This is a genomic window from Roseovarius conchicola (assembly GCF_041403425.1).
In the GTDB taxonomy this organism is placed as follows: Bacteria; Pseudomonadota; Alphaproteobacteria; order Rhodobacterales; family Rhodobacteraceae; genus Roseovarius; species Roseovarius conchicola.
In genome coordinates, this window is record NZ_JBGEHK010000002.1 from 359866 (window position 1) to 416401 (window position 56536).

Sequence of the window (56536 nt, forward strand, 5' to 3'; positions counted from 1 at the left end):
GAAGCCGAAGCCGAAGCCGAAGCCGAAGCCGAAGCCGAAGCCGAAGCCGAAGCCGAAGCCGAAGCCGAAGCCGAAGCCGAAGCCGAAGCCGAAGCCGAAGCCGAAGCCGAAGCCGAAGCCGAAGCCGAAAGTGTCGAAGAAGACGCCTCTGCAGATGAACCGGCAACGGTATCGACCGATGCCGATGGTCCTTCGATGTCCGAACCTGCTGACGATTCAGCCGAGGTTACACATCCCGATCCTGATAGCGTGGCCGCTAAACTGCGCCGTATCCGGTCGGTTGTGGCCCAGTCAGGCGCGGCCTATGGCGAAGAATTCACTGAAGACGAACATGCGCAGGACTTCCTTGGCGCGACAGCCTCTGATCTGGAAGATGCGCTGGCCGAAGATGACGCGACCGAGCTGCAGCCAGATGCAGCAGACGTTGAAGATATCAGTGATATTGAACATGAACAGGCCCAGACCACCGACGATGAGCCGCAGGACGATCTGTCCTCGATCATCGAACAGGTGGCCTCGGCCGACGAACCCGCGCCGGCCGCTGAGGCTCTGGTTGAAGAGCCGGCCGAGAGTGACAGCGCCATCGAAGATACTCTGGCCCAGCTAATGGCAGACGCCACGCCCGAGGAAGAGGTATCTGAGGTCGACGACGCGCCTGAGGCTGCTGCCGCCGCCCGCGATATGAATGTTTGCGTGGTCAAGATGAAGCGCAGCGATCTCGATGACGCCATCGCATCCGGGCAACTTGAAGAAGATCACGACGAAGCCGCCGCGCTGGCCGAGAATCTGTTTTCCGAAGAGGATACGATCAATCCGGCCGATGATGGTTTGGATGATACCCTCTCCCCCGAGGAAGAGGCCGAGTTGCAACGTGAACTGGCCGAGGTTGAGGCCGAATTCGGTACCCCCGAAGTGGAAGATGCCACGTTCGAGCAAGCGGATATTGAAGACGCCGAACTGGACGCAACCGACCCGGTCGAGGACGCGCCTGTGGCCGAACAGGAAACTGCGGAAGATCATGACGATATGTCGGAACCGCTTGAGCTGTCAGAGGAGAGTGCAATCCTGCCTTCTACAGCGGATGATCTGAGCGAAGAAGAAATCCAGGCCCGTCTTGACGAAAACCTTTTGCCCGATGACGATAGCGTCACGGAAAAAGGGGTTGATAAACTTCAACGCATGGAGCGTGATTCAGACGTTTCGCGCATCTTTGACGAGGCCGACACCCAGCGGGACGAGCCCGAACAGGCCAAGCGTCGCAATGCGATCCAGCACCTGCGCGCTGCTGTCGCCGCAACCCGCGCCGAGAAAAGCGCCGGTTCCGAGATGCGCCCGGACGTGGATGAAACGCCCTATCGCACCGATCTGGCCGATGTGGTGCGCCCGCGCCGCCCCCGTGCCGAAGGTGGGGGCCGGTCTGAACGCCCGACAGGCGAACGGCCCGCTCCGCTAAAGCTGGTCGCCGAACAGCGTATCGATACAGATCGCGCTCCGGTGCGCCCGCGGCGTATCACGACGACCGAACTGGAAGCCGTCGAGGGAGACACGGCACCAGACGGCAGCAACTTTACCGAGTTCGCTGCGGAAATGGGCGCGAACAACCTTGCGGAACTGCTTGAAGCCGCCGCCGCCTACATGGCCGATGTGGAAGGCCGTCCGCAATTCTCGCGCCCGATGCTGATGGGCAAGCTGAAAGAAGTCGAAGGAGACTCGTTCTCCCGCGAAGACGGTCTGCGCTCGTTCGGACAGCTGTTGCGTCAGGGCAAGTTGCAAAAACTGAAAGGCGGCCGGTTTGCCGTGACCGACGAAACCGAGTTCCGGGCACCGACACGCAACGCCGGGTAAGAAACGCCGAAAATCTCTGAAAGGCCGATCTGTCATAGCACAGGTCGGCCTTTTCTTTTGAGATATCGACAAACCGAACCAATGGCGACCCCGGCAGGATTCGAACCTGCAACCTGCCCCTTAGGAGGGGGCTGCTCTATCCAGTTGAGCCACGGGGCCGATGGGATTTACTTACCCGCGTAACAGCGCTTTGTCATCGTCGGATTTGGTAAAGTCGAGACGCTTGATCCCGGCGTGATGTTTGCGTTAACGTGCTCTCCAGACCTTTCAGGAAAGCGTCACTCCATTGACTGAGCAAAACCACCGTCCATTGACCCTGCGCGATGTGTCCGAAGCCTCGGGCGTGTCCGAAATGACCGTCAGCCGCGTGTTGCGCAACCGCGGCGATGTCTCGGATGCCACGCGTGAGCGGGTCCTGCAAACCGCCAAGCAACTGGGCTATGTGCCCAACAAGATCGCGGGCGCGCTGGCCTCGTCCCGTGTCAACCTGGTAGCGGTGATTATTCCGTCGATGTCCAATATGGTCTTCCCCGAGGTGATGACCGGGATCACCCAGGTTCTGGAAGAGACCGAATTGCAGCCGGTTGTCGGTGTCACAGGCTATTCACCTGAAAAAGAAGAAAAAGTCTTGTACGAAATGTTGTCATGGCGACCGTCCGGGGTGATCATCGCCGGGATCGAACACACGGATGCGTCCCGAGCCATGCTGCGCGCCTCGGGTATTCCGGTGGTCGAGATCATGGATACGGATGGCACGCCAGTGGACTCGATGGTGGGGATTTCGCATCGCCGCGCCGGTCAAAAGATGGCCGAGGCGATCCTGAAAGGTGGATATCAGAAGATCGGATTCCTGGGCACCAAGATGGCATTGGATCACCGGGCCCGGAAACGCTTTGAAGGGTTTACCGAGACACTGGCCAAGAAGGGTGTCGAGATCATCGATAAGGAGTTTTACTCCGGTGGGTCTGCTCTGGTGAAGGGGCGCGAGATGACTCAAGCCATGCTGGAGCGTGAGCCGGAGATAGATTTTCTATACTATTCCAATGACTTGATCGGTGCCGGCGGGTTGATGTACTTGCTGGAACAAGGTGTTGATATCCCCGGACAGATCGGGCTTGCGGGTTTCAACGGGGTCAACCTTTTGAAGGGTCTGCCCAAGGAACTGGCCACGATGGATGCGTGCCGTCTGGATACCGGTCGGCGCGCAGCCGAGATCATCGCCGCTCGGGTCAATGGCGAGGCCAGTGAGGCGGTACGCGAGTCAATGGAACCCAAGATCAGCTATGGCGACACGCTGCGTCGTCCTTGACCAAAGGCGCTATTCTGGCGGAATTTCGCCCTTCTCGATGATGTCACGCGAGAATTCGGCAAAGGCCAATGACCAGGCCTCTCGCTTTTCGGGGGTAAATTCGTCGCCCAGAGCTTCTTCAAGCGTGTCGAGCAGAGCTTTGCCCATGGGTTCAAAATCGCGGGCCGTCACGCCAATGGCACGGTGACCAACCCCTAGATCGGTGTAACGGTCGGCCATTGCTTCAGGCCGATGCAGGTTGTCGACAATTGCACCGAGCGTGGCCATGAATCGCATGCCCTGCCCCCCCAGATCTTCGCGAAACATCGGTTTGAGATACGGGGCACGTCGGAACAGGTTCTCGTAGAATGCCAGGGATTTTGGCTCGGGATCATCGCGCAGGGCAGTAAAGCTGGACCGGATCAGGTCAAGTTGGGTTTGGCTAAGGGACATGTCATCGTCTCCGGCAGTGAAACGATCGCGCGCATGATCAGTATAGCACAGACCGCGTCTGGCGGGATGCGGCATTACCGCGGTGTCGGATTGAGCGCCTTGTTATAGGGTTTCCAGTCGGCAATCTCGGGATAGTAGGTCTGGCGCCATTGGCGCACGCGGGGATTCATCATGCGGCGCCAAAGCGGGGGGATCATCGCGACCAGGGTCATCACCGGATACCCATAGGGCAGCTGCGGGGCCTCTGCTTCGGTATAGTTCTGGAGCAGTGGAAAGCGCCGGTTGGGTTTGTAGTGATGATCGGAGTGGCGCTGTAGATTGATCAACAACCAGTTCGACGCCTTATGTGCCGCGTTCCAGCTGTGACGCGGCATAACATGTTCGTACTTGCCGTCGCCCAGATGTTTTCGCGTCAGGCCATAATGTTCCACGTAATTGGTCAGTTCCAGCTGCCAGATCGCGACGCCTGCCTGGATAAGGAACAGCACGACGCCATGCAGCCCGCCAATGGTCAGGGCCAGCAACAGCATTGCAGCTTGCAAGGCCCAGTACCGCCAGAATGGGTTCGACAGATCGGTCCAGGGCTTGTTTTTGCGCGCCAGCATGTCTTTTTCAGCGTTAAAGGCTGAATGCCAGCATTCATGCAGGACCCGCGGATAAAACCGGTGGAAGCCTTCATTGTAACGCGCCGTGACCGGATCGCGCGGGGTGCCCACATGGCGGTGATGCACCAGCAAATGTTCGGACCGGAAATGCGAGTAGAGCACCATGGCCAACAGGAGATCGCCCATCCAACGCTCCACCTTGTTTTTCTGGTGCATCAATTCGTGGCTGTAAACGATCCCCACGGCCCCGGTGATCACACCAATGCCGAAGAACAGGCCGAATTGCTCAAGCGCCGAAAGATGCTCGGCGCGGGTCACGTACCAGATCATGCCAAAAAGCAGCAAGAACTGGATCGGCGCCCAGATTATCGTGATCAGTTTGTACCAGAAGAGGTGGGTTTCCCCGATCTCAGGATCGGCATTCTCCAGGTTGAGACCGAAAAATGCATCAAGGATGGAAAAAAGATACCAGGTTGCCAGCGGCAGCAACAGCACCGTCCATCCACCAAAGCCCGCACCGATCAGCGCCAGTGGGATGAGCAGCAGCGTCATCCAGAAGGGCAGAGCATTTTGAACTTTGGCGACCTGGGTGGCGGTAAGCATCATCTTGTCCGTTCTGATGTCTGTGATTGGCTTTGTTTTGCCAATTCCGGGGCGGCCAGGTCAAAAACTTTTCGCATGACGGTGGGTAACTTCGAGGGTTGGAAAGTGGCCGCATCGAGAAATTGGCCAGTTGCGGGAAGATTATCGCTGTGCGCGATGGCGATTTTAAGGCGCAGGTGGAAATGCGTGAAGGTATGGCGGGCCTCTTCGGACAGAATCTTCCAGTCGGCCTCCATCGGGGGCGCGGGTGTGGGTGCGTCGGACCAATCCGATCCGGGCCAACCCAGCATCCCGCCCAGCAATCCCTTGTCGGGGCGGCGTTCAAGCAGCCATGCCCCATCCGGGCGGCGCACGACATAAGCGATGCCCAGCCGTGTCGGTTTGGGTTTCCTTGGTGTCTTACGGGGCAGATCAGCGGCAATCCCTTCCGCGCGCGCTTCGCACGGGTCGCGCCATGGACAAATGCCGCAGGTCGGATTTTTTGGTGTGCAGATCGTCGCGCCAAGGTCCATCACCGCCTGCGCATAATCGCCGGGGCGTTGCGCAGGGGTCAGCACGGCAGCAGCCTTTGTCAGTTCGGGTTTGGCCGCGGGCAAGGGCGTTGTAATCGCATGCAGGCGGGCCATCACCCGTTCCACATTGCCATCCACCACCGTTTCGGGTCGGTCAAACGCAATCGCCGAAATCGCCGAGGCCGTATAAGGCCCGATGCCGGGTAGGGATAACAGCGCGTCATATGTGCCCGGAAAGACGCCACCATGATCATCGGTCACCGCGCGGGCACATTTCAGAAGGTTGCGGGCGCGGGCGTAATAGCCAAGGCCAGCCCATTCGCCCATCACAGCGTCATCCGAAGCTGCGGCAAGGTCACTCACGGTTGGCCACAGGGCCGTGAATCGCTCAAAATACGAGGTGACGGCGGCGACGGTGGTTTGTTGCAACATCACTTCGCTGAGCCAGACACGATATGGATCGGGAATCACCCCGCGTGCGCGGTCCTGCGGGCTGATCCGCCACGGCATGGTGCGGGCATGATGGTCATACCATTCCAGCAGGTCCGAGGCTTTTGCCAGATCACGCATTCGTTAGGCTCCGTGTGACGAAAAGGGGGCTGGCATGCCCCGGCACATGCCTTAGATTAGAGCAGAAGTACAGGAGGTCACCTATGGTTCCGCCGCGTCCCGGCTCAAAGGGGTTCAAGCGCACGTCCAATCTGTTGAAAGATCGCATCCGGCGTGCGTCGGAAACGCGGGGCTTTGCGGTGTCGCGGCTGTTGATCCACTGGGAAGAGGTGGTCGGCCAGGACATTGCCGCCATCGCCCGGCCTGTCGATGTCAGCTATGGGCGCGGGGGTATGGGCGCCACGTTAAGCGTGCTGACCACGGGCGCGCAGGCCCCGATGCTGGAGATGCAAAAGGAAAAGCTGCGCGAGAAGGTGAACGCGGTCTACGGCTATAACGCTATTTCGCGCATTCGCCTGACCCAGACGGCCCCGGTGGGCTTTGCCGAGGGTCAGGCCAGCTTTGAACATAGGCCAAAACCGGAAGCCCCGGCGGCCCCCGATCCAGTCACCCAAAAGGCGGCCCATGATCTGGCCGCCCCTGTCGATGACACCGACCTGCGAGCGGCGCTTGAAGCTTTGGGTCAGAACGTATTAAGCAAGGCAAAACGCTGAGTTGAAAGGGAAGATGATGAACCGACTGATCCTTGTGGGGGCCGTGGGCCTTGCCATCGCCGCCGGGGCGATCTTCATGCAGACACGGTCGGCCCCGTCCAACATCGCCGAGCTTCCCGCAGGAGCGGCCAACGCTCAGGAAGCCTCTGACATTGACACCTCGTCCGTGGTTGAAATGACTATGGGCCCCGAGGACGCCAAGGTCACTGTGATCGAATATGCGTCGTTCACCTGTCCACATTGCGCGCGGTTCCACACCGATCAGTTCAAACAGCTGAAGGCGGATTACATCGACACCAATCAGGTGCATTTCATTTATCGCGACGTGTTTTTTGATCGCTTTGGCCTTTGGGCGTCGATGGTGGCGCGGTGTGGCGGGGAAGAGCGCTTCTTTGGCTTAACCGACATGATCTATGCGCAGCAAAGCGATTGGATCGGCTCGGGTCAGGACCCTGTGCAGATTGCTAACAACCTGCGCAATATCGGCAAAGTGGCCGGTCTGGACGATGCCCAGCTTGAGGCGTGTCTGAACGATTCCGAAAAGGCCGAGGCGCTGGTGGCCTGGTTCCAGGTCAATGCCGAGGCGGATGACGTCAGCGCGACCCCGACGGTGATCATCAACGGGCAGAGACCCAAGAACAATTCCTATTCCGAACTGAAGGCCCTGATCGACGAAAAGCTGGCCGAGTAATGACCACCCCTCTGGCGGGTCTGAAAGTCGTCGAACTGGCGCGGATTCTGGCGGGCCCCTGGGCCGGTCAGACCCTGTCTGATCTGGGTGCCGACGTGATCAAGGTCGAAAGCCCTGCAGGGGATGATACCCGCAATTGGGGTCCGCCCTTTATCGAGCGCGCCGGCGAGAAAACGGCGGCCTATTTCCACGGCTGTAATCGCGGGAAATCCAGCATCGCGATAGATTTCCGCACCGAGGATGGTCAGGAACAGGTGCGCGAACTGATCCGCGACGCCGATATCGTGATCGAGAATTTCAAGGTTGGCGGCCTCGCCAAATACGGGTTGGATTACGATAGTCTGGCGGCGATCAACCCCGGCCTGATCTATTGCTCGATCACCGGTTTCGGTCAGGATGGCCCTTATGCCCATCGCGCCGGGTATGATTACATTATCCAGGGCATGTCCGGCCTGATGTCGATCACCGGCGAGGTCGATCGCCAGCCGCTGAAAGTGGGCGTGGCGATCACCGATGTGTTCACCGGGGTTTATGCCGCCACCGCCATTCTGGCCGCGCTGCATCAACGCCAAGTCACCGGCAAGGGGCAACAGATTGACATGGCGCTGATGGACGTGGCCGTGTCCGTAACCGCCAATCAGGCGATGAATTATCTTTCAACCGGGCAGGCGCCGGGGCGGTTGGGCAATTTTCATCCCAATCTCAGCCCCTATCAGGTGTTTGACTGCGCCGATGGCTTCATCATTATCGCCACCGGGAATGACCCGCAGTATCAACGGCTCTGCGCCCTCCTGGGCTGCGCCGAGCTAGCCGAGGATACGCGTTTCCTGACCAATGCCGACCGGGTGTCGCGCCGCGATGAACTGTCCGATTTGTTGACGGCCTATACAAAGACCTTCACCAAATCCGACCTGCTTCAGGCTTGTGAGGATAAGGGCGTGCCCGCCGGTCCGATCAACGATCTGCAAGAGGTGTTTGATGACCCGCAAGTGCAGGCGCGGGGCATGCAGATCAATCCGGATGGCGTGCCCGGTGTCCGCTCGCCCTTCCGATTTTCGGATGCCGATCTTGCGCTGAACCGCCCGTCGCCCAAGCTGGACGAAGACGGTTAACCGGCGGCTTGCTGATCAAAGAACGAGGTTGAGGACGGCTTTTCCGGGATTTCCATCTCGTAAGAGGAACACCGCACGCGGCCAGTATGTTCGCCCCGGACCAGCTCATGCGTGTGTTTGCTGGGCAGGTGATTGGGGCTGAGTTCGATGGCGTCCTCGGCATAATAGGTCGCGATGTAAAGTGTGCGGGGTTGATCCGACAGGTTCGGGGCCGAGCCGTGCAACAGGCTGGAATGCATCAGGCACACCGCGCCCGCAGGCCCGGTGCATTTGACGATATTGTCCTTGTGCTCTTCATAAACATCATCGGCAACCGCTCCGGTAAACTGCCCGTCATGCCACAGCGAATAAAGCGGGCCTTTATGGGTGCCGGGCACCACTTCCAGCGGGCCGTTTTCCTCGGTTACTTGGTCCACGAACAACAAGGCGGTGATCAGATCATCGTTGGTCATCGGTTGGAACGGGAAGTCCTGATGGAATTTGACCTTCGTGGCCGCGCCCGGCTGTTTTGAATTCACCTTGCCGTGGTGGAATTTGAGGTTTGGACCCAGCAAATCGGCCACGATATCGACCGTACGTGCGCTCCGCATGACGCCAAGATAGACATCCGACACTTCCTCGGGCGATTGCACGCGGCGCAGGGCGGGGGCTGTGGCCGTGTGGCCCGGCTCCAGGCTGAACCGCGCGCGGCCATCCATGGTCTCGCCGTAATCATCGTGGTGAGTCCGGCTGTCTTCGACCCAGCCTTCAAACACGTGCCGTAGATCTGAAAGCTGATCAGGGCTGACTGCGTCTTCGACCAACAGATAGCCATCGCGCCAGAAAGTGTCGATTTGCGCTTGGGTCAATTCGGGCATGGCAGTAGCCTTTTTGCAGCTTCAGATGCCTTCAGTGTCGGGGAGAAGTTAAGCCTGCGTCTCGCCTGATTGCGACACTTCCAAAAGTGGCTCCACTGCTTTGTCCAGCAGGCCAATATCGTCGATTTCCAACCGCACCGGAAGCGTGATCACCTTTGATCGGAACTCGGGCGGCAGACGCACGGCATCTTTTTCGGTGGTCACCATTTGTGCGCCAAGAAGTGCGGCCTCCCCCTCAAGCCGCCCCATCAGAGCGGGCGTCAGCGGTTGGTGATCCTCCAGCGCTTCGGACCTTGCCAAAGTTGCACCCAAACTCCGTAATGTGGCAAAGAATTTCTCGGGATGACCGATTCCGGCGAAGGCCAGAAAGGGTGTATCGGTCCAGTCCATGCCGGTTTCCAAAGGGGCCAGATGCCCGCGTAAATGCGGTGGGGAAATCGCGTTGCGCCAAGTGGAGACAAACCGATCCTGCGCGCCTTCGGGGCCGATCGACAGAACCAGATCGGCACGCGCCATTCCGGCGCTGACCGGCTCACGTAGCGGGCCGGCCGGCAGGCACAGCCCGTTGCCAAACCCATGCGTGGCATCCACGACGATCAGCGACAGATCCTTGACCAGATCAGGGTTCTGCAGCCCGTCATCCATCACGATCACATCCGCCCCGGCCTCCGCAGCAGCTTTCGCGGCCAAGGCCCGTTCGCGGGCGATCCAGACACGGGTGAAGGCGGCGATTAACATGGGCTCGTCACCGACATCTGCCGCGCTGTGTTGTTTTGGGTCCACCTCGACCGGGCCAGTCAGGCGGCCGCCATGTCCGCGTGAAATTACGAATGGGCGCACACCCTTGCCTTGCAGGTGTTGCACCAGTGCGATCACCGTGGGCGTCTTGCCCGTGCCACCGGCGTTCAGGTTGCCCACGCAGATCACCGGCACATTCATGCGCTGTGGCACCCCATTTGCCAAACGGCGTGCCGTGGCGCGACCATAGAGCCAGCCAAGAGGAGAGAGCATCCGCGCCATAAGGCCGGGCCGCTTGGGCGGACGGTTCCAGAACCGGGGCGCGCGCATCAGCCTGCCCCCACGATATCAAGCGTGTCCTGCACCAGATCCAGCACACTGTCTGTCACTTCGGCCCCTTGCGAGGCCACATCCCAGGCGGCGTGGGCCATCGCCGCCGCCTGATCAGGGGCAATCAGGGCCTGTACCGCGGCTGCCATCGTATCGGCATCGCGCACGATCCGGGCGGCGCGGGCCTCGGCATAGCGCGAGTAATCCGTCAGGTAACTGCGCACATTGGGACCATAGAGAATGGCCGAGCCGTGCACCGCAGGCTCATTCGGATCATGACCGTGCATCCCGGCGAACAAAGACCCGCCCAGAAATGTCACCGGCGCGACGCGGTACCACAGGCCGAGGTCTTCGGCCGTGTCCCCGAGGATCACCTGGGTGGTCTCTTCAGGCCAGTCACTATCGGCCCAGATGGCCGTGCGCAGCCCGTAGTCTTCCAGACGCTCTTTGAATTTTGGTGCGTCCTCGGGCTCTTCGGGGGTCAGCATCAGGACCAGCCGGTGGGACAAGCGACTGACTTGACGACGCGCCTCCAGAACAGTTTCAAGCTCGTTCAGATGCAGCCGCGCCGCCAACCAGACAGGGCGGCCCCGCAGGGTCTGGGCCAGCTCTTCGCGTTCGGTTTCGTTGAAAGGCAGCGGGATTGCTTCTGCCCTGAGCGCCCCGGTAATCGAGATATCCTCGTCCGGGACGCCGATCCGCCGCAACGCGCGCGCGGCCTCTTCCGAGCGGGCCTGGATTTGCGCAAAGGATTTCAGCAATGAGCGCGGCAGGTCGGGAAACCAGCGCCAGCCGGGGCGGTCCAGCTGCACCTCGTCCGCATCAATCAGGTAAAGCGGGATATCCCGCTGATCCGCACAGTTCAGCAAGGCAGGCCGCAGATCGCCGCCTGTCCACAGGCAGATATCAGGACGCCAATGATCCAGAAATGTCTCGACCGAGGCCACGGTATCTTCCGGCAACGGCGTCCAGATCACGGTGAGCACGTTGCGCGCCGGTTGTGCGACATCTTCGGCGGCTGTCAGAATAAGGGTCAGGCCGGGGCGCAGATGCCAGAGTCGTTCGGCGATTTGGCACAGCGCCTCGGCTCGGGTGGCATCGGCTGCATGGGCCCAGACCAACTCCCCCTCCGGGCGCTCAAGGTCCGGCGGCGCCTGTGGCACAGAGGCCCGCCGCGCATAGGCCATATAGGCTGCCAGGCTGAGCGAGCGGGACATGGGGCATCCTTCCGGCGTTTGAACTGTCGTGCAGGGTATCCCTTTGCCACGCAGGGTCAAGCGGCACGACCGGGCCGGGTGTGGGGTCGGGGGTTGACGGTTTCAGCCAGAGCGGGCAACCACGACAGGTCGATACTCCACGTGAAGGCCCCGACCATGACCAAGCCCTTTCTGATTCTGCAATTGCGCCCCGAAACCGAGGCGTCGGATAGCGAATTCGAGGCCATTCTGCGCAAAGGCGGGTTGACCCGGGGGGATGTGCACCGCATCCGGCTGGATCAGCAGGAGTTGCCCGCGGACCTCGGTCTGGACAAGTATGCCGGTGTGATTGTTGGCGGTGGTCCGGGTTGTGTCAGCGACGCGCCCGAGGACAAGACGCCGGTTGAGGCGCAGATTGAAGCCGCGGTACTGTCCCTGATGCCCGAGATCACAGCCCGGGACTTTCCGTTCATGGGCTGCTGCTACGGGATCGGAATCCTGGGCAAGCACCTGGACAGCGATGTCAGCAAACGCGCGTATTCCGAACCAGTGGGCACGTCTGACTGCAAAGTGGTGGGGTCTGATCCATTGCTTGATGGCGTTCCGGAGGCGTTCACTGCCTTTGTCGGCCATAAAGAGGCATTACAGGAGTTGCCCGAGGGCTGCACGCATCTGGTGTCATCCCCGACCTGCCCGTATCAGATGATCCGCCACGGGCAAAACGTGTATGCCACACAGTTCCACCCCGAGGCCGACGGCGATGGTTTTGAGACCCGCATCAACATCTACAAGCACCGCGGTTACTTCCCGCCCGAAGCGGCAGAAGAACTGATCGCCATGTGCCGGGCAGCAGATGTGCACGCCCCCGAGGTTATCCTGCGCAATTTCGTGGCGCGCTACGGGTGAAGGTGGCTTTTTACTTGCCGCATCGCCCGCCGGCAAAGCATCTTTCGACCTGTTCCATCATGTTATCGGTCGGGTTTTGAAACGCCATGCTGCCACAAGGATCGGCCTCCATCACATACCCATCGCCTTCGCGCTTGAGAAAGGTCAGGTATGTTTCGCCCGATCCGGCACCGCCGCACCATGGGCCAAAGCACAGCACGTCCAGCGTAATGTTGCGATCAAATGCTATGTTGAACCCTGATTTGGTTAGGGCCTTGCCTGTCAGCCGGGCGGGAACACGGGTGCTGGCCGGGCTGTCGTTGGCGTAGCCCTTGGGCAGCTTGGCGTCTTTGAACGTCAATTCGCCGGTGACGACGATGTAGTGGTCCTCGGACTCGGCGGCCATATTATAGGCAGATGTCACGTCCGGCGGCAGACAAGACAGCGACAGGGCCGGGGTGGCCAAGGCGATGGCCGCGGTGGAAAGGATCGTTTTGCGGATCACAGATATGCTCCAAACTCGTCCAGAACAGAGGTATAGACGTCCTTTTTGAACGGTACGATATTGGCCACCAGCTGGTCGGTTGGCAACCAGCGCCACTCAGAAAACTCGGGATGTTTGGTGGCGATATTCACATCCTTGTCCTCGCCGTGAAAGCGCAACAGAAACCATTTTTGCTTTTGCCCCCTGAAGCGGCCCTTCCAGATGCGTGGCACAAGGTCGTGCGGCAGATCATAGGGCAGCCAGTCTTTGGTTTCCGCCTCGATTGAGACCAGATCGCTGGGCACGCCGGTTTCCTCCCATAGCTCGCGCAGAGCAGCGTCGGCAGGGGCTTCGCCCGGGTCCACACCACCCTGAGGCATTTGCCATGCAGCAATCTGATTATCGATGCGCTGGCCGACAAAGACATGGCCTTGCGCGTTGACCAACATGACCCCCACGCAGGGCCGGTAGGGAAGTTTTGCAATCTGGTCCGGGGTCATTGGCGGCTCCTGCACGTGTTAGGTGACATGTGGCTGTCACCCGGTGAAAGGTCAAGAACCCGAGCGGGAACAACTGCGCCGAGATCTTCGGACTTTCGGAACATAAATTCAGGAAATCCGAAGACTTAAGAAAATAGTCGCGACCACTGCGAAACTGTCTTAACCTGCGCCGAGAAACGGACAAGGTAACGCGATGGCCGCCCTCGGCCAGGATCGCGCAGCGCCCCAAGCGGCCATGCGCGATGTCATACCCAAAGTATGTCGGGGCATATTCGACACCCTTTGTCGGCAATGGAACACGCAACCCGGCTGCCCCCTCGTGTGCTGCGAGACGACGCCACACCTGTGTATGTAAGGAAAGACCCCCAACAATGGTGTCTGCAAATTCGATCGCTCTTCCGTCTGTGGCCGAGATCAAAGAGAGCACGCGCCTGCTGTTTCCGGGTATCATGGTGGCGGTGATCGTCGCCATCACGGCCAAGTTCCTGTCTGAACACTACGCCACACCCGCCATGTTGCTGGCCCTTTTGCTGGGTATCGCAGTCAGTTTTCTGGGGGAAGAGGGCAAAACCGTTGATGGAATCTCTTTTTCGGCACGCACCTTGTTGCGGCTTGGGGTGGCTCTGTTGGGCGTGCGGGTGTCGATGACCCTGATGCTTGGTCTGGGTTGGGATCTGATTGCGTTGGTTGTAGGCGGGGTTTTGGCCACGATTGCGTTTGGATTGGCCGTGGCGCGGCTGTTTGGCCACAAATGGCGCTTTGCGTTTCTGACCGCCGGGTCGGTGGCGATTTGCGGGGCTTCGGCAGCGATGGCGATTTCTGCGATCTTGCCGAAAGATGAACGCTCGGAAGAGCGGCTGATCTTTACCGTGCTGGGTGTGACGGTGCTCTCGACCATTGCGATGATTGCCTATCCGGTTCTGGTGCGCGTGCTGGACATGAACGACGTTGCAGGCGGCGTGTTTCTGGGCGGGACCATCCATGATGTGGCTCAGGTGGTCGGCGCAGGATTCTCGATTTCTGAACAGACCGGCGATACGGCCACACTGGTCAAACTGTTCCGCGTGGCCATGCTGGCCCCGATCGTGCTGGTCGCCGCATTGCTGATCCGCCGTTTTGCCGAGGCCGATGACAGCGGGAAACGCCCACCGATCCTGCCCAGCTTTGTGGTGGGTTTTCTGGTGCTGGCCGCGCTCAGCTCGTTCGGGATGATCCCGGCCGCCGTTTCCGAATTTCTCAGCCAGGCCTCGCGCTGGCTTTTGCTGATCGCGATTGCGGCGGTGGGCATGAAAACCAATCTTAAACAGGTCTTGTCGGTCGGAGGCGCTGCGATTGCCCTGATTGTCGTCGAGACACTTTTCATTGCCGGGGTGATCCTGGCAGGCATACACTATCTCACCTGAGACGACGCCCAGAAACAAGGACGCCAGATGACATTCCAGCAACCGAAAGTGAATACTTCGCCCAAGGTCTCGGACGAGGTGCGCAAGACCACCTGTTACATGTGCGCCTGTCGCTGTGGCATCAACGTGCATATGAAGGATGGCAAGGTCGCTTATATCGAAGGCAACCGCGATCATCCGGTGAACAAGGGTGTGTTGTGTGCCAAGGGCAGTGCCGGGATCATGCAGGTTAATGCACCGTCTAGGTTGCGTGCACCGCTGAAACGGGTTGGGCCGCGTGGCTCGGGCGAGTTTGAGGAAATCAGCTGGGACGAGGCGCTGGACATTGCGACTGGCTGGCTGGAGCCATTGCGTCAGGACCCCGAAAAGCTGGCGTTTTTCACCGGGCGCGATCAATCGCAAAGCTTCACCAGCTTCTGGGCGCAGAATTTTGGCACACCCAACTATGCGGCGCATGGCGGGTTCTGTTCCGTCAACATGGCGGCGGCGGGCATCTACACGATGGGCGGCGCCTTCTGGGAGTTTGGCCAGCCCGATTGGGATTACACCAAGCTGTTCATGCTGTTCGGGGTTGCCGAAGATCACGACAGCAACCCGATCAAGATGGGCATCGGCAAGATCAAGGCGCGCGGGGCCAAGGTGATTGGCGTCAACCCGATCCGCACCGGGTATAACGCGGTGGCCGATGATTGGGTCGGCATCACCCCGGGCACCGATGGGCTGTTCATCCTGTCGCTGGTGCATGAGTTGATGAAAGCGGGCAAGATCGACCTGGATTACCTGGCCCGCTACACCAATGCGCCGGTGATCGTGAACCGCGATTCAAAGTCCGACGAGTACGGCATGCTGATGCGTGATGAGAACGGCAAGGCGCTGGTCATGGATCGCGTCACCGGCAAGCTGGCCCCGTTTGATCAGCCCGGTGTCAAACCCGATCTGAACGGGGCCTACCGCCATGCCGGGATCACTCATCGTCCTGTGATGCACCTGATGGCCTCGCGCTATCTGGACAAGCAATACGCGCCCGAGGCCGTGGCCGGGAAATGCGGGATCAAAGCCGAGAAGATCAAGGCCATCGCCGCCGAGATCGCCCGCGTCGCCTTTGAAGAAGAGATCGTGCTGGACCGCGAATGGACCGACTTCCGCGGTGAGACCCACAAGACCATGAAAGGCCGCCCTGTCAGCTTCCATTCCATGCGCGGTGTGTCGGCCCATTCCAACGGTTTCCAGACCTGTCGCGCGCTGCATGTGCTGCAAATCCTGCTGGGATCGGTCGAGGTCCCCGGTGGCTTCCGCTTCAAACCGCCCTATCCGAAACCAGCCAGCATCCACCCCACGCCGCATTGCAAGGTCACGCCGGGCAAGCCGCTGGATGGCCCGCATCTGGGCTTTGTGCGCGGCCCCGAGGATCTGGCGCTGAAGGATGACGGTACGCCAGCGCGGATCGACAAGGCGTTTACCTGGGAAAACCCGATGTCAGCGCATGGCCTGATGCATATGGTGATCTCAAACGCCCATGCGGGGGACCCGTACAAGATCGACACGTTGTTCATGTATATGGCCAACATGTCGTGGAACTCGTCGATGAACACATCCGGTGTGATCGACATGCTGACCGACAAGGATGAAGACGGGAATTACGTCATTCCTCGCATCATCTATTCAGATGCCTATAGCAGCGAAATGGTGGCCTATGCCGACCTGATCCTGCCCGACACGACTTACCTTGAACGTCACGATTGCATTAGCCTGCTCGACCGTCCGATCTGCGAGGCGGACGGTGCCGCCGACGCGATCCGCTGGCCGGTGATCGAACCGGATCGCGATGTGCGCGGGTTCCAGACGGCGCTGATACAACTGGCCAACAAGATGAAGCTGCCCGGGTTCACCAACGAGGATGGCAGCGCCAAATATACCGACTACGCCGATTACATCGTCAACCACGAACGCAAGCCGGGCATCGGCCCGCTGGCCGGGTGGCGGATGGGCAAATCGGGGCTGACCCACGGTCGGGGCGCCCCAAATGGCTCGCAGCTGAAAAGCTATATCGCGAATGGTGGGTTCTTTGTGAAGCACATCCCCGATAACCAAGCCTATATGAAGCCGTGGAACATGGGCTATCAGGATTGGGCGGTCGAGATCGGGCTTTATGACACGCCGCAGCCTTACATCTTTGATCTTTATGTCGAGACGATGCGCAAGTTCCAGCGCGCCGCCGAGGGCCATGGCGATCGCCAGCCCCCGGATCATCTGCGCGAGCGGATCAAGAAAACGCTCGACCCGCTGCCGATGTGGTATCCGCCCTTTGAAGACGACGTTGTCGATCCCGACGAGTATCCGGTGCACGCGCTGACCCAACGCCCCATGGCGATGTATCACAGCTGGGGAACACAAAATGCGTGGCTGCGTCAGATCCACGGGCATAACCCGCTATATATGCCGACCAAACTGATGACCGCGCATGGTCTGGAAGATGGCGACTGGGCCAGGGTGACCTCGGTGCATGGCGAGATCACCGTGCCGGTGGCTCATATGGCCGCCTTGAACGAAAACACAGTCTGGACTTGGAATGCGATCGGAAAACGCAAAGGCGCGTGGGCGCTGGAGGAGGACGCGCCCGAGGCCACGAAAGGCTTCCTGCTCAACCACCTGATCCACGAATTGATGCCGGAAAAGGGCGATGGGCTGCGCTGGGCCAATTCCGATCCGATCACCGGGCAGGCCGCGTGGTTCGACCTGCGCGTGAAGATCGAAAAGGCCGAGGCCCCCGCCGAAAGCCAACCGGCCTTGCCGCCGATCAAGTCGCCTGTGGGCACCGGCCCCGAGGAATTGACATGGAAGGTGGGGAAATGAGTCCGATGCAACGCACCCTTCTTGCGATTTTCGCTTTTGTTGCCCTGACCCTGGGATCATTCATCTGGTTTATCGCCACGTGGGATGCCAGCAAGGAAGAACCGGTGGCTGAGGCCACCCAAACAGAATTTGAGGAGCGCCGCACATGACGACGTTGCCCGAAAGCACTCAGAAGAAACTGGGTCTGGTCATTGATCTGGACACATGCGTGGGCTGTCATGCCTGCGTAGTGTCCTGCAAAGGCTGGAACACTGAAAACTATGGTGCGCCCCTGTCTGATCAGGACCCCTATGGAGGCGATCCGACGGGGACCTTCCTGAACCGCGTGCATTCTTACGAAGTGCAGCCCGAAGAGGGCGCGGCCCAACTGATCCACTTCCCCAAATCCTGCTTGCATTGCGAGGATGCGCCCTGTGTCACCGTTTGCCCCACCGGGGCCAGCTATAAGCGGGTTGAGGATGGCATCGTTCTGGTGAACGAAACGGATTGCATCGGCTGTGGCCTCTGCGCCTGGGCCTGTCCTTATGGCGCGCGCGAGATGGATCAGGCCGAAGGGGTGATGAAGAAATGCACCCTTTGTGTTGACCGAATTTACAACGACAACCTGCCCGAGGTCGATCGCGTGCCTGCTTGCGTGCGCACCTGCCCGGCCGGCGCGCGGCACTTTGGGGATCTGGGCGATCCTGACAGCGAGGTCAGCCAGTTGGTGGCCGAACGTGGTGGGATGGATCTGATGCCCGAACAAGGCACCAAACCCGTCAACCAATACCTGCCCCCCCGCCCCAAGGACCAGATGGACCAGATCGACGTGCTGGCCCCCTATCTGAAGCCCGTTGCGGAAGAACCCAAGGGCTTCCTTGGCTGGCTTGATAAAGCTCTGGAGAAAATCTGATGCATCCAGCTCCTTCAGTTATAATTTTCACCACGCTTTCGGGTTTAGGATTTGGCTTGCTGTTTTGGTTAGGCCTCGGCTTGCCGGATGTCACCGGTTGGACCGCTTTCGTGTTTTTCGTGATCGCTTACGGCTTGGCGGTTGGTGGATTGGCCGCTTCGACGTTCCATCTGGGCCACCCGGAGCGTGCGTTGAAAGCCTTCACGCAATGGCGCTCGTCCTGGCTTAGCCGCGAAGGTTGGGCCTCGGTCTCGGCCTTGCTGGTGATGGGCCTCTTTGCGCTGGGCACCGTGTTCATGTCGACCTCGTGGATGCTTCTGGGCTGGCTTGGTGCGATCTTGTCGCTGGCCACCGTTTTCGCCACTGCGATGATTTATGCGCAGCTGAAAACCGTGCCGCGCTGGCATACGCCGCTGACCGCCGCGCTGTTGTTGGCCATCTCGCTCTCGGGGGGTGCGCTGCTGGCCGGACAGATCAGCATCGCGTTGATTTTGCTGCCGGTGGCGGCGGTGGTGCAGGTGCTGTGGTGGATGCAAGGTGACGGCGCATTTGCGGGTAGCGGCACAAACATGGCGACCGCCACGGGACTGGGCAGTATCGGGTCCGTGCGCGCGTTTGAACCGCCCCATACCGGGGGCAACTACCTGCTGCGCGAATTCGTGCATGTGGTCGGGCGCAAACATGCGCTGAAGCTGCGGGTGATCGCCCTTGTGCTGGGGTATGTCCTGCCGGTGATCCTGCTGTTGCTGCCATTCGGTCACTTCCTGGCGGCGATTGCAGTGCTTAGCCATCTGCTGGGCGTGGCGGCGTCCCGCTGGTTGTTCTTTGCCGAGGCCGAGCATGTGGTTGGGCTGTACTACGGCAAGCGGTGAACGGTTGCCGACTATCGCCTAAGCCTCAGGTCAACTCGGTCAGATAACCGTTCTTACCCCCACCCATCGGTCCATTCGTCGATTGTGGGATTGATCCGGTTTTCCCGGAACCGTTTCCAGCGCACATAGACGCCCCAGAACAGGGCGGCGAGGAAGGTCAGGATCACGATGTTCAGCCACGGAATAATCCGCGCATCCGGCCCGCTGACCGGCCGGACACTGATCGCATTGGGATAGATCGACAGGAATTCGTTGCGCCAGCCGTAATGCTTGATCGCCACCCATTTGGGGGTCTCGGCAACTGATTTCAGATCCGAGGCTTCGGCCTGCAGATTGGCAGTGTCAAACTTGAAATAAGGCGGCCAGCCCCAGCCGGTATCCTCGTTCCGGTAGACCATCACGCGGTTATTGCTGGCTTGTTTGGTCTGGATGAAGAACACATCTCGATTGACCGTGCCTTCAACTTCGCCGGTGCCCTGATTGGACCAGAAGATCGAGTTTTCGCCGAAATCAACACGCTTCTCATACGTGTCGGTCACCCGCACGATATCATGTTGTGGCAGGGTATAGTGCAGAAACGCCAGCACCAGCACCCAGAAGGTGCACCAGAATGCCCATTTCACATAGCCCATCGCAGTTCCCTACTCATTGCCTCACACCAATCGTGATTTGACCGAACCGATGCCCGGGTGATGTTATCAGGTGTTGACCCCAATAACACAACCAACAGGGAGAAAGATAATGTGCGATATCTGCGTGATGAAGGCCGTGAAGAAAAAGATGTTGTCGCGGCGCGATTTTTTCACCACCAGCGCGGTGGCTGGGGCTGCGGCTGCACTCGGCTCGGTGACCGCCCCGCCCGCCATGGCTGCAGGACACGGCGCGGTCGAGGATCTGACACACACCTATGATGCCGACTTCCCGACCTATTTCGGGGCTCCGGGCATTGAAATGAAGCAGGAGTTCAAATTCGCCGACAATGGGTTCAACCTGTTTTCGATGACCTTGAACGAGCATACAGGCACCCATATCGACGCCCCGCTGCATTTCTCGGCCGACGGCGCTTCTGTGGATGAGATCCCCGTGGGCACCCTGGTGGCCCCGCTTTGCGTGATCGACATCGCGGCCAAGGCCGAAGCGGATGCCGATGCTCAGGTGACGCCCGAGGACATCAAGGCCTGGATCGCCGCAAATGGCGATATCCCGGACAATGCCTGCGTTGCCATGCATTCCGGCTGGGGCGGCAAAACCGGAGGTGACGGGTTTCGCAATGCCGATGGCGAGGGCGTGATGCATTTTCCCGGCTTCCATGTGGAGACCGCCAAGATGCTGATCGAGGAAACTGGCGCACAGTCGATTGCTACGGATTCCCTGTCTCTGGATCATGGCCCATCGGCGGATTTCGCCACACATTACGCGTGGCTGCCCACTGGCCGCTTCGGTATCGAGAATATTGCCAATCTGGATAAACTTCCCGCTGCCGGGGCCACAATTGTGATCGGTGCGCCCAAACACCGCGGCGGCTCGGGCGGGCCCGCGCGCGTATTTGCGATGGTTTAAGGGTCGGAGCTGAGGATCTCGCCGATCTTCAGCGCCCGCATCGGATTGCCATCGACCTTCAGCTTGCGGGTCATGAACGCCATGGCCGGGTCCTGATCGCCGCTAACGATGTTCTTGAAGACATCTGATTTGGCGGTCAGCGTGATCTCGGCCTCTTTGTCGCTTTCAATCGCGCCGGTTTCATCCACGAACAGCGTGCCAAGGTCCGGCATTGCAAGGCGGACGGTCCCCCGAATGCGCCCCTTGGCGCGGGCAGTCACGGCGGTAGCAAAATCGGCAAGGGTGGTCATGGCGCTCTCCGGTTGGGTCAGGTGACCTTCGGGTATTGGCTGGACTTTGCATAGAGTGACGTTGGATCACTTGGTTTTCTGGCTGGCCTGCTTTATGAATTGAACGCAGTTCACAAGAAGGACATCCCGTGGCCGGAAAGATCGAAGAGCGGCACAAGGCCCTGCGCAACAAGCTGGTCGATATCGCCGAAATCCGTGTGGCGGCCGGGGGCGTCGAGGCCGTCAAGGCACGCGATCTGGCCAAAGAGGCGGAATGCGCATTGGGCGCCATCTACAACGTGTTTGATGATCTCAACGATATCGTGTTGGCGGTGAACGGGCGCACGTTTCAACAGCTTGATGCGGCTTTACAGCATGGGTTGCAGGGGTACGAAGGTGCCAGCGCAACCCAGCGGCTGATCGCCATCGCGGCGGCCTATCTTGAGTTTGCAATGCATCACCCCAATCGGTGGCGCAGCCTGTTTGATGTTCCGTTCTCGGCTGATCTGCAGGTGCCGCGATGGTATTGGGACCAGCTGGATCAGCTCTTTGATCATATCTCGGGGCCGGTGGCCGAGTGTTTCCCTGAAATGTCGCAGACGGATCAGGCCCTGATGACCCGCGCGCTGTTTTCATCGGTGCATGGGATCGTCTCCTTAGGTATCGAAAATCGCGTCATGCCCATTCCGCAGGATCAGCTGATGCGGATGATAGAATTGGTCGTCTGTCAGGGCGCTGGAAACAAATAGTTTCTCAAAGTTGTTCAATAGAGTTATTGAACGGCGTTCATAGACATCCTACCTCCATTTGTGAACATTGTTCATAATGGAGGTGAATACATGCTGGGAACATTGAAAACGCTTGTGTCGGGGGCGAATGCCAGGGCCGAAGATCGGGTCAAGGATGCTTTTGCAATCGAATTGATTGACCAGAAAATCTGCGAAGCCGATGTACAGCTGAAGGCCGCAAAGGCGACGCTGGCCTCGCTTGTTCAGCGCAAGAGATCGGAAAATCGTTTGCTTGAGGCTTTGAACGCTAGGATCGAAACCATGTTGGTACGCGCCTCCGGAGCGATGGAGGCCAAGCGCGAGGACATGGCCCTGCAAGCCGCCGAGGCGATTGCTTCCATGGAGAACGAGGCCCGGTTGCGGCAGGACACGCTGGATCGTCTGGATGTGCAGGTCACGCGTCTGCGCGGGTCGGTCGAGGCCGCGTATCGCCGGTTAATTGATCTCAAACAGGGTGCCATCACCGCCCGTGCGATCCGCAGGGAACAACAGATGCAAGGCACGTTGCGCACCACCATTGCCAACACCTCGGCTGCTGATGAGGCCGAAGAGCTGATTGTCCGCGTCGTGGGCCGTGACGACCCGTTCGAGCAGGCACAGATTCTCTCGGGGATCGACGCCGAGTTGAATCACAGTTCGCTTGATGACCGTATGGCCGCCAGCGGCTTTGGCCCCGCGACCAAAGTGACAGCCCAGCAGGTGCTGGACCGCCTGAAGCAAGGCTGACCTATCCATTTCAACAGGAGATTTGAAAAATGATGAACCACGACAAACCGGATAACACCGTGATCATGCTCTTTAACCTGGTAGGGGTGGCCGCCGCCTACATCCTGCTGGCCATCTCGCTTTACAAATCCGTTGATGTGCCGCTGGCCACCAAGGGCTATTGGGGCATCGGTATCCTTCTGCTGACGCTCAGCCTGGTGAATTTCGTGAAGTACCGCTTTGACAATCAAGCCCGCATCGACCGGATCAACCGGATCGAAGAGGCCAAGAACGAAAAGCTGCTCGAAGACTACGTGGGCGATGCCTATGGCCCCGACAAGCGCGACGCTGCTTGAATAGAAAGGGTGGCCCTAAATAGGGCCACCCGTCATTGCCTAGCCAACCACGTTAAACTCAGGCCCATAGGGATAGCCGGTGATGTTCTCGTTGCCATCCTCGGTGATCACCAACACATCATGCTCGCGATAGCCCCCGGCACCGGGTTTGCCATCCGCGATGGTCAGCATTGGCTCCATCGAGATCACCATACCGGGTTCCAGCACGGTGTCGATATCCTCGCGCAGTTCCAGCCCCGCTTCGCGGCCATAGTAGTGGCTGAGGATTCCAAAGGAATGGCCATAGCCAAAGGTGCGGTATTGCAGCAGATCACGCTCGGCAAAGAAGTCATTGATCTTGTGCGTGACCTCGGCACAGCTGATCCCCGGCTTCAAAAGGCTCATCCCGTATTCATGGGCGGCTACGTTTGCCTCCCAGATTTTCAGCGAGGCGTCATCGACCTCGCCCACGAACATGGTGCGCTCCAGTGCGACGTAATAGGCCGAGATCATCGGGAAAGTGTTGAGGCTCAGGATATCACCGCGCTGCAGCTGACGAGCAGTCACGGGGTTATGCGCCCCATCGGTGTTGATGCCCGATTGGAACCAGACCCATGTGTCGCGGTATTCTGCATCGGGGAAGACGCGGGCGATTTCGGCCTCCATCGCATCGCGCCCGGCCATGGCTACGTCGATCTCGCGGGTGCCGATCCGGACCGCATCGCGGATGGCATAGCCGCCCACATCGGCAATCGCCGTGCATTTGCGGATCAGCGCGATCTCGGCGGCGGATTTGTGCATACGCTGGCGCATGGTTGCTCCGGCCAGATCGACGGTGCGTGACGGGCTGAGGAACGCATCCAGCTTGGCCTTTTGCATCAGGCTGAGGTGATCGCCCTCATAGCCGATCACCTTGCCGCTGCCTGAGACGGACAGAACCGCGCGCCAGTAATTGTCACGCTGCCAGTCGGTATAGGTGATGTTGTCCTGATGCGAGCGGCGCCAAGGTTGGCCCGCGTCGATACCCGCAGAAATCGTTACGCTTTCTGTGGCGGTGACAACCAGACCATAGGGTCGTCCGAAGGCGCAGTAGAGAAAGCCCGAGTAGTAGGCGATGTTGTGCATCGAGGTGAAGACAACGGCGTCCACCTCGGCCTCGGCCATGATCAGGCGCAGCCCGGCCAGACGCGCGTCATATTCAGACGCGTCGAACGGCAGGGGTGCCTTCTCGCCATTGTGGAACCGGTACATGTCCGGGCGTGCGGTGTCGGTGAATGTAGGATGTGCAGTCATAGTGACCCTCCTTCAAAAGAAAGGTCCCGGCGTTCAGGACTGTTTGGATTATGAGGCCTACGGGGCGACGCCATCGCCCCGGCCTGCACCTGTTCTTGCTGATCCTGTATAATCTGACAAGATGTTTTGCGACAAACCGAAGGACGTTTTTGAGCCATGACAGCACAGCCTGGCCCCTCCAACCTGATCACCGACGTCGCGGGCCTGCGGGTTGGCAATGCACAGGATGATACCATTAAAACCGGCGCGACAGTGCTGGTGGGCGATGCGCCTTTCACAGCCGGAGTGCACGTGATGGGCGGCGCGCCCGGCACCCGCGAGACTGACCTTTTGGCACCTGATCGGTTGGTGGAGCAGGTCGATGCGCTGGTCCTTTCAGGCGGCTCAGCCTTCGGGCTGGATGCGGCCTCGGGCGTGGCGGATGCGCTGCGTGGGCATGGGCGCGGGTTTGTTGTGGGGGATCAGGCTGTGCCGATCTGCCCCGGTGCGATCCTGTTCGATTTGCTGAATGGTGGTGACAAGGATTGGGCCGAGAACCCTTACAAACGTTTGGGGGTCGAGGCGGTCGAGATCGCCAGTGTTAACTTCGCTCTGGGCACAACGGGGGCAGGTACGGGAGCCACCACCGCCACTTTGAAAGGCGGCTTGGGCTCGGCCTCGGTGGTTTTGTCGTCTGGTCACACGGTTGGGGCTTTGGTGGCGGTCAACGCTCTGGGCTCTGCCACCGTGGCGGATGGCCCCGAGTTTTGGGCCGCGCCCTTTGAGATTGGGGACGAGTTCGGCGGCTTGGGCGCAGCGCGGCACTATCCGGATGCGCAGATGCCGCCAACCAAGCTGTCTCAGCACGCCAACACCACCATCGGGATCGTCGCGACAGATGCCACGTTAACTCAGGCGCAATGCACGCGCATGGCCACGGCGGCCCATGATGGGTTTGCCCGCGCGCTGGTGCCGTCGCACACGCCGATGGATGGCGATCTGATCTTTGCCGCCTCGACCGGCGCGAAGGCCATGGCTGATCCGGTTGCGGATACGCTGATGTTGGGTCATGCGGCTGCCACCTGTATGGCACGGGCAATTGCGCGGGCGGTCTATCTGGCCACGCCTGCCGAGGGCGATACATTGCCCTGTTGGTCTGAAGCGTTTCGCCACAGATCTGATGTACTCAGCTGAGGCGAAACGCTCACAATGCTCACATGTACCGGGCGTTTTGCGAAAATCCGTGAAGCAGATATTTCGCAAAACGCTTTAGCTTAGAAGCGTCTTGATCATCTGGCTGTCAGGATCGGCCAAACCGTCAATCACATCGAAATGATGTTTACCTGCGTCGATCACGTGGTCCGCGCCCCACGCCTCGGCCAGCCAGCGGGCCTGATCCAGAAATACCGGGCGCTCATCGGCCCCGACCCATACGGTGACCGGCACGTCCAGATGCTCCGTCATCAGGGCGGGGCTTTCGGCCACCGCATCGGCCTCGGTCAGCTTGAAATCAGCGTTCATCGCCGTATGGATCAAAGGCCGCAGATCCGACACCGGCGAGATTGGCATCACCCGTTGCAACCGCTTGGCCACAGCAAGGTCCAGCATCCCCGGTTCCAGCATCCGCGCCACCAAATGCCCCCCTGCGGAATGACCGCATAGGATCATTGGCCCCTCGACCATCTCGGCGGCCACGTTTACAGCGCCTGCGATCTGTCGGGTGATATCGGCGATCCGCACTTCCGGACAGAGGTCATAAGACGGCATCGCCACAGCCCAGCCCTGCGCGACCATGCCGTGCGCCAGATGAAACCAGTACGACCGGTCGAACTTCAGCCAATACCCGCCATGGACAAAGACCATCAGGCCTTTAACCGCTCCTTGGGGATAAAACAGATCAAACCGCGTTCGCGTACTGTCGCCATAGCGTAAATCCCCGCGGTGGCGTCCCTCTGCGCGCTGAACAAGGGCCCAGTCAGCCGCTGCCTGCAACCAACGCTCCGGATAATCCTCGGCGCCCGGAATATAAGGGCCGTTGGCGTAGGCGTCGTCATAATCCATCTGCGTACCCATTTTGTGGCTCTGGACAAGCCTAGCGCAAGATGCTTTGGCTTTGCGAGACCAAAGAGCCCCGAGATATTTCTGGAGATGCGCCATGCCCAAGACCGATCTGAAATCGCTTTTGAAAGACCCGACCCTGCTGGCCGAACAGGCCTATTCCGACGGTGAGTGGATTGATGGCGAGGGCGGCACCTATGCGGTGACCAACCCGGCCCGCGGTGATGTGATCGCCAATGTCGCGGACATGTCGCGTGCGCAGGTGGCCAAAACCATCGCCGCCGCCGAAGCGGCGCAAAAGGACTGGGCCAGCTGGACCGGTAAGGAACGTGCCGCCGTGTTGCGCAAATGGTTCGATCTGATGATGGAGAATCAGGATGATCTGGGCACGATCCTGACCGCCGAGCAGGGCAAGCCGCTGGCCGAAGCCAAAGGCGAGATTGCTTATGGCGCGAGCTTCATCGAGTTCTTTGCCGAAGAAGCCAAGCGCATTTATGGCGAAACCATCCCGGGCCATCAGCGCGACAAACGCATCACCGTGATCAAACAGGCCATCGGTGTGGCGGCCTCGATCACCCCGTGGAACTTCCCCAACGCAATGATCACCCGCAAGGCCGCCCCCGCGCTGGCCGCGGGCTGTGCCTTCGTGGGCCGTCCAGCCGCGGAGACGCCGTTGTCGGCGACCGTTATGGGGGTTCTGGCCGAGCGTGCCGGTATTCCGAAGGGGGTGTTCAACATCGTGACCTCGTCGCGCAGCTCGGACATCGGCAAGGAATTCTGCGAAAACCCCGCCGTGCGCAAACTGACCTTCACAGGCTCAACCGAAGTGGGTCGTATCCTGCTGCGTCAAGCGGCGGACAGCGTGATGAAATGCTCAATGGAGCTGGGAGGCAACGCGCCCTTCATCGTGTTTGACGATGCCGATCTGGATGCCGCTGTGGAAGGTGCCATCATGTGCAAATTCCGCAACAACGGCCAAACCTGCGTCTGTGCCAATCGGATCTATGTGCAGGCCGGTGTCTATGATGCCTTTGCCGCGAAACTGAAAGACGCCGTCAGCGCCATGAAAATCGGCGATGGCCTGGAAGAGGGCACGCAATTGGGCCCGCTGATCAATGCTGATGCGATCGACAAGGTGCAGGAACATGTGGCCGACGCTAAAACCAAGGGCGGCGAGGTTATTCTGGGCGGCGGAGAGCCGATGGAAGGCGCGGGTTACTTCCTGCCTCCGACCATCGTTACCGGCTGTACGCAGGACATGCAGGTCGCCAGTGATGAAACCTTCGGCCCCATGGCCCCGCTGTTCAAATTCGAGGACGAAGACGACGTGATCGCCATGGCCAATGACACGATCTTTGGTCTGGCCAGCTATTTCTACGCCAAGGACCTCTCCCGCGTCTACAAAGTGGCCGAGGCGCTGGAATATGGCATCGTCGGTGTGAACACCGGCATCATCTCGACCGAGGTGGCACCCTTTGGCGGGGTCAAGCAATCGGGCCTGGGACGCGAAGGCAGCCATCACGGGATCGAGGATTACCTTGAGATGAAATATATCTGCATGTCCGTCGGGTAGGGCTTCTGTGTCAAGGATTTTGCCTGCCTGATCCGCCAAGGATGAGACGTCTTTCAAAGAAGGCGTTGATATCTTTGGAAGTAGATCAAACCGTTATCCAAATCGCTTTCGATGAGCACGCCACAGCGCGTGCTCATTTTCTTTTGCATGCCGGTTAATCATCAAAAAGAATAACCGACTAAAAAACTCAGATTGACTTTTCCGACTAAATAACTCAAGAATTAGGAATGTAGCCAACCCGCCGATTCCGGGCCAGCCGATCCTGATCAAACCCTCAACCGGAGGAATATGATGCAAAGGCAAAGGACAACACCCGTGCAATCGGATGGCCGGACAGCGGAGCAGAATGACCGCGAGTCCGTTCTGGCTTCGGCGCTGCAATTTGGCCTGCCATCTTCCTTCACACTTGAATGGATGCTCGACCGTGTCGAGCAAAGCACCTGAGAGGAGACAATGGCGATGAAAATGACACCCACACCCAATCCGCATCAGGCCTCGCCGGCTCAAACACAAGAAGAGACAACACCGGCCTATTTCGCAGATGATCTGACCCGCGATGGCAAACTGGCTTTCATCTGTCATCAGGACCAGGTGTATACCTTGCGCATCACCCGCGCTGACAAACTGATCCTCACGAAATGAGCGCGCAACCCAATATGCGCGGTGGCACCCCTGTCGGGCTTTTGACCGAGCTGTCCCCGGTCGAGGCAGGGGCCGTGATCTATCTGCGGCTATGGAGTGAGGGGCCGGATCGTTATCCGGAAATCTGGAACGATTTTTCCTCCTGCCTTGGAGCACAATACGGTGAAAAAGCGCTAAAGTCCTTCGAGGACCTCTGCAACCTGTGTGCTGCCTATGGCCGTCGCCCGCTGATGCGCCATAGCGTCAATTGCAAATGCCTTGGGGCGGACGAAGCCTGTTTTGCGAACTTTATCGGAGCCGCCGCCGAGGGCGAACGTGAAGACGCCCTGATGATCGCCACGGTGATTGTGCGCGCTGACATGGCCCAGCCGCTTGTCAGCCTGGCGCAGGATTTCGGACTCGCGATGAAACGTATGTCATCCCATCTCACCCGGGCCGAAAACACGCCCCCTCCATCAACAGTTTATCACTAATCAAGGACGCCTAACGAATGAAAATCACAGCAATAGCCACCAGCCTGCTGGCCCTGTCCATCGGGACGGTCGCGACAGCAGATGAGACGATAAGCAAGGCAGCAGTGCTGGATACTTATGCGGATATCGCAGAGGCGAAATTTGCCGACAGCCTGACAACCGCGCAGGCACTTAAAGCCGCGGTTGATGCGCTGGTCGCTAATCCGTCCGCTGAGGCATTGCATGCCGCGCGCTCTGCGTGGCTAGCTGCGCGTGTTCCCTATCAACAATCCGAGGTCTACCGTTTTGGCAACGCCATCGTCGATGATTGGGAAGGCAAGGTGAACGCCTGGCCGCTGGATGAAGGCCTGATCGACTATGTTGACGCAGGCTATGGTGGTCCGTCGGACGAAAACGAGCTTGCGGTGTTGAACGTGGTGGCTAATGCGTCATTCACCCTGTCGGGCGAAACGGTGGATGCCGCAGAAATCACGCCTGCCTTGCTGGCTGAAACGCTGCATGAGGCGGACGGTGTCGAGGCGAACGTGGCCACCGGTTATCACGCCATCGAATTCCTGCTTTGGGGGCAGGATCTGAACGGGCACGGCCCGGGCGCTGGCGACCGTCCATGGACCGACTTCGCCAGTGGTGACGCCTGCACCAATGGCAATTGTGATCGTCGCGGCGAATACCTGACCGCCGCCACTGATTTGCTGGTTTCGGACCTTGAATGGATGGCCGCGCAATGGGGAGAAGGCGGTGACGCCCGCACCACCCTGATGGCGGACGAAGCGGCGGGCATCTCGGCGATGCTGACCGGGATGGGATCACTGTCCTATGGCGAGCAGGCGGGCGAACGGATGCGCCTTGGTCTGATGCTGAACGACCCCGAGGAGGAACATGATTGCTTCTCGGACAACACTCACAATAGCCATTACTATGATGGGCTGGGCGTGCAGAATGTCTATCTGGGCGAATATATCCGCGTAGATGGCAGCCTCGTCAGCGGACCGTCTCTGGCAGATCTGGTCGCGGCGAAGGATGCCGATCTGGACACCGAAATGCGCGCCAAACTGTCCAGCACAATGATGGCACTGGGCCGGATCAAAACCGCTGCCGAGGCCGGGTTCAGTTATGACCAGATGCTGGAACGCGGCAACGTCGCCGGTGAGGCGCTAATCATGGGCGGGGTCGACGGCCTGATTGACCAGACCCGCTCGATCGAACGCACGGTCGTTTTACTGGGGTTGGATTCAATTGCCTTTGAAGGCTCCGACAGCCTCGATAATCCGTCTGCCGTTTTTGAATAGTCACAGCATCAAATCCGGGCCTGATGGTCAGGTCCGGGGCCCGTTAACACCCGTCAGCCAGATTGCACTTTAGATCAGCCAGCCAAGATCAGACAAAAATGAGAATTAGAATGAATACCAAAGCAACAGCGTCAGCATTGGCGCTTCTTGTCGTGGCTGGCGGCGCAATGGCACAAGATGCAGGCAACGGGCCATTTTCGGCAGAGTTTGTGATCGAACTGCAAAATGACTGGACGTTTGATTCAACCGACCCGGCCGCAGAATTCAACAACACATTCGCTACAATCGAGGGGGCCTTGTCGTTCTCGTTCACGCAGAACACATCGGTCAACGCAACGCTGGTTTTCGAGCAGATCACCGGACCCACGGATGACAGCTTCCTTGAAGATCACGGGCTCTATGCCGAAGAGTTGTACTTCGCCCATGACTTTGGCGGTGCACAGGTGGTGTTGGGTAAGTTCAACCCGGCCTTCGGCGTCGCATGGGACGCAGCGCCGGGCATCTATGGCGTCGATTTCGCCGAAGACTACGAGATCACCGAAAAGCTGGGTGGTGCGATCATCGTGCCCTTTGAGGCTGCAGGTGGATCGCATGAAGTGTCCTTTGCTGCATTCCAGGCCGACCGGACAATCCTGAGCGACTCGTTGGGTGAGGAACGTGGCCTGACAAGCCTTCCAATGGGCGGCGTCTCCAATACCGACGGTGTCGAATCATTCGCCCTGTCGTTATCCGGTGAGTTCGGCGCAACCGGCTACAATTTGGGCATTCAGCATCAGGGCCGTGGCGCTGGCGATGCAGCAGATCAAACCGGGGCCGTCTTCGGCATAACCCATGCTGTCGAGGCTGGGTCCTTCCCATTCGAGCTGTTGGCCGAGGTGGCATGGTTCGACGAATTTGATGGCACCACCAACTCGGCCACTTACGGAACGGTCGGTATTTCAGCCCCTATCGGGCCGGTCACCGTGTCCGGAGTCTATTCCGTACGTGATGTCCAAACCATGCCGACCGACCGACTGGCCACAATCAGCGCTGAGATGGAGCTTTTCGGCGGGCTGACCGGTGCCCTTGGCTACCGGTTTGGCCGGGAAGGCGGGGTTAAAAGCCAGACCATCGGCACCCTGCTGGTCTATGAATTCTAAGGAGCATCAAGATGATCATCTGCCACTGTCAGAATATAGCAGATAACGATATCCACGCCGCGATCGACTGGATGAGGGCCGCCGACAGTGAGGCCCTGATCACCCCTGGAAAGATTTATCGCGCATTGGGCAAAGCAGCGGATTGCGGCGGGTGTATGCCGTTGTTTCTGGCCACCATGCGTAACAATGATAATCTGGAAGTCCCCATGGAACTCCGCGGGCTGCGACCCCGGGCAACAAAGGAAAACCGACAATGCAAGGTGACGCTAAAGTCATAGACTATCTCAACCGCGCTCTGCGCAGCGAACTGACGGCTATTAGCCAGTATTGGATGCATTACAAGCTTCAGGAGGATTGGGGTCTTGGTCATATGGCCAAGAAAAGCCGCGAGGAAAGCATCGAAGAGATGAACCACGCCGACAAGCTGATGGAGCGGATCATCTTTCTGGAAGGGCATCCCAACCTGCAAAAGCTTGACCCACTGCGCATCGGCCAGACACCCAAGGAAACGTTGGAATGCGATCTTGCTGCCGAACAGGAAGCGCGCGAGATGTACAAAGAAGCCCGCGAGTATTGCGCCACCGCCGGAGATCACGTGACCAAAGAGCTGTTTGACGAGTTGCTGGCCGACGAAGAAGGCCATATCGACTTCCTGGAAACACAGCTTGATCTGCTCGAGAAAATTGGACCGCAGAACTATGCCCACCTTAACGCCTCGAAAATGGATGAAGCCGAGTAAACTTGCTCTGATCTTCGCGTGTTTGGGGTCCGCCGTTGTGGCGGGCCCTTCGCTTAAAGACGCCCATCTGAATATCATTCCCCGAACGGCCGAAGAGCAGGCCCGGATCGCCAAAGTGTTGGCCCCGCCCAGCGACTTCAGCGCGGCGCAGATGTTTGAAGAACTTTCTGCCGGAGCCGCCACCGTGCGGGCGCGCCGCAATGCCGATGCGTTCTCACAGCCCTCTGCCAACATCTCGTTCGAGGACGAGTTGAATTTCAAAGTTGGCAACGGATTGTTCCGCAAACTATGGGTCTCGACACCTTCTTCCACCCTCGCCTCGGACGGGCTGGGCCCGATTTTCAACGCGCGCTCATGTCAGCGATGTCACCTGAAAGATGGCCGCGGTCATCCACCCGAAGGGCCGGACGACAACGCGATTTCGATGTTCTTGCGCGTCTCGGTGCCGGGCACCGATGCCGGGCGGATGGCGGCGATCGAGGATTACATCGCAACCGATCCCGATCCTACTTATGGCACCCAGTTGCAGGATTTCAGCCTGCCGGGCCATGCCGCAGAATACCGTCTGCAAATCGACTATGAAGAGGTCGAAGTTCCGCTGTCAGATGGTGAGGTCGCGTCCCTGCGCCGCCCCACTTACACCGCTGCCGATCTGGGCTATGGCCCGCTGCACCCGGATGCGATGCTGTCGCCCCGGATTGCCCCACAGATGATCGGCCTTGGGTTGCTTGAAGCAATTCCGGCGGCGGACATTCTGGCCCATGCCGACCCGGAGGATGCCGATGGTGATGGCATTTCAGGGCGCCCCAACATCGTCTGGTCGGTCGAGTATGACCAACCCATGCTGGGCCGCTTCGGCCTCAAGGCCGGTGCGCCAACGGTCAAACATCAGTCCGCCGGAGCCTTTGCCGGGGATATCGGGATTTCCAATCCGCTGTTTCCTGCCGCATGGGGCGAATGCACCGAGGCGCAGACCGTTTGCCGCGCCGCCCCGCATGGCGACATGGATGATCGCGGGTTTGAAATTGATGCAGAAGGGTTGGATCTGATCACCTTCTATAGCCGTAACCTGGCCGTGCCCAAGCGTCGCAATGTAAACGATCCCGAGGTGCTGCGCGGAAAGGAAATCTTTCACACCACCGGTTGCGTGTCCTGCCATGTGCCGTCTTTCGTCACCCACCGGCTGGCCGATCAACCCGAGCAGAGTTTTCAGCTGATCTGGCCCTATACCGACATGCTGCTGCACGACATGGGTGAAGGGTTGGTTGATAATCGCCCCGAAGCCCGCGCGACGGGCCGCGAATGGCGTACCCCTCCCTTGTGGGGGATCGGCCTGACCGAACAGGTTAGTGACCACACCTATTTCCTCCATGACGGGCGGGCCCGGTCGCTGCTTGAGGCGGTTCTGTGGCATGGTGGTGAGGCCGAGCAGCATCGTGATACGGTGATCAATATGCCTGCCACGGATCGCGCTGCCCTGATCCGTTTCCTGGAGAGCCTGTGATGATAATCCGTGCTGCAATCACCGCCTTGGCCTTGTTCGCCGTCCCGGCAACGGCACAAAGCATAGATGCCGTGATTGAGGGCCATATCCTACCTTCTTACGCGCGATTGGCAAATGACACTCAGGCTTTGTCAGATGCGGCGACGGCCAGTTGCCTGCCCGGCGATCCTGCACTGACGACAGCCTATCACGCTGCCTTCGATGCCTGGGTCAAGGTTAGCCATCTGCGCTTTGGCCCGTCCGAGGTAAACGACCGAGCCTTCGCCTTGGCTTTTTGGCCTGACAGCCGGGGGGCGACCCCCAAAACGCTGGCGACATTGATCAGGGGCGCCGACCCGGTGATTGACACACTTGAGAGCTTCCAGACCGTTTCGATCGCCGCGCGGGGCTTTTATGCCCTGGAGTTTCTTCTCTTTGATGAGGGTTTTGCCGACCTTGGCACGGCGGATTATCGCTGTGCCCTGATCCGCGTCAGCACCGCTGATATCGCCGCAAATGCCGCAGCGATTCTGACCGATTGGGAGAATGGCCATGGCGATTTGATGCGCGAGGCTGGATCAAACGACACCTATCGCAGCGCTGAAGAGGCCCAGAGACAGCTTTTTACCGCTTTGACCACTGGTCTTGAGTTTACCTCGGCCATGCGCCTGGGCCGCCCCTTGGGCACGTTCGATCGCCCCCGCCCGAAACGGGCCGAGGCACGTCGCTCGGGCCGGTCCTTGCGCCATGTGATCCTGTCGCTTGAAGCCACCCGGCAACTGGCCGCGCTGATCTCGGAGGGCGACACTACTTTGGACGGACTCTTTGAGCAGGCATTGGGCCGGGCCGCCGCGCTTGACGATCCGGTCTTTGCCGGTGTCAGCGATATACAAGGCCGTCTTCGGGTTGAGGCGCTTCAGCAAAGTGTTGACCGGATCGACACGTACGCGCTGCAAACGGTTGGTCCGCGCCTTGGCATCTCGGCGGGGTTCAACGCGCTGGACGGTGACTAGGGCCATGGCCAACCGCCGTGCCTTTTTGACCGGGTTGCTGGCCAGCGCGGTCTGTCCCGCACCCACTTGGGCGGATGCGGGAGATCCGGCGTTCCTGTCTGCTGCGCGCATGGTCGATAGTAGCTATGCGTTGTTTGGTTTGGATCAGGCGGGCACTGTGCAGTTTCAGATTCCCTTGCCCGCCCGGGGTCATGCCGCTGCGGCGCATCCGAACCGGCCCGAGGCAATCGCCTTTGCCCGCCGTCCGGGTACGTTCGCCATCTTGCTGGATTGTGTATTGGGTCAGCCCAAGGTGTTGCTGGACGCCCCGGAAGGTCGTCATTTCTATGGCCATGGCGTCTATTCCGACGATGGGCGGTATCTGTTCACGACCGAGAATGATTACGAGCAGGCAGAGGGCCGTGTGGGTGTCTGGGACGTCGATCAGGGCTATCAGCGCATCGCCGAGTTTCCCAGCTATGGGGTTGGCCCCCATGACATCCGCCTGATGCCGGATAACGAAACGTTGGTCATCGCCAATGGCGGGATCGAAACCCATCCGGATGCACCGCGGGTCAAGCTGAACCTGCCCGTGATGCAGCCCAATCTCAGCTACGTCTCGCTATCCGGTAACTTATTGGAACACCACGAACCTCCTGCCGAGTGGCATAAGAACTCCATCCGCCATCTCGCGGTGCGCGGCGACGGACGTGTCGCCATCGCTTGTCAGTGGCAAGGTGTGCTCGAGCAAACACCACCCCTGCTGGCCATCCATCAACGCGGGCAGCCGCTGCAGTTTCATCCCGGACCCGAGGGTCTGGTGCGTGACATGCAGGGTTATGCGGGCAGCATTGCATTTTCCGGCGATGGCACACGCATCGCAATCACGGGGCCGCGCGGCGGTATGGCGGTGGTGTTTTCTGATGTGGGTCGGCACCTTAACACTGTCATGTCCCCCGACATCTGCGGGGCGGCCCCGCGTGGTGCCGGGTTTGCCTTTACAACTGGACTTGGCGAGGTGCTGAAGCTCGCGAATGGCCGTGATGTGCAGACCCTGAAAACAGGTGCGATGCAATGGGACAATCATCTGGTGCGGCTCTGAACGGGGTACGGGGCATTGCAAAGCCGCGCCCAAGATGGCAGCTAGGCGCAGTCAATCTGTCAGAGAGCCACCTGTGAATACACCTGCCCCAGATCTTGCCAGTATCACGCCAGTCAGCGGCCCTTTGAATGGTCAGGTGACCCTGCCCGGTTCAAAATCCGTGACCAATCGTGCGCTGTTGGTGGCTGCATTAGCCAATGGGCGCAGCCGCCTGACGGGGATCCTGCGCAGCGATGACACAAAGTATATGATGGCGGCCCTGCGTCAGATGGGCGTGACGATTCACGAGGTGGATCACACCACGGTCGAGATCGAAGGCTCAGGGCGGCTTCAGGCACCCTCCGAGCCGCTGTTTCTTGGCAATGCGGGCACCGCTGTGCGATTTCTGACAGCGGCTGTGTCTTTGGTGGATGGCCCGGTTGTGGTGACGGGCGACGAACATATGCAAAAACGTCCGATCGCGCCGCTTGTGGAGACGCTGAATAAGATGGGTGTCGACGCGCGGACAGCAACGGGCTGCCCGCCGGTCGAAATAAACGGTACGGGCGGCTTCACCGCCGGTGAAATCGAGGTGAGCGGCGAACTGTCCAGCCAGTATATCTCGGCCATCATGATGCTGGCGGCGATGGGCGATGGGCCGACAACCATCCGTATTCTCGGCGGGCAGATCGGGGCCGTTGGATACCTGCATATCACCGCTGCCGTGATGCGTTCCTTCGGGGCCAGCGTGGCCTTCCCCGCGTCGGACCAGATCGTCATCCAGCCGGGTGGATATACTGCAGCCGATTACGCGGTTGAACCGGACGCCAGTGCTGCCACCTATCTATGGGCTGCCGAGGCGTTGACAGGGGGGCAGATCGACATCGGTGCTCGGCCTGAAGACATGAACCAACCCGACGCCGCCGCTTATCAAATGATTGCAGCGTTTCCGAAAATGCCGGGCGAGATCGAAGGCTCGCAAATGCAGGACGCGATCCCGACATTGGCCGTATTGGCGGCGTTCAATGAAACGCCCGTGCGCTTTATCGGTATCGCAAATCTGCGGGTCAAGGAGTGTGATCGCATCGTTGCGGTGCATGATGGCCTCACCCGTATCCGCGCCGATCTGGCGACGGTTGAGGGCGACGACCTGATTGTCCATGCTGACCCGTCCCTTGCCGGGCAGACCCTGCCCGCCAGCATTGACAGCTATGCTGACCACCGCATCGCCATGTGCTTTGCTTTGGCCGGGCTGAAGATCCATGGCATTCAGATCGAAGATCCGATGTGCGTCTCCAAGACATTCCCGAATTACTGGGACGTGCTGCGCAGCCTCGGGGTGCAGGTGAGCGGCGATTAGAAGTCGAGGTTTTCCACACTCAGCGCGTTCTTCTGAATGAACTCGCGGCGGGGTTCAACCACATCGCCCATCAGCTTGGTGAACAGATCGTCGGCATCAGCCACGTCATCCACCTTCACCTGCAACAGCGTGCGCGCTTCGGGGTCCAGCGTGGTTTCCCAGAGTTGATCGGGGTTCATTTCGCCGAGACCCTTATAGCGTTGCAGCGTCAGCCCTTTCTCGCCTTCCTTCAGGATCGCATCCAGCAGGTCCAGCGGCCCGTGAATGCTTTGCGAACGGTCTTTGCGCTGCAAAATGGCGGGCAGGTTGTAAACCTCGCGCAACGCACTGGTCATCTGCCCTAGTTTGCGGGCTTCGCCGCCGCGCAGGACCGGGCCGTCCAGTGTGCGCACCTCTTCGACACCGCGCAACATGCGGGTCAGGCGGATGCCGTGATCCTGTGTCGGGCGCCCTTGCCAGCCGCGTTCATACTCCAATGCGATCAGGTCCAGACGTGCAGCGACAGCATCGGCCACACCTTGAAGATCCGCATCGACTTTGCCGGGCATGAAGGCCTCGGCGATGGCCGCTTGTTCCAGGATGTGGCGGGGATAGTGTGTTGGAAACGCGTCGATTATGCGCTTGGCCTGCCGTGCTTCTTCGACAACGCGCACCAGATCGGCACCGATGATTTCTTCGCCTGATCCAAGGCGCAGAACCGCATCGTCTGTGCCCTGTTCGATCAGGTAATCCTCAAGCGCGGGCTGATCCTTGAGGTATACTTCGGACTTGCCCCGGGCCACTTTGAACAGCGGAGGTTGGGCAATATAGAGGTAGCCGCCCTCGATCAACTCGGGCATTTGCCGGTAGAAGAAGGTCAGCAGAAGGGTGCGGATATGCGCGCCATCAACGTCGGCGTCAGTCATCAAAACGATCTTGTGGTAGCGCAGTTTGGAGATGTCGAATTCGTCCCGCCCGATCCCGGTGCCCAAAGCCATGACCAGATTGCCAATCTCCTGACTGGACAGCATCCGGTCAAACCGGGCCCGCTCGACATTGAGGATCTTACCTTTCAGCGGCAGGATCGCTTGTGTCCCCCGATCACGACCTGTCTGAGCGGAGCCGCCCGCTGAATCACCCTCGACGATGAACAATTCGGTTTTGGACGGGTCTTTCTCCGAGCAATCTTTGAGTTTGCCAGCCAGATAGTTCACATCCATCGCCGTCTTACGCCGCGTCAGCTCGCGTGCTTTGCGGGCGGCCTCACGCGCCAAAGCGGCCTCAATGATCTTGCCAACGATCATCTTGGCCTCGTTCGGGTTCTCCTCGAACCATTCGGCCAGCTTTTCGTTCATCAGGCTTTCAACCGCCGGGCGGACCTCGGAGCTGACCAGCTTGTCCTTGGTCTGGGATGAGAATTTCGGGTCGGGCACTTTCACCGACAACACACAGGTCAGCCCTTCCCGCGCATCATCGCCGGTAAAGCTGACCTTCTCTTTCTTGGCGATGCCGCTGGACTGGGCATAATTGTTGATCGTTCGGGTCAGCGCGCCACGAAAGCCCGCCATATGGGTGCCGCCGTCGCGCTGTGGGATGTTGTTGGTGAAAGGCAGAACCGTCTCGTGATAGCTGTCATTCCACCACATTGCGACTTCGACACCGATATCGTCCTTCTCGCCGGTGATAAAGATCGGGTCAGGGATCATCGCGGTCTTGTGCCGGTCCAGATACTTGACGAACTCCATCACGCCGCCCTCATAATGCAGCTCGGATTCAAGTGGCTCGGCAGGGCGTTCGTCGCGCAGCAGGATGCGCACACCGGAATTCAGAAACGCCAGCTCACGCAGGCGTTTTTCCAACGTCTCAAACGAGTATTCGAGGTTCGAAAACGTATCGGTTGAGGCTAGAAAACGCACTTCGGTGCCTTTGCGGCCCTTGGCATCACCGACGACCTTGAGGTGGTCAACAGTGTCGCCGCCTTCAAAGCGCGCCACGTGCTCTTTGTCGTTGCGCCAGATGCGCAGTTCCAGCCAGTCGCTGAGCGCGTTTACAACCGACACGCCCACCCCGTGCAGACCACCCGACACCTTGTAGGAATTGCTGTCGAACTTCCCGCCAGCATGCAGCTGGGTCATGATCACTTCTGCGGCGGACACGCCCTCTTCCTCGTGGGTTTCCACCGGGATACCACGGCCATTGTCACTGACGGAAACCGAGGAATCCGCGTGAATGGTGACCGTCACAAGGTCGGCGTGACCGGCCAAAGCCTCGTCAATGCCGTTATCGACAACCTCATAGACCATATGATGCAGGCCCGAGCCATCATCGGTATCGCCGATATACATGCCCGGACGTTTGCGAACTGCCTCTAAGCCTTTGAGAACCTTAATGGAATCGGCGCCGTATTCCTCGGGTGCGCCCGCTGCCTCGGCCATGCATATTTTCCTTCGCATTTTTGTAATTTTATACGATTTTTCGAGAGGGATGTCACGCGGCGGCCACAAGATTTTGTGGGTCAATGTGGTATTTATAACAAGAGCCAAACTGGCTGGCTGGGCTGGAATGCCACTATTCTTTCATCGAGAATTCTAGACGGTAACCTGCGATGTTCCGTCCTCATCGGTCACCTCAATATGCTGCGCTCGCTCACCTAGCTCGGCGAACAGCTCCGCCCCCGTTCCCGTCATCCAGGCCTGCGACCCAAGCGCGCAAATCTCGTCATAAAGGGCTGCGCGACGGGTGGCATCCAGATGCGCTGCGACCTCGTCCAGCAGCAGGATAGGAGCCGCCCCAAAGTCGCGTTTCAGCGCCCTCCCGTTGGCCAGGATCAGCGAGACCAGCAGCGCCTTCTGCTCGCCGGTGGAACAATCCCGCGCAGGTACGCCCTTGGCGGTGTAGACCCCGTGGAGATCGGCGCGATGGGGGCCGATCAGGGTGCGGCCAGCGGCGATATCACGGAACCGGCTTTCCGAGAGTGCCTCGCGGAAATCCCCGACCGTCAGGGGCATCTCCCCCTCGGTCATGGTCAACTCCAGCTCGGCAGCTGGAAACTGTGTCTCGGCCTCGGATTGAGCGGTTTGCAATTGCTCCAGTGCGGCGATGCGATTGGCATGGATGGCCGATCCGGCCTCGGCCATCTGTTTTTCCACGGCAACATACCAATGTCCGTCGCGTACCTGATCCTTCAGCAACCGATTGCGTTCGCGCATGGCCTTGTCATAGGTCAGCGACACCTCGGCATGAGAAGGAATGAAGCTCAACGCAATGCGATCCAGGAACCGCCGCCGCCCTTCGGCCCCTTCGATCCACAACCGGTCCATCGCCGGGATCAACCACAACACCCGTGCAATGCGCCCCAAAGCCACTTGCGACGCGGTCTTGTCATCGATCTTCAATTGCCGGGCATTGCCTTCCTCAGACCAGATTTCAACCTCATGAACCTGATGCAGAGACTTCACCACGCCTTTCAGCTTCCAACCCAACCCTTCAGGGCGGCGCACCATATCCATCGCCGCACCCCGGCGCAGGCCCCGCCCCGGTGAGAACAGCGAGACCGCTTCCAGGATGTTGGTCTTGCCCGCGCCATTGGGTCCGTGGATCGCGACGGGCCGCCCATCCAACTCAAGCTTCGCGCCCAGATGAGAGCGGAAATGCGAAAGGCTTAACTGTGAAAGGTAAAGGCCGGGCATTCAGCGCCCCTGCTTCATCTTGCCTAAAATACTCCCGCCGGAGGCTTCGACAGCAATCACACGCGCATCGGCATGACAACATAGACGGCACTTGTGTCATTGCCTTCGCGCATAAGCGTCGGATCACCGGCCGAGTTGAACATGAACACGGCGTTTTCGCGGTCTACCTGGCTGGCGATCTCCAAAAGGTATTTGGCATTAAAGCCGATCTCCAGCCGCTCGTCGCCATAGGCCACGGCCAGCTCTTCCTCGGCAGCGCCACTGTCGGGGGCGTTGACGGACAGCACAAGGCGGTCCTCGTCCAGCGCCAGTTTCACGGCGCGCGAGCGTTCAGAACTCACTGTCGCCACGCGGTCAACGGCCTGAGCAAATTCAGAGGCGTCCACCTCCATCTTGCGCGTGTTGCCCTGCGGGATCACGCGGGTGTAATCGGGGAAGGTGCCGTCGATCACCTTGGAGGTCAGGGTGATGTCGGGCGTGGCAAAGCGAACCTTGGTCTCGCTGACCGACACTGCGATTTCCATTTCGTCATCTTCCAGCAGCTTGCGCAACTCGCCCACGGTTTTGCGGGGCACGATTACGCCGGGCATGTCGGCGGCGCCCTCGGGCAGATCGCTGTCGATCCGGGCCAGGCGGTGGCCATCGGTGGCCACGCAACGCAGATGCTTGCCCCCATCGCCATCGGCCACATGCATGTAGACACCGTTGAGGTAATAGCGGGTTTCCTCGGTTGAGATCGCGAATTTGGACTTGTCGAACAGGCGGCGCAGTTCGGGCGCCTTGGCGGAAAAGTTGCTGGCATATTCGGACGAGGCCATCACCGGGAAATCTTCTTTCGGCAAGGTAGCGAGGTTGAAGTTCGAGCGCCCTGCCTCGACCGTCAGACGGCCAGAGGCGCCATCGTCGGTCAGCGTAACCAGCGCGCCATCGGGCAGCTTGCGCACGATTTCGTGCAGGGTCACAGCGCTGACCGTAGTGGCCCCGGGGCGTTCGACCTGAGCAGTGGCCTTATCGACCACTTCGATATCCAGATCGGTGGCGCGGAACTGAACCGTGTCGCCGTCAGCTTCGATCAGAACATTGGCAAGGATCGGAATGGTGTTGCGGCGCTCGACAACCGATTGGGCCTGCGAGACGGCCTTGAGCAACGTGCCGCGTTCGATGCTGATTTTCATGTGCTTTGCTCCGTCTTCCAATGACCCGCCAGAGGCCGGGAGGGGCAAGGTATCACCTTCCCCCTTCGGCTCAAGCGTTTTATTGGTTTTTGACTGGATTTAGCAGGGCGTCAAGCGCCCTCAGCTTTCCAATGTACGGCGCAGGATTTCCAGATCGTCGGCAATCTGCGCGTCCTGGATGCGCAATTCGTCGATCCGCTTAACGCCATGCATCACGGTCGTGTGGTCGCGACCGCCAAAGCGGCGGCCAATCTCGGGCAGGCTGCGGCTGGTCATTTGCTTGCACAGATACATCGCCACCTGACGGGGCCGGGCAAAGTTGCGCACCCGCTTGGGCCCGATCATTTCGGACAGGCGGATATTGTAGTGCTCGGCCACGCGGCGCTGGATCTCTTCGATCGAGATCTTGCGCTCGGAGGCGCGTAGCACGTCGGCCAGACAGTCCTGGGTCAGTTCCAGCGTCACCTCTTGCTTGATCAGCGAGGCAAAGGCGAACAGCCGGGTCAGTGCGCCTTCCAGCACGCGCACATTGGTGCTGATCCGATGGGCGAGGAATTCCAGCACACCATCGGCCATGTCCAGCTCGGGGTATTGTTCCCGGTAGCGCTCCAACTTGGATTGCAGGATGCCAAGGCGCAATTCGTAATCGGTGGGATGCAGATCAACCACCAGCCCGCATTGCAGGCGCGATTTGATCCGCTCTTCGAGGTTCTTGATTTCACCCGGCGCGCGATCGCCCGAGATTATGATTTGCTTGTTTTGATCCACCAACGCGTTGAATGTGTGGAAGAATTCCTCTTGCGTGCTTTCCTTGCCAGCGATGAATTGCACATCATCCACCATCAGCACATCGACCGAGCGGAACATCTGTTTGAAGTCCATCATCTTACGGTCGCGCAGGGCTTGCACAAAGCGGTACATAAATTGTTCGGCCGACAGGTACACAACGTTAAGGTCAGGGCGATTTGATTGAAGCTCCCACGCGATGGCGTGCATCAGGTGGGTTTTCCCGAGGCCGACACCGCCGTAAAGGAACAGCGGATTGAAGGTGACGGCACCACCTTCGGCCACGCGCTTGGCAGCGGCATGGGCCAGTTCGTTCGGCTTGCCCACCACGAAAGTGTCAAAGGTGAAACGCTCATCCAACGGCGCAGCGGGAATAAGAGAATCGTCTTCCAGGCGTGCGGCGGGTTTCGAGGGTTTTTTCTGAGACTCGGTTTTCGGTTTCGGCGTGCTGGCAGCCACTTTGAACTGAAGGCGCTGCACCGTGTCGCTCATCCGGCCAATCTTGTAGAGCAGTTGATCTCCAAACGTCTTGGACACGTAGTCACCAATAAACTTGGTGGGCACCGTAAACTGCGCGATGCCATCACTCACTCCGGCAAACTCTAAAGGCTCAATCCAATTCTTGTAGTTGTTGGATCCAACCGTGCTCAGCAATTCCTGCTTGAGATCGCCCCATTCATCCTTTGTCATTATTTACCTGTTCCGCACCAAAATAGCCTCATCCATCAGATGCTGTTGCAGCACCCTCCAACGTGACTCACCAAGGACGCAAAGGATCAAGCACCAAAAAACTGTCCCGCAAATGCGGGTCGTCTGGCCTTCATCAAACCGTCATGTGCAGCACCTAAATTGGGCCTGTCAAAGGCTATCCCCACGAGCCAATGCTGGCGGCCAATTCCGGTGTGCAACTTGCTGGACATTAGGGTCGGCAGATAGGTTACAGTCGGGTTGCAGGACCCGAATGCCTAAGATTTCTGCTGAACCGCCTGTCCCCCCAAGCGTGAATCGCAGATCGAAACTAGCAAGGCAATCGCGGCCCCGGCAACAGTTCTTATCTCTTGACAGAGCATTTGCGCAAAAAGAATCTGTTGGCCTTCAAAACAAGAGGTCACCGCAAAAAAGGCACCTGTAAAAAGGTGCCTTTTTCAATCAACATCTTAGCAGATTTTTTTAGCCGAGGGCTTTGACCCGCGCGCTGAGGCGCGACATTTTGCGCGCTGCGGTGTTTTTGTGAAGGACACCTTTCGTCACGCCGCGCATCAGTTCGGGTTGGGCCGCGCGAAGGGCCGCGACTGCGGCATCTTTGTCACCCGAGGTGATCGCCTCTTCGACTTTGCGCAGGTGGGTGCGAATCCGCGAACGGCGGGCTTTGTTGACAGCAAAACGGCTTTCGTTCTGACGGGCGCGTTTTTTGGCTTGTGCTGAGTTTGCCATGTGAATCAAACCTTTATCTGGGTCATCTGTTAAAGCTATTGCACGTCAGCAAACCCAAACCGGCAGGGCATCAACCGGGGTGATTCTGGCCAGAGCGGGCCGCACGCGCATGTCTTGCGTTGGCGTATAGACAATCGGCGGGCGTTTGGAAAGGCCAAAAAACACTGTAACCTGTTGAGCGCGCAGAGGAGTTTCCTGACGCCACGTCAGCGGATCATGTAGACCTTCTTGACTGTCTGATGAACAGTGCAGGTTCCTGTCCAGCCCTCTGGGAAAAAGGCGGCGGTGTCGGGTGTGATCTCGATCACCTCGCCGCTTTCATGAACATAGGTACAGCGCCCTTCGATGAAATGACAGAATTCATCCCGGGTGACATGGCAGTTCCACTTGCCGGGCGTACAAACCCAGAGGCCGCATTCGGATTGGCCATCCGGACCTTTGTGAAGCAATTTGCCTGACGTGTGTGACGTACCCTCGATCATCGTGGGCACAGCGCCCCAATCGGCAAGGTCGGTCTGCTCCAGTGGTTTGTGCATTACAGGTGTTGTCATGTCAGAAGTCCGTCCAGAATCCCGGCGGCCTTGGTCGGGCCATGCTGACTTTGCATATGTCTCGACGTCCTGGCCAGTTTCGCCTGCATCGCCGGATCGTTCACACAGGTGTGCAGCGCATTGGCCAACTGCTCATCCGTCCAGTCGTGGCGGTGAAATCCAAATCCGTGCCCGGTTTCGCCGACCCGCGTGGCGTTGTCATGGCCGTCCCAGACATAGGGCATGATGATCGCCGGCTTGCCAAAGTAGAGGCATTCAGTGAACGAATTGTTGCCACCATGATGGATCACTGCATCGACTTGTGGGATCACCGAGGGCTGCGGATACCAGCTGGCGATGTGGCAGTTGTCCGGTACATCGCCGGCGCCATAACTGTCCGTGTAATCCCCCACATTGACCAGAACGCGGTACGGCAACCCGCCCAGCGTCTTCATCAGGCGTTTCAGCAGACCCGTGTCGCCCGCGCCAAGTGAACCGAAGGAGAGATAGATAAGCGGAGCGTTGTTATTCGTCTTGAAGACAGGCAGCTCGTACGGCTCTTCCTCGCGCACACAGCCTTCAAGATACTGGAACCGGTTCGGGTCCAGAGGGTTCTGCCGGTCGTACTTGCAAGCTTCCGGGTAGAGCAGGAAATTCATCGTGGGAGACGCCTCGAAGAACTCGCCAATCTCGTAGGGCGCCTCGTTACAGGTGCCAAGGAAGGCATTGTAATCATCGTGGATCGGTTTGATCACCTCGTTAAATCGATTGCGATAGGCGGCATGACAGGCCGCATCATCCGCGCCGCAACCCGACAGGTGCGGGGGAACTTTCGGGTCAGGAATTTCGGCCTCGGAACACGAGATGATGCGCACCCATGGCACGCCGAATTGCTTGATCGCCGGGAACATGATGACGTTGTCAACGCAAATCATATCGGGTTGGATTTTGTTCAGCACACCGGGCAAGTCCTTTTGCGCCCATTTCGCGCTGTCGACGATGGCCTCCCAGCAATCCTTGACGTAATTGTCGATCTGATCGATCGGCGTCTTATTGAAGTTGGGGATGTGGCCGTTGATGAAATCCTCCCAGAACTTCGCCATTGCCTCGGGTTCCATCGGCTCGGACAGGGCGACGGGATGGGCTTCAAACCCATATCCTTCGTAAACCTCGACAAAGCCGGGGTCAGACAGAAAAACGGCCTTATGGCCCAGCTTCTCGCAGGCCTGCGCAATGCCCACAGAATTAAGCGCCGGGCCAAAGGCGGCTTCTGGGAAGAAGGCGATGGTTTTCCGGGTCATGTGGTGTCTCCCTATTGGGTGCCTGGCGCAAGGGTTCGCAAATCATCCGGCTTGCGCCCGACAAATCGTGACATCCGTGCGATCACGCTACTCCAAAACCGGAAAAACTCAACGGATTCGGGTAACAAGGCTTTGCAGAACGCCTGCGCGGTGCAAAGCTTGTCCGATCAATTGCCGGGGCATTACACCATGAAGATCACGCGCATCAGTCTTTACCAGATCGACCTGCCAATGAAGGAAGGGGCCTATTCCTGGTCGAACCAGAGTTTTGCGGCCTTTGACAGCACGGTGGTTAAAATCGACACAGACGAAGGGGTTTGGGGTGTTGGCGAGATTTGCCCGCTGGGGCCTGCCTATCTGCCAGCTTACGCAGAAGGTGCCCGGACAGGCATCACGGTGATGGCACCGGGGCTGATGGGGGCTGATCCGCGCAATCTGGGGCAGGTCAATGCGTTGATGGATCAGCTTTTGAAGGGCCACCCTTATGTGAAATCGGCGGTGGACATCGCGTGCCATGACATTCTGGGCAAAGCCACGGGGCAACCGGTCTGTGATCTTCTGGGTGGGCGGATGCAGGAGGATGTGCGCCTGTTCAAAGTCATCTCGCGGGCCGAACCCGAAGCGATGGTGGAAAAGTTCCAAGCCTATCAGGAACAGGGGTTTCAACAATTCCAGATGAAAGTAGGCGCGGATGCCGATACCGATATCCGGCGCATTCACATGGTTCTGGATCAACGCGCACCGGGCAACAAAATCGCCGCAGATGCCAATTGCGGCTGGCGGCAGCATGATGCGGTGCGCGTGGCACAGGCCGTGGCCGAGCGGGAATTCTATATCGAGCAGCCGTGCGAAAGTTATGAGGAATGCCGCGTCGTCCGGGATCACTTCCGCCAGCCGATGATTCTGGATGAATGCATGGACAGCCTGCAGCGTGTCATTCAGGGCTATCAGGAACGCGCAATGGACGTGATCAACCTCAAGATCAGCCGCCTGGGTGGGCTTACGAAATCACGGGTGATCCGTGATGTCTGTCTGCAACTGGGCATCATCATGACCATCGAAGACACCTGGGGTGGCGAGATTGGCGATGCGGCAATTGCCCATCTGGCCCATTCGACCCCGCGCGATTTCCACTTCCAATCCTCGGCCTTCCACGAATATGCCACCTACCCGATTGCCGAGGGTGGCCCGGTGATCAAGGACGGCTTCATGCGCGCATCGCACGAACCGGGATTGGGGGTGGAGCCAGATTGGGATCGCTTGGGTCAGCCCGTGGCCGAGCTGACCGCTTAAAGCGTTTTGCTCGAAACCTGACTCAGGGGTTTTGCTCGAAACGCACAGAACCTATCGTTGTTGCGGGCGTTTCGAAATCACCTTGGTCTCAAGTTAATTTCGAAACACTTTCAGCTTACTTGTCGCGGAACTGGGGTTCGCGCTTTTCGATGAAGGCGGCCATGCCCTCTTTCTGATCCTCGGTTGCAAACAGCGCGTTAAAGACGCGGCGCTCGTAGAGCAGACCCTCGGCCAGCGTGGTCTCGTAAGACCGGTTCACCGCCTCTTTGACGACCATGGTGGTGATCATCGACTTCTCGGCGATCTTCTGGGCGCAGGCGTTCGCCTCTTCCATCAGCTTTTTGACGGGCACAACGCGCGACACCAGCCCTGAGCGTTCGGCCTCTTCGGCGTCCATGAAACGCCCGGTCAGGTTCATGTCCATCGCTTTGGATTTGCCCACGAACCGGGTCAGCCGCTGCGAGCCACCCATCCCAGCGACAACGCCAAGGTTGATCTCGGGCTGGCCGAACTTGGCGGTATCCGAACAGATTATGAAATCGCACATCATCGCCAATTCGCACCCACCGCCCAGCGCGTAACCGGACACGGCCGCGATGATCGGCTTGCGGATGCGCATGATCGCATTCGATTCATCGGCGAAGAGATCGCCGCTGAACACGTCGACAAAACTTTGTTCGCTCATCATCTTGATGTCAGCCCCGGCGGCAAATGCCTTTTCCGAACCGGTGATGATGATGCAACGCACCTTGTCATTCTCCTGCGCCTCACCCAGCGCCTGCGCCAACTCAGACAGCAATTGCTGATTGAGGGCGTTCATTGCGTCGGGGCGGTTAAGGGTAATGAGGGCGACGTGGTCTTCTACTTCGACGATGATCGTCTCAAAGGCCATGAAAACTGCTTTCGCTTGTTTCTATCCGAAAGGACTCAATACCATTGTGGCGGCCCGGATCAACCTATCTTTGACAGTTTGGACAATAGAAGGACGACCGGCCCGATTGCACCACCCGCGCAATTGTGTCGGTACAATCCGGGGTGCGGCACGCTTCACCTTCGCGGCCATAAACATCAAAGCGATGCTGGAAATATCCAAGTTCTCCATCGGCTTGCCGGAAATCACGTAAGGATGACCCGCCCGCCTCAATCGCCTCGGACAGGACATCGCGGATGATCGGAACAAGCGCACCGATGCGGGTGGCGGAAATGCGCCCGGCTTTACGCTTGGGTGAAACATGCGCGCGAAACAGCGCCTCGCAGACATAGATGTTGCCCAGCCCTGCAACGATTCGCTGATCCAGCAGCGCGGATTTGATCGGCGTGTTGCGCCCTCTGAGCGCAGTGATCAGGTGCTCCTCGTTAAAGGCGTTGCCGAGCGGTTCGGGCCCGATCTTGGCCAACAGTGGATGGGTCTCGGCCGTGGCGGTCTCCATCAGGTCCATCGCGCCAAAGCGGCGCGGATCGTTAAAGGTAATGCGCGCACCATTGTCCATGTGAAGCACGACATGGTCATGTTTTTCAGGCGCGGGGTGTTCGTGTACGAATTGCCCCAGTGGATCACCCGAAATCAGCATCCGGCCCGACATGCCCAGATGGATCAACAGAGTCTCGCCCGAGCCTAAGTCGGCCAGGATGTATTTGGAGCGACGACGCAGCCTCAGAACGGTCTGCCCGGTCAGCCGGTTGGCCATGTTTTCGGGAAATGGCCAGCGCAGATCGGGGCGGTTCACATCCGCACGCGCAATCACCTGTCCCTCCATTGCGGGGGTCAGGCCACGGCGCACGGTTTCAACCTCGGGCAATTCGGGCATCAGCTTCCCCTCCTGCGGCGAAAGGGGCGCATTGTATCCGCCCCCCAGCGGCCTATAAGAAAGGCGAGAGCGACAAACGGCAAGGCCCATGACCGAGAAAACAACGCATTTTGGATCACAGACGGTCTTCGAATCGGAGAAAGCAGGCAAGGTACGCAGCCTGTTTGGCGATGTGGCGTCGAAATATGACATCATGAACGACGCGATGAGCATGGGCATCCACCGCCTCTGGAAAGACGCGATGATGGATTGGCTGGCGCCGCGCCCGGGGCAGAAACTGCTCGATGTGGCGGGGGGCACCGGTGATATCTCGTTTCGGTTTCTCAAACGTGCCGGATCGGGGCATGCGACTGTTTTGGACCTGACCGAACCCATGCTGGTTGAAGGGCGCAAGCGGGCCGAAGCGGCACAGATGGCCGATAGCCTGGATTGGATTGTTGGCGATGCGATGGCATTGCCGTTCGAAGACAACAGCTTTGACGTCTACACGATCAGCTTTGGTATCCGGAATGTCACCCGCCCCCAAGAAGCGCTGAACGAAGCGTTTCGTGTGTTGCGGCCCGGTGGCCGGCTGATGGTGCTGGAGTTCAGCCAGATTCCCAATGACCTGATGCAAAAGGTCTACGACCTCTACAGCTTCAACATCATTCCCCAGCTGGGGCAGGTGATTGCCGGGGATCGTGACAGCTATCAGTACCTTGTTGAATCCATTCGGAACTTCCCGGATCAGGAGACTTTCCTTGGAATGGTGAAAGCGGCCGGATTCGAGAACGCCAAGTACCGCAATCTCAGCATGGGCATCGCCTGTCTGCATTCGGGCTGGAAACTCTAACCCATGCGCGGTCCGCATAACATTCTGCGCCTGATCCGCACAGGCGCCACGCTGGAACGCACGGGTGCCATGGGGTTGATCATGGATGCCATGGACGCCCCGCCGCAGGTGCGTGCGGCGATGCGGTTTCTGGCTTGGCCTTTTCAATGGCTGGGCGCGCGCGGTGACAAAACCAAACCCCCGGCGGTGCGCGCGCTTCAGGCGCTGGGGCCTGCCTATATCAAGTTCGGTCAAATCCTGTCGACACGGCCTGATCTGGTGGGATCTGAACTGGCCACGCAGCTACGCGTTTTGCAAGACAAACTGCCGCCGTTTGATACCGAGGTGGCCAAAGAGGCCGTTGCCCAAGAGTTGGGCCAGCCTGTCGAGAACATGTTCGACGATTTCAGCCCGCCAGTGGCCGCCGCTTCGATAGCGCAAGTCCACAAGGCGCAGCTGCGCAGTACGGGTGAGGCGGTTGCGGTCAAGGTTCTCCGCCCGGGAATCGAGAAAGCGTTCCGCAAGGATATCGACGCCTTCTACTTTGTCGCGAAGATGATCGAGTTTCTCTCGCCGTCCTCTCGCCGCCTGCGCCCCACAGATGTGATCGCGCATTTTGAAGGCGTGGTGATGGGTGAATTGGACCTGCGGCTTGAGGCGTCATCCGCCAGCGAGTTTGCCGCCAACATAGATGGCGATAGTGGTTTCCAACTGCCCGACATCCACTGGCCTCTATCCAGCCGCCGTGTACTGACCATGGGATGGGCGGACGGCGTGCCAATGGGGGACAATGACGCGCTTGATGCGGCAGGTCACGACCGGGTGTTGCTAGGTGAGCGGGTCTTGCAACTGTTCCTCAGCCACGCGCTGCGCGACGGGTTCTTCCACGCAGATATGCATCAGGGCAACCTCAAGGTCGCGGCGAACGGGGATATCATCGCCTATGATTTTGGCATCATGGGCCATATCGATGAATATACCCGCCGGGTCTATGCCGAGATCCTCTATGGCTTCATCCGACGTGATTACCGGCGTGTGGCCGAGGTGCATTTCGAGGCCGGATATGTGCCCGCCGACCGTGATGTCGATGAATTTGCCCGCGCGCTCAGGGCGGTGGGTGAGCCGATTTTCGGAATGGATGCCAGCAAGATCAGTATGGGCAGCCTGCTGAGCTATCTGTTCGAGGTGACCGAGCGGTTCGGCATGGAAACCCGGACTGAACTGATCCTGTTGCAGCGCACGATGGTGGTGGTCGAGGGTGTCGCGCGCTCGCTCAGTCCGGATATCAACATCTGGACCGTCGCCAAACCTGTGGTCGAAAGCTATATCAAGCAAAGCATCGGCCCCGCCGCCGCTCTGCGCGATCTGGGCAAGACACTGACAGTACTGGGCCGGTATGGGCCGCGCCTGCCGGGATTGGTGGAAGCAGCGCTGATCCGGCAATCCGCTCCGCCTGAGCCGCCACGCTCTAACAGTGCTAAGTCGGCGGCCTTATGGGTTGGGCTTGGTTTGGTATTGGGAAGCGGTATCTTTGCCCTTGTCCAGATGGCAATCTAATTGCTGTAACCGCCTGCAATCGTAGCCAATTTGTAACAGCATGCGGGAAGTCGCAGATTGGCGGAACACAACGTTGTCGTAAAGCTATGAGTTGGATAAACTCTGATCAGATTTCAGACTGGTTTGAGGGCTATGCGCGTGATCGATAAGACAACCAAAATCGCGACGATTGCCCTCGCCCTGACATGGCCGGTTGCGGCCACCCCTGAAAACCTGGTGACCAAGCAGACTTCCACTTACGGGACACCGGGTGGCCTGATTGACCTGCCCACCGCCGAAATGGCCCCAGATGGTCAGCTGTCCACCACGATCGCCTACTATGAAGGCGCCAGCAAAACCACGCTGACCTTTCAGTTGCTGCCGCGACTGACCGGTAGTTTCCGCTACTCTGGCACAGATGACCTGACGCCGCAGTTTTCAACCTTTTATGATCGCAGCTTCGATCTTCGGTTCCGCCTGTTTAACGAAACAACCTACACCCCAGCTGTCGCCATCGGGTTGCAGGATTTCATCGGTACAGGCGTTCTGGGTGGCGAGTATATCGTCGCGACCAAATCCATCGGTGATCGTCTGCGGGTGACCGGCGGGGTCGGGTGGGGCCGGTTTGGCAGCTATAACAGCTTTGGTTCGACCGGTACGCGCCCCGGTTTTGATCCTATGTCAACGGGGGGTGACTTTTCCACCGATGACTGGTTCCGGGGAGATTACTCCTTCTTTGGCGGGGCTAGCTATGACCTTACCGAAAGGCTGAGCTTTGCGGCAGAGTATTCTTCAGATGCTTACGATCAGGAAGTGGCCGCCGGTATTTTTGAGCGCAAGACGCCGTGGAATTTCGGACTGACCTACAAAGCCCGCGAGGATGTCTTTATCAGTGCCTATGCGCTGCATGGCAGTGAATTCGGCGCCCGGGTGAACCTGACGCTGAATCCCAAGATAGCTGCGGCACCTGGTGGAACGGAATTGGCCCCGGTGCCTGTTGCCGTACGTCCCGCCGCGTCAGCCCGTGATCTGGGCTGGACGATGGACTCGCAAAACACTGTCGAGATCACCAATGCCGTCAATCGACGGCTGGACAAAGAAGGGCTGGATCTGGACGGCGTGCAGCTGAGCGGCACGACAGCACATATCCGCATTCGAAACACGACCTATGATGCGCGCTCTCAGGCCTTGGGGCGCAGCCTGCGTGTTCTCAGCCGGACCTTGCCTGACTCGATTGAAACGATGAGGGTGACTTTGGTAAGTCAGGGGATGCCTGCCAGCACAATCACCTTCAACCGTAGTGATCTGGAGCAGCTTGAAAATGCGCCGGCCTCAGAAGCCTTGGCCGCGGCAACGTTCAGCGATCCGCTAAGCTTTTCGGATTATCCTGACCCACTTCCCGGCCTCTATCCAATCTTCAACTGGTCCCTTGGTCCTTATCTGCGAACCAGCTTCTTTGATCCCGATAACCCGGTGCGCGCCGATATCGGTGTGCGGGCCAAGGCGGATGTGGATTTTGGACGTGGTTGGATAGCATCAGGGTCGGTATCGGCCAAGGTCGCGGGCAACCTGGATAATATCACCCGCACCAGTAATTCGATAATCCCGCATGTACGTTCAAACGTGGCGCAGTTTCTGAAGGAAGAAGATCCGGTCATTGATCGTCTGACTTTGGCCAAGTATTTCCGCCCGGCCGAGAATATCTATGGGCGGGTGACTGTTGGGTACCTCGAAAGCATGTATGCCGGCGCCTCGGGCGAATTGTTGTGGAAACCGGTCGACAGCCGTCTGGCCATTGGTATTGAAGCCAACTACGTCGAACCGAGGGATTTTGATCAGTTGTTTGGCCTGCGGTCCCGCACCACGCCGGGCGGTGTGATCCCGCGTGCCAGTGGACATATCTCGGCCTACTACGATCTTGGCAATGGCTTTCATACCCAGTTGGATGTCGGACGGTACCTGGCCGGTGACTGGGGCGCCACGATTGCGCTTGATCGCGAATTTGCCAATGGCTGGAAGGTCGGCGCCTTCATGACGAAGACCGATGTTTCGTCGACCCAGTTCGGGGAAGGTTCGTTCGACAAGGGCATCCGCCTGACTGTGCCGTTGTCCTGGGCATTGGGCAAGCCAACGCAAAAGTCCGCCAGTATGACATTGCGCCCCCTGACCCGCGATGGCGGCGCGCGTTTGGAAGTGGAGGGACGTCTTTACGAGACGATACGCAGTTCCCATCAGCCGGAAATTGCCAAAAGCTGGGGGAAATTCTGGAGATGAGCGTGAAATCCTTACCTCTCACAATGGCTCTGATTGCCGGGCTTGGCCTGGCGGGCTGTTCCAGCGGACGTTCTGACGTGACATCGCTGACTGTCGCCAAGGCGCTTGTCGCGCCAAAGGCAGCGCCCGCGGTGCAGGACCCTCAACAGGTCGCGGCCTCGGTGGCCGAAGCCTTGAATGTTCTGGATGGGCCACTGGCGCTGGCCACGTTCGAGAAGACAAAGAACAATGTGGTTTTGCGGCAGATCGAAACCAACGGTAGTTACCGCACCTGGACCAGTTGGGGCAGCGGCGAGCGGCGCAGTATCACCACCCTGAACGGCACGATCACGGCCACGCGCGGCTTGCGCAATGATCTGATGTCATCGGATGTCGGTCAGTCGCTTTCTTTGATCTCGGCCCGTCAGTCGGGAACCGCCAATCGCGTGCAGCGCTATCTGGACGGTGAGAATCTTATCGTCGCCGTGCAGGCCACTTGTACCATCACGCGCGGAGAAACAACCCGGGTTCAGGTGGGTGAAATTGATCGTATGGCCGTTCAGATGATCGAGCGCTGCCAGACAGGTGGTGGCGTGAACTTCAGCAATATCTATAGCGTAGATAGTTCCGGCAGGGTGTTGCAATCTGTTCAATGGCTCAATGATTTCTACGGAGTGACAGTGGTGCAGCAACTGCGCTGAGACAATCTGTAGTTGCGTCTGCTTTTTTCCGACAGCGGGATTGCCCACAAAAAGAAAAAAGCCCGATCAAAAGATCGGGCTTCTCTAATTCCACGATTGTCTGCCCGTCTGACCGCACAAACCGACGGTCAAAGCAAACTACGGCGTTCCTATCGTTGTGAGACTGATGCGGCTGTCGTGCCAGAGCTGTCGCTGTCAGCCAATGCCAAACCGATCAGAGCTGCGGCTGCAACACCTGCGATCACCAGTCCAGCACCACCACCCAAGCTGCCAGCGCTGCTGCCAACGGGAACTACGGGTTCGATATAGGGATCATCCTCAGCAGCAACAGGCGAACCGGCCATGGCCGAAGTTGCGGACGTGACTGCCAGCGCAGCTACTGCTGCAAGTGTCGTGAACTTTTTCATAAACATTCTCCAAACCAGTGTTCTGAGATTCGTAATAATCTCACCAAAGACCCATCACAACGATGATTGCACAAGCTACACCGCTTTTAAACCCGGTTTTGTCTTGCCCAGTTCAATCGGCGAGCATTCGCGCAATTTTGCCACACATGTGTTAATGCTCTGTTCTAAAACCATTTTTTAAATTCTTGTATTTCATTGCCCTCTTCGGCGGTCATCCGACTTGCTGCAAAGCAGCATATTTTCTTTTCAATACTTTGAACTAATCGATACCAAGGCCATTTCCCAAGTGCTTATCCAGCCAGCGCTCAGATGACGAATTGAGCGATCCTGGGACGAGGTTGAAGCGACGAATCAAGCTCTCTGCTCCAAAACGATCAAAGGCTTGATCAATCAGACGGCTCGCGCAATCCGAGAATCTGGCCGGCACCGACCTCCTGGCCTCCTTCCAACACCAGAACCGGCTGCCCGTTGTCATTTCGCGCTTCGACAATTCGGCCATGAACCTCAACCGGATTGGCCGCGATCAATTCGCCTTGAGAAAACGATTCAGTGGTGATGATGTAGGTGCCCGCCGGAAGCGGATCCCCAAAACTGTCAGTCCCGGTCCAGACATAGTCGCTATCCTCCACTGGCACATCCAGACGTTGAATCTCGTTTCCTTGTGCGTTGCGAACAACCAGCTGTGCAGAATCGGCAAGATCGCTGTTTCGCAACGTCACTGTTACGGGGTCATCGACGAATTCAACGGCCATCTCGACACGAGCGTCCATCCCCACCCATCCCGAGAGTTGTGCCACGCTAAGCGCGCCGATCTGGTTGCCAAGATCGGCCAGCAAGACATTGGTCTGGACTTGCTGCTCGACGGTCGAGAAGGTCGCGAGCTGCACGGCGAAATCTGCCGATTCGATGGGGTTAAGAGGATCCTGATTCTGCATTTGTACGGTCAGCATTTTGATGAAGGTTTCAAAATCCGAGCTGAGGGCGGACCCGTTTTGGGACACGCCAGGGCTTGCGTCAGAAGCAGCTGTACTTGATTGAAAACTAGGTGCAATTTCCATGATATCTTCCTTTCAAATGCGTATGTCGACACGGTCGGAAACATGCATTGCCGGGGTCGCAGTTCCGATATCATCGGTAGCGTGTTGCGTATCACTTTCCGCATCGGACCGTTGAGCGCGGTGTCCGTCATCTGCGGTGTCGAACGCCCCGCCACCCTCGCCCGATCCTTGTTGCGCGAACGAGAACTCGGCCTTGCCATAACCGATGGCGCGGAAATCATTGGCCAGAAGATCGACATGACGGCGCATCAGGTCGAGTGTCTCTGGGCGATCTGCGAACACATGCACGATCACCGATCCATCCACGGTCTGAACACTCATCTTCACGCGCCCCAGTTCGGCGGGGTTGAGATGCAGTTCTACCGGACGCGATCCACCGCGCTGAAGGGCTTCGGACATTTGTGCCGAGATATGGCGAGGCAGATCGGCACGTGCGAGGGGTCCATCAGGTGAAGTGCGGAGTAAGGAGGTCGGATCAGAGCTTCCGCGAAGATCCGGAACTGCATCCGCATACAGGGCGAATGACTGACGCGAAATCACGTCGAATGTCTCGGGCAAGGCTTTTACCGGCAAGGCCATGGTAGGCTGCGCGCCTGCTGTGACTGTTTGTCGGTTCGCTGGGTGGATAACAGTCGGGGCCGGGGTCTCGGTTTTGCCCCGCACAGTCCTCCCATCATCCCTGCGACCTGCGGCATGCGGGGTCAAGGATGCTGTCTGCACGATGGGCTGAGGTTG

Annotated in this window: 57 protein-coding genes and 1 tRNA gene; 33 read left to right on the plus strand and 25 right to left on the minus strand. The window is 58.9% G+C overall.

Annotation, left to right across the window (positions count from 1 at the left end; translation table 11 throughout):
• A partial coding sequence (locus V6N02_RS07615) for a hypothetical protein (RefSeq protein ID WP_371224927.1) occupies positions 1-1845 on the plus strand: 1845 nt, incomplete at its 5' end.
• A gap of 82 nt (positions 1846-1927) precedes the next feature.
• Here V6N02_RS07615 and V6N02_RS07620 read toward each other — a convergent pair.
• Positions 1928-2004 (minus strand) — tRNA-Arg (locus V6N02_RS07620).
• 127 nt (positions 2005-2131) lie between these two features.
• Between V6N02_RS07620 and V6N02_RS07625 the strand changes: the two genes are divergently transcribed.
• On the plus strand, positions 2132-3154 hold the full coding sequence (locus V6N02_RS07625) for a LacI family DNA-binding transcriptional regulator (protein ID WP_371224928.1): 1023 nt from the start codon (positions 2132-2134) through the stop codon (positions 3152-3154).
• Between the two features lie 9 nt (positions 3155-3163).
• Here the strand turns inward: V6N02_RS07625 and V6N02_RS07630 are convergent, their stop codons facing one another.
• The 3 genes from V6N02_RS07630 to mutY form a co-directional block, all read right to left on the minus strand.
• Complete coding sequence (locus V6N02_RS07630; protein WP_371224929.1) at positions 3164-3586, minus strand: globin domain-containing protein; 423 nt, start codon at positions 3584-3586, stop codon at positions 3164-3166.
• A 74-nt stretch (positions 3587-3660) separates the two neighbouring features.
• Complete coding sequence (locus tag V6N02_RS07635) at positions 3661-4794, minus strand: alkane 1-monooxygenase (RefSeq protein WP_371224930.1); 1134 nt, start codon at positions 4792-4794, stop codon at positions 3661-3663.
• Positions 4794-5876 carry an A/G-specific adenine glycosylase gene (gene mutY, locus V6N02_RS07640; protein ID WP_371224931.1) on the minus strand — a complete coding sequence of 361 codons (1083 nt, stop codon included), beginning with the start codon at positions 5874-5876 and terminating at the stop codon, positions 4794-4796. Before mutY ends, V6N02_RS07635 begins: the two co-directional genes overlap by 1 nt.
• Before the next feature lie 83 nt (positions 5877-5959).
• On the opposite strand from mutY, the gene V6N02_RS07645 reads away from it, so the two are divergent.
• From V6N02_RS07645 to V6N02_RS07655, 3 genes are read left to right on the plus strand one after another with little or no spacing between them, the layout of a single operon-like run.
• Positions 5960-6469 (plus strand): DUF721 domain-containing protein, encoded by a 510-nt coding sequence (locus tag V6N02_RS07645; protein ID WP_371224932.1) that lies wholly within the window; start codon positions 5960-5962, stop codon positions 6467-6469.
• A 16-nt stretch (positions 6470-6485) separates the two neighbouring features.
• Entirely contained in the window at positions 6486-7160 is a 675-nt protein-coding gene (locus tag V6N02_RS07650; RefSeq protein ID WP_371224933.1) for a DsbA family protein, read from the plus strand.
• The gene (locus tag V6N02_RS07655; RefSeq protein ID WP_371224934.1) at positions 7160-8272 is read left to right on the plus strand and encodes a CaiB/BaiF CoA transferase family protein; all 1113 of its coding nucleotides are present in this window, start codon (positions 7160-7162) and stop codon (positions 8270-8272) included. Before V6N02_RS07650 ends, V6N02_RS07655 begins: the two co-directional genes overlap by 1 nt.
• Here V6N02_RS07655 and V6N02_RS07660 read toward each other — a convergent pair.
• From V6N02_RS07660 to V6N02_RS07670, 3 genes are read right to left on the minus strand one after another with little or no spacing between them, the layout of a single operon-like run.
• Positions 8269-9129 carry a phytanoyl-CoA dioxygenase family protein gene (locus tag V6N02_RS07660; protein WP_371224935.1) on the minus strand — a complete coding sequence of 287 codons (861 nt, stop codon included), beginning with the start codon at positions 9127-9129 and terminating at the stop codon, positions 8269-8271. The genes V6N02_RS07655 and V6N02_RS07660 overlap by 4 nt on opposite strands.
• Positions 9130-9177: 48 nt before the next feature.
• Positions 9178-10197 carry a tetraacyldisaccharide 4'-kinase gene (gene lpxK / locus V6N02_RS07665; protein ID WP_371224937.1) on the minus strand — a complete coding sequence of 340 codons (1020 nt, stop codon included), beginning with the start codon at positions 10195-10197 and terminating at the stop codon, positions 9178-9180.
• On the minus strand, positions 10197-11414 hold the full coding sequence (locus tag V6N02_RS07670) for a 3-deoxy-D-manno-octulosonic acid transferase (RefSeq protein WP_371224938.1): 1218 nt from the start codon (positions 11412-11414) through the stop codon (positions 10197-10199). Before V6N02_RS07670 ends, lpxK begins: the two co-directional genes overlap by 1 nt.
• Positions 11415-11570: 156 nt before the next feature.
• Between V6N02_RS07670 and V6N02_RS07675 the strand changes: the two genes are divergently transcribed.
• On the plus strand, positions 11571-12299 hold the full coding sequence (locus V6N02_RS07675) for a glutamine amidotransferase (protein WP_371224939.1): 729 nt from the start codon (positions 11571-11573) through the stop codon (positions 12297-12299).
• A gap of 10 nt (positions 12300-12309) precedes the next feature.
• Here the strand turns inward: V6N02_RS07675 and V6N02_RS07680 are convergent, their stop codons facing one another.
• Together V6N02_RS07680 and V6N02_RS07685 are read right to left on the minus strand one after the other, a co-directional pair.
• Positions 12310-12783: a hypothetical protein gene (locus tag V6N02_RS07680; protein WP_371224940.1), complete on the minus strand. Its 474-nt coding sequence runs from the start codon at positions 12781-12783 to the stop codon at positions 12310-12312.
• Positions 12780-13262, minus strand: a complete 483-nt coding sequence (locus V6N02_RS07685) for an RNA pyrophosphohydrolase (protein WP_371224941.1) — start codon at positions 13260-13262, stop codon at positions 12780-12782. The genes V6N02_RS07680 and V6N02_RS07685 overlap by 4 nt, the downstream gene beginning before the upstream one ends.
• 371 nt (positions 13263-13633) lie before the next feature.
• On the opposite strand from V6N02_RS07685, the gene V6N02_RS07690 reads away from it, so the two are divergent.
• From V6N02_RS07690 to V6N02_RS07710, 5 genes are read left to right on the plus strand one after another with little or no spacing between them, the layout of a single operon-like run.
• Complete coding sequence (locus tag V6N02_RS07690; protein ID WP_371224942.1) at positions 13634-14665, plus strand: YeiH family protein; 1032 nt, start codon at positions 13634-13636, stop codon at positions 14663-14665.
• A gap of 27 nt (positions 14666-14692) precedes the next feature.
• Positions 14693-17518, plus strand: a complete 2826-nt coding sequence (locus V6N02_RS07695; protein ID WP_371224943.1) for a molybdopterin oxidoreductase family protein — start codon at positions 14693-14695, stop codon at positions 17516-17518.
• Between the two features lie 5 nt (positions 17519-17523).
• Positions 17524-17667, plus strand: coding sequence for a hypothetical protein (locus tag V6N02_RS07700; protein ID WP_371224945.1), 144 nt, complete (start codon positions 17524-17526; stop codon positions 17665-17667).
• The gene (locus tag V6N02_RS07705) at positions 17664-18410 is read left to right on the plus strand and encodes a 4Fe-4S dicluster domain-containing protein (protein WP_371224946.1); all 747 of its coding nucleotides are present in this window, start codon (positions 17664-17666) and stop codon (positions 18408-18410) included. The genes V6N02_RS07700 and V6N02_RS07705 overlap by 4 nt, the downstream gene beginning before the upstream one ends.
• Positions 18410-19282, plus strand: a complete 873-nt coding sequence (locus tag V6N02_RS07710; RefSeq protein WP_371224947.1) for a dimethyl sulfoxide reductase anchor subunit family protein — start codon at positions 18410-18412, stop codon at positions 19280-19282. The genes V6N02_RS07705 and V6N02_RS07710 overlap by 1 nt, the downstream gene beginning before the upstream one ends.
• 53 nt (positions 19283-19335) lie before the next feature.
• Here V6N02_RS07710 and V6N02_RS07715 read toward each other — a convergent pair whose 3' ends face one another.
• Entirely contained in the window at positions 19336-19914 is a 579-nt protein-coding gene (locus V6N02_RS07715) for a DUF1523 family protein (RefSeq protein WP_371224948.1), read from the minus strand.
• Positions 19915-20023: 109 nt separating this feature from the next.
• Here V6N02_RS07715 and V6N02_RS07720 point away from each other — a divergent pair, with 109 nt between their 5' ends.
• The gene (locus V6N02_RS07720) at positions 20024-20842 is read left to right on the plus strand and encodes a cyclase family protein (protein WP_371224949.1); all 819 of its coding nucleotides are present in this window, start codon (positions 20024-20026) and stop codon (positions 20840-20842) included.
• Here V6N02_RS07720 and V6N02_RS07725 read toward each other — a convergent pair.
• On the minus strand, positions 20839-21132 hold the full coding sequence (locus tag V6N02_RS07725) for an SCP2 sterol-binding domain-containing protein (protein ID WP_371224950.1): 294 nt from the start codon (positions 21130-21132) through the stop codon (positions 20839-20841). The genes V6N02_RS07720 and V6N02_RS07725 overlap by 4 nt on opposite strands.
• Before the next feature lie 128 nt (positions 21133-21260).
• Between V6N02_RS07725 and V6N02_RS07730 the strand changes: the two genes are divergently transcribed.
• From V6N02_RS07730 to V6N02_RS07740, 3 genes are all read left to right on the plus strand, one after another.
• Positions 21261-21860, plus strand: coding sequence for a TetR/AcrR family transcriptional regulator (locus V6N02_RS07730; protein WP_371224951.1), 600 nt, complete (start codon positions 21261-21263; stop codon positions 21858-21860).
• Positions 21861-21950: 90 nt separating this feature from the next.
• Positions 21951-22625, plus strand: coding sequence for a PspA/IM30 family protein (locus tag V6N02_RS07735; RefSeq protein WP_371224952.1), 675 nt, complete (start codon positions 21951-21953; stop codon positions 22623-22625).
• Between the two features lie 32 nt (positions 22626-22657).
• Complete coding sequence (locus V6N02_RS07740; protein WP_371224953.1) at positions 22658-22960, plus strand: hypothetical protein; 303 nt, start codon at positions 22658-22660, stop codon at positions 22958-22960.
• A gap of 39 nt (positions 22961-22999) precedes the next feature.
• Here V6N02_RS07740 and V6N02_RS07745 read toward each other — a convergent pair whose 3' ends face one another.
• Entirely contained in the window at positions 23000-24232 is a 1233-nt protein-coding gene (locus V6N02_RS07745) for an aminopeptidase P family protein (RefSeq protein ID WP_371224954.1), read from the minus strand.
• 156 nt (positions 24233-24388) lie between these two features.
• Between V6N02_RS07745 and V6N02_RS07750 the strand changes: the two genes are divergently transcribed.
• Complete coding sequence (locus tag V6N02_RS07750) at positions 24389-25405, plus strand: P1 family peptidase (protein ID WP_371224955.1); 1017 nt, start codon at positions 24389-24391, stop codon at positions 25403-25405.
• 75 nt (positions 25406-25480) lie between these two features.
• Here V6N02_RS07750 and V6N02_RS07755 read toward each other — a convergent pair whose 3' ends face one another.
• The gene (locus tag V6N02_RS07755; RefSeq protein WP_371224956.1) at positions 25481-26272 is read right to left on the minus strand and encodes an alpha/beta hydrolase; all 792 of its coding nucleotides are present in this window, start codon (positions 26270-26272) and stop codon (positions 25481-25483) included.
• A gap of 94 nt (positions 26273-26366) precedes the next feature.
• On the opposite strand from V6N02_RS07755, the gene V6N02_RS07760 reads away from it, so the two are divergent.
• The 12 genes from V6N02_RS07760 (at position 26367) to aroA (ending at position 37040) form a co-directional block, all read left to right on the plus strand.
• Positions 26367-27842 carry an NAD-dependent succinate-semialdehyde dehydrogenase gene (locus V6N02_RS07760; protein WP_371224957.1) on the plus strand — a complete coding sequence of 492 codons (1476 nt, stop codon included), beginning with the start codon at positions 26367-26369 and terminating at the stop codon, positions 27840-27842.
• Between the two features lie 315 nt (positions 27843-28157).
• Positions 28158-28286, plus strand: a complete 129-nt coding sequence (locus tag V6N02_RS07765) for a hypothetical protein (protein WP_371224958.1) — start codon at positions 28158-28160, stop codon at positions 28284-28286.
• A gap of 21 nt (positions 28287-28307) precedes the next feature.
• A complete protein-coding gene (gene hemP, locus V6N02_RS07770) occupies positions 28308-28484 on the plus strand; it encodes a hemin uptake protein HemP (RefSeq protein WP_371225275.1) in 177 nt (58 codons plus the stop codon).
• A complete protein-coding gene (locus V6N02_RS07775; protein WP_371224959.1) occupies positions 28481-28957 on the plus strand; it encodes a hypothetical protein in 477 nt (158 codons plus the stop codon). The genes hemP and V6N02_RS07775 overlap by 4 nt, the downstream gene beginning before the upstream one ends.
• A 17-nt stretch (positions 28958-28974) precedes the next feature.
• On the plus strand, positions 28975-30246 hold the full coding sequence (locus tag V6N02_RS07780) for an imelysin family protein (RefSeq protein WP_371224960.1): 1272 nt from the start codon (positions 28975-28977) through the stop codon (positions 30244-30246).
• Positions 30247-30356: 110 nt separating this feature from the next.
• On the plus strand, positions 30357-31385 hold the full coding sequence (locus V6N02_RS07785; protein WP_371224961.1) for a hypothetical protein: 1029 nt from the start codon (positions 30357-30359) through the stop codon (positions 31383-31385).
• 11 nt (positions 31386-31396) lie between these two features.
• Positions 31397-31663 carry a (2Fe-2S)-binding protein gene (locus V6N02_RS07790; protein WP_371224962.1) on the plus strand — a complete coding sequence of 89 codons (267 nt, stop codon included), beginning with the start codon at positions 31397-31399 and terminating at the stop codon, positions 31661-31663.
• On the plus strand, positions 31639-32124 hold the full coding sequence (bfr, locus tag V6N02_RS07795; RefSeq protein ID WP_371224963.1) for a bacterioferritin: 486 nt from the start codon (positions 31639-31641) through the stop codon (positions 32122-32124). Before V6N02_RS07790 ends, bfr begins: the two co-directional genes overlap by 25 nt.
• On the plus strand, positions 32111-33628 hold the full coding sequence (locus V6N02_RS07800) for a di-heme oxidoreductase family protein (protein ID WP_371224964.1): 1518 nt from the start codon (positions 32111-32113) through the stop codon (positions 33626-33628). Before bfr ends, V6N02_RS07800 begins: the two co-directional genes overlap by 14 nt.
• Entirely contained in the window at positions 33628-34620 is a 993-nt protein-coding gene (locus V6N02_RS07805) for an imelysin family protein (protein WP_371224965.1), read from the plus strand. Before V6N02_RS07800 ends, V6N02_RS07805 begins: the two co-directional genes overlap by 1 nt.
• A gap of 4 nt (positions 34621-34624) precedes the next feature.
• Positions 34625-35701 carry a DUF1513 domain-containing protein gene (locus tag V6N02_RS07810; protein WP_371224966.1) on the plus strand — a complete coding sequence of 359 codons (1077 nt, stop codon included), beginning with the start codon at positions 34625-34627 and terminating at the stop codon, positions 35699-35701.
• A 73-nt stretch (positions 35702-35774) separates the two neighbouring features.
• Positions 35775-37040 carry a 3-phosphoshikimate 1-carboxyvinyltransferase gene (aroA, locus tag V6N02_RS07815; RefSeq protein WP_371224967.1) on the plus strand — a complete coding sequence of 422 codons (1266 nt, stop codon included), beginning with the start codon at positions 35775-35777 and terminating at the stop codon, positions 37038-37040.
• On the opposite strand, the gene gyrB is transcribed toward aroA, so the two are convergent.
• From gyrB to V6N02_RS07850, 7 genes are all read right to left on the minus strand, one after another.
• Positions 37037-39454: a DNA topoisomerase (ATP-hydrolyzing) subunit B gene (gyrB, locus tag V6N02_RS07820; protein WP_371224968.1), complete on the minus strand. Its 2418-nt coding sequence runs from the start codon at positions 39452-39454 to the stop codon at positions 37037-37039. The two genes, aroA and gyrB, sit on opposite strands and share 4 nt — an antisense overlap.
• A 153-nt stretch (positions 39455-39607) precedes the next feature.
• Positions 39608-40708: a DNA replication/repair protein RecF gene (recF, locus tag V6N02_RS07825; protein WP_371224969.1), complete on the minus strand. Its 1101-nt coding sequence runs from the start codon at positions 40706-40708 to the stop codon at positions 39608-39610.
• Positions 40709-40764: 56 nt separating this feature from the next.
• Positions 40765-41883 carry a DNA polymerase III subunit beta gene (gene dnaN / locus V6N02_RS07830; RefSeq protein WP_371224970.1) on the minus strand — a complete coding sequence of 373 codons (1119 nt, stop codon included), beginning with the start codon at positions 41881-41883 and terminating at the stop codon, positions 40765-40767.
• Between the two features lie 120 nt (positions 41884-42003).
• Entirely contained in the window at positions 42004-43359 is a 1356-nt protein-coding gene (gene dnaA / locus V6N02_RS07835; RefSeq protein WP_371224971.1) for a chromosomal replication initiator protein DnaA, read from the minus strand.
• Positions 43360-43839: 480 nt separating this feature from the next.
• Positions 43840-44103 carry a 30S ribosomal protein S20 gene (rpsT, locus tag V6N02_RS07840; RefSeq protein WP_371224972.1) on the minus strand — a complete coding sequence of 88 codons (264 nt, stop codon included), beginning with the start codon at positions 44101-44103 and terminating at the stop codon, positions 43840-43842.
• A 206-nt stretch (positions 44104-44309) separates the two neighbouring features.
• Positions 44310-44654 (minus strand): cupin domain-containing protein, encoded by a 345-nt coding sequence (locus V6N02_RS07845; protein ID WP_371224973.1) that lies wholly within the window; start codon positions 44652-44654, stop codon positions 44310-44312.
• The gene (locus tag V6N02_RS07850; protein WP_371224974.1) at positions 44651-45934 is read right to left on the minus strand and encodes a nucleotide disphospho-sugar-binding domain-containing protein; all 1284 of its coding nucleotides are present in this window, start codon (positions 45932-45934) and stop codon (positions 44651-44653) included. The genes V6N02_RS07845 and V6N02_RS07850 overlap by 4 nt, the downstream gene beginning before the upstream one ends.
• Before the next feature lie 132 nt (positions 45935-46066).
• Between V6N02_RS07850 and V6N02_RS07855 the strand changes: the two genes are divergently transcribed.
• Positions 46067-47227, plus strand: a complete 1161-nt coding sequence (locus V6N02_RS07855) for a cis-3-hydroxy-L-proline dehydratase (protein WP_371224975.1) — start codon at positions 46067-46069, stop codon at positions 47225-47227.
• Positions 47228-47342: 115 nt separating this feature from the next.
• Here the strand turns inward: V6N02_RS07855 and V6N02_RS07860 are convergent, their stop codons facing one another.
• Together V6N02_RS07860 and mutM are read right to left on the minus strand one after the other, a co-directional pair.
• On the minus strand, positions 47343-48119 hold the full coding sequence (locus tag V6N02_RS07860; RefSeq protein ID WP_371224976.1) for an enoyl-CoA hydratase: 777 nt from the start codon (positions 48117-48119) through the stop codon (positions 47343-47345).
• A 64-nt stretch (positions 48120-48183) separates the two neighbouring features.
• On the minus strand, positions 48184-49035 hold the full coding sequence (gene mutM, locus V6N02_RS07865; RefSeq protein WP_371224977.1) for a bifunctional DNA-formamidopyrimidine glycosylase/DNA-(apurinic or apyrimidinic site) lyase: 852 nt from the start codon (positions 49033-49035) through the stop codon (positions 48184-48186).
• A gap of 88 nt (positions 49036-49123) precedes the next feature.
• Here mutM and ubiE point away from each other — a divergent pair, with 88 nt between their 5' ends.
• The 4 genes from ubiE (at position 49124) to V6N02_RS07885 (ending at position 54336) form a co-directional block, all read left to right on the plus strand.
• Positions 49124-49867: a bifunctional demethylmenaquinone methyltransferase/2-methoxy-6-polyprenyl-1,4-benzoquinol methylase UbiE gene (gene ubiE / locus V6N02_RS07870; protein WP_371224978.1), complete on the plus strand. Its 744-nt coding sequence runs from the start codon at positions 49124-49126 to the stop codon at positions 49865-49867.
• A gap of 3 nt (positions 49868-49870) precedes the next feature.
• A complete protein-coding gene (ubiB, locus tag V6N02_RS07875; RefSeq protein WP_371224979.1) occupies positions 49871-51403 on the plus strand; it encodes a 2-polyprenylphenol 6-hydroxylase in 1533 nt (510 codons plus the stop codon).
• Positions 51404-51541: 138 nt separating this feature from the next.
• Positions 51542-53656: a YjbH domain-containing protein gene (locus tag V6N02_RS07880; RefSeq protein WP_371224980.1), complete on the plus strand. Its 2115-nt coding sequence runs from the start codon at positions 51542-51544 to the stop codon at positions 53654-53656.
• Positions 53653-54336 carry a YjbF family lipoprotein gene (locus tag V6N02_RS07885; protein ID WP_371224981.1) on the plus strand — a complete coding sequence of 228 codons (684 nt, stop codon included), beginning with the start codon at positions 53653-53655 and terminating at the stop codon, positions 54334-54336. The genes V6N02_RS07880 and V6N02_RS07885 overlap by 4 nt, the downstream gene beginning before the upstream one ends.
• 149 nt (positions 54337-54485) lie before the next feature.
• Here V6N02_RS07885 and V6N02_RS07890 read toward each other — a convergent pair whose 3' ends face one another.
• From V6N02_RS07890 to fliK, 3 genes are all read right to left on the minus strand, one after another.
• Positions 54486-54743 carry a hypothetical protein gene (locus V6N02_RS07890; RefSeq protein WP_371224982.1) on the minus strand — a complete coding sequence of 86 codons (258 nt, stop codon included), beginning with the start codon at positions 54741-54743 and terminating at the stop codon, positions 54486-54488.
• A gap of 386 nt (positions 54744-55129) precedes the next feature.
• Complete coding sequence (locus V6N02_RS07895) at positions 55130-55801, minus strand: flagellar hook capping FlgD N-terminal domain-containing protein (RefSeq protein WP_371224983.1); 672 nt, start codon at positions 55799-55801, stop codon at positions 55130-55132.
• A 12-nt stretch (positions 55802-55813) separates the two neighbouring features.
• A complete protein-coding gene (gene fliK, locus V6N02_RS07900) occupies positions 55814-56200 on the minus strand; it encodes a flagellar hook-length control protein FliK (protein ID WP_371224984.1) in 387 nt (128 codons plus the stop codon).
• Positions 56201-56536 lie beyond the last annotated feature (336 nt).

Bases quoted from the DNA above. Each gene is read 5' to 3' on its own strand.
- V6N02_RS07630 (WP_371224929.1), bottom strand. From the start codon at position 3,586: ATGTCCCTTAGCCAAACCCAACTTGACCTGATCCGGTCCAGCTTTACT.
- V6N02_RS07635 (WP_371224930.1), bottom strand. From the start codon at position 4,794: ATGCTTACCGCCACCCAGGTCGCCAAAGTTCAAAATGCTCTGCCCTTC.
- mutY (WP_371224931.1), bottom strand. From the start codon at position 5,876: ATGCGTGATCTGGCAAAAGCCTCGGACCTGCTGGAATGGTATGACCAT.
- V6N02_RS07645 (WP_371224932.1), top strand. From the start codon at position 5,960: ATGGTTCCGCCGCGTCCCGGCTCAAAGGGGTTCAAGCGCACGTCCAAT.
- V6N02_RS07650 (WP_371224933.1), top strand. From the start codon at position 6,486: ATGAACCGACTGATCCTTGTGGGGGCCGTGGGCCTTGCCATCGCCGCC.
- V6N02_RS07655 (WP_371224934.1), top strand. From the start codon at position 7,160: ATGACCACCCCTCTGGCGGGTCTGAAAGTCGTCGAACTGGCGCGGATT.
- V6N02_RS07660 (WP_371224935.1), bottom strand. From the start codon at position 9,129: ATGCCCGAATTGACCCAAGCGCAAATCGACACTTTCTGGCGCGATGGC.
- lpxK (WP_371224937.1), bottom strand. From the start codon at position 10,197: ATGCGCGCGCCCCGGTTCTGGAACCGTCCGCCCAAGCGGCCCGGCCTT.
- V6N02_RS07670 (WP_371224938.1), bottom strand. From the start codon at position 11,414: ATGTCCCGCTCGCTCAGCCTGGCAGCCTATATGGCCTATGCGCGGCGG.
- V6N02_RS07675 (WP_371224939.1), top strand. From the start codon at position 11,571: ATGACCAAGCCCTTTCTGATTCTGCAATTGCGCCCCGAAACCGAGGCG.
- V6N02_RS07685 (WP_371224941.1), bottom strand. From the start codon at position 13,262: ATGACCCCGGACCAGATTGCAAAACTTCCCTACCGGCCCTGCGTGGGG.
- V6N02_RS07690 (WP_371224942.1), top strand. From the start codon at position 13,634: ATGGTGTCTGCAAATTCGATCGCTCTTCCGTCTGTGGCCGAGATCAAA.
- V6N02_RS07695 (WP_371224943.1), top strand. From the start codon at position 14,693: ATGACATTCCAGCAACCGAAAGTGAATACTTCGCCCAAGGTCTCGGAC.
- V6N02_RS07700 (WP_371224945.1), top strand. From the start codon at position 17,524: ATGCAACGCACCCTTCTTGCGATTTTCGCTTTTGTTGCCCTGACCCTG.
- V6N02_RS07705 (WP_371224946.1), top strand. From the start codon at position 17,664: ATGACGACGTTGCCCGAAAGCACTCAGAAGAAACTGGGTCTGGTCATT.
- V6N02_RS07710 (WP_371224947.1), top strand. From the start codon at position 18,410: ATGCATCCAGCTCCTTCAGTTATAATTTTCACCACGCTTTCGGGTTTA.
- V6N02_RS07715 (WP_371224948.1), bottom strand. From the start codon at position 19,914: ATGGGCTATGTGAAATGGGCATTCTGGTGCACCTTCTGGGTGCTGGTG.
- V6N02_RS07720 (WP_371224949.1), top strand. From the start codon at position 20,024: ATGTGCGATATCTGCGTGATGAAGGCCGTGAAGAAAAAGATGTTGTCG.
- V6N02_RS07725 (WP_371224950.1), bottom strand. From the start codon at position 21,132: ATGACCACCCTTGCCGATTTTGCTACCGCCGTGACTGCCCGCGCCAAG.
- V6N02_RS07735 (WP_371224952.1), top strand. From the start codon at position 21,951: ATGCTGGGAACATTGAAAACGCTTGTGTCGGGGGCGAATGCCAGGGCC.
- V6N02_RS07740 (WP_371224953.1), top strand. From the start codon at position 22,658: ATGAACCACGACAAACCGGATAACACCGTGATCATGCTCTTTAACCTG.
- V6N02_RS07745 (WP_371224954.1), bottom strand. From the start codon at position 24,232: ATGACTGCACATCCTACATTCACCGACACCGCACGCCCGGACATGTAC.
- V6N02_RS07750 (WP_371224955.1), top strand. From the start codon at position 24,389: ATGACAGCACAGCCTGGCCCCTCCAACCTGATCACCGACGTCGCGGGC.
- V6N02_RS07755 (WP_371224956.1), bottom strand. From the start codon at position 26,272: ATGGATTATGACGACGCCTACGCCAACGGCCCTTATATTCCGGGCGCC.
- V6N02_RS07760 (WP_371224957.1), top strand. From the start codon at position 26,367: ATGCCCAAGACCGATCTGAAATCGCTTTTGAAAGACCCGACCCTGCTG.
- hemP (WP_371225275.1), top strand. From the start codon at position 28,308: ATGACACCCACACCCAATCCGCATCAGGCCTCGCCGGCTCAAACACAA.
- V6N02_RS07775 (WP_371224959.1), top strand. From the start codon at position 28,481: ATGAGCGCGCAACCCAATATGCGCGGTGGCACCCCTGTCGGGCTTTTG.
- V6N02_RS07780 (WP_371224960.1), top strand. From the start codon at position 28,975: ATGAAAATCACAGCAATAGCCACCAGCCTGCTGGCCCTGTCCATCGGG.
- V6N02_RS07785 (WP_371224961.1), top strand. From the start codon at position 30,357: ATGAATACCAAAGCAACAGCGTCAGCATTGGCGCTTCTTGTCGTGGCT.
- V6N02_RS07790 (WP_371224962.1), top strand. From the start codon at position 31,397: ATGATCATCTGCCACTGTCAGAATATAGCAGATAACGATATCCACGCC.
- bfr (WP_371224963.1), top strand. From the start codon at position 31,639: ATGCAAGGTGACGCTAAAGTCATAGACTATCTCAACCGCGCTCTGCGC.
- V6N02_RS07800 (WP_371224964.1), top strand. From the start codon at position 32,111: ATGAAGCCGAGTAAACTTGCTCTGATCTTCGCGTGTTTGGGGTCCGCC.
- V6N02_RS07805 (WP_371224965.1), top strand. From the start codon at position 33,628: ATGATAATCCGTGCTGCAATCACCGCCTTGGCCTTGTTCGCCGTCCCG.
- V6N02_RS07810 (WP_371224966.1), top strand. From the start codon at position 34,625: ATGGCCAACCGCCGTGCCTTTTTGACCGGGTTGCTGGCCAGCGCGGTC.
- gyrB (WP_371224968.1), bottom strand. From the start codon at position 39,454: ATGGCCGAGGCAGCGGGCGCACCCGAGGAATACGGCGCCGATTCCATT.
- recF (WP_371224969.1), bottom strand. From the start codon at position 40,708: ATGCCCGGCCTTTACCTTTCACAGTTAAGCCTTTCGCATTTCCGCTCT.
- dnaN (WP_371224970.1), bottom strand. From the start codon at position 41,883: ATGAAAATCAGCATCGAACGCGGCACGTTGCTCAAGGCCGTCTCGCAG.
- dnaA (WP_371224971.1), bottom strand. From the start codon at position 43,359: ATGACAAAGGATGAATGGGGCGATCTCAAGCAGGAATTGCTGAGCACG.
- rpsT (WP_371224972.1), bottom strand. From the start codon at position 44,103: ATGGCAAACTCAGCACAAGCCAAAAAACGCGCCCGTCAGAACGAAAGC.
- V6N02_RS07845 (WP_371224973.1), bottom strand. From the start codon at position 44,654: ATGACAACACCTGTAATGCACAAACCACTGGAGCAGACCGACCTTGCC.
- V6N02_RS07850 (WP_371224974.1), bottom strand. From the start codon at position 45,934: ATGACCCGGAAAACCATCGCCTTCTTCCCAGAAGCCGCCTTTGGCCCG.
- V6N02_RS07860 (WP_371224976.1), bottom strand. From the start codon at position 48,119: ATGGCCTTTGAGACGATCATCGTCGAAGTAGAAGACCACGTCGCCCTC.
- mutM (WP_371224977.1), bottom strand. From the start codon at position 49,035: ATGCCCGAATTGCCCGAGGTTGAAACCGTGCGCCGTGGCCTGACCCCC.
- ubiE (WP_371224978.1), top strand. From the start codon at position 49,124: ATGACCGAGAAAACAACGCATTTTGGATCACAGACGGTCTTCGAATCG.
- ubiB (WP_371224979.1), top strand. From the start codon at position 49,871: ATGCGCGGTCCGCATAACATTCTGCGCCTGATCCGCACAGGCGCCACG.
- V6N02_RS07885 (WP_371224981.1), top strand. From the start codon at position 53,653: ATGAGCGTGAAATCCTTACCTCTCACAATGGCTCTGATTGCCGGGCTT.
- V6N02_RS07890 (WP_371224982.1), bottom strand. From the start codon at position 54,743: ATGAAAAAGTTCACGACACTTGCAGCAGTAGCTGCGCTGGCAGTCACG.
- V6N02_RS07895 (WP_371224983.1), bottom strand. From the start codon at position 55,801: ATGGAAATTGCACCTAGTTTTCAATCAAGTACAGCTGCTTCTGACGCA.
- fliK (WP_371224984.1), bottom strand. From the start codon at position 56,200: ATGTCCGAAGCCCTTCAGCGCGGTGGATCGCGTCCGGTAGAACTGCAT.